General features: G+C 64.0%; 55 protein-coding genes. 27 read left to right on the forward strand and 28 right to left on the reverse strand.

Going from position 1 to position 55821, the window contains the following annotated elements:
• Positions 1-257: 257 nt before the first annotated feature.
• The gene (locus ACTIFK_RS17455; protein WP_439544289.1) at positions 258-1235 is read right to left on the reverse strand and encodes an NADPH:quinone oxidoreductase family protein; all 978 of its coding nucleotides are present in this window, start codon (positions 1233-1235) and stop codon (positions 258-260) included.
• Positions 1236-1443: 208 nt separating this feature from the next.
• On the opposite strand from ACTIFK_RS17455, the gene ACTIFK_RS17460 reads away from it, so the two are divergent.
• Both ACTIFK_RS17460 and ACTIFK_RS17465 read left to right on the forward strand, forming a co-directional pair.
• Positions 1444-2001 carry an RNA methyltransferase gene (locus tag ACTIFK_RS17460; protein WP_439544290.1) on the forward strand — a complete coding sequence of 186 codons (558 nt, stop codon included), beginning with the start codon at positions 1444-1446 and terminating at the stop codon, positions 1999-2001.
• Positions 2002-2080: 79 nt separating this feature from the next.
• Positions 2081-2620, forward strand: a complete 540-nt coding sequence (locus ACTIFK_RS17465) for an invasion associated locus B family protein (RefSeq protein WP_439544291.1) — start codon at positions 2081-2083, stop codon at positions 2618-2620.
• A gap of 28 nt (positions 2621-2648) precedes the next feature.
• Here the strand turns inward: ACTIFK_RS17465 and ACTIFK_RS17470 are convergent, their stop codons facing one another.
• Genes ACTIFK_RS17470 through ACTIFK_RS17480 form a run of 3 tightly spaced genes read right to left on the reverse strand, consistent with a single transcriptional unit; the run spans position 2649 to position 5182 of the window.
• Positions 2649-3269, reverse strand: coding sequence for a Smr/MutS family protein (locus ACTIFK_RS17470; RefSeq protein WP_439544292.1), 621 nt, complete (start codon positions 3267-3269; stop codon positions 2649-2651).
• Entirely contained in the window at positions 3266-4366 is a 1101-nt protein-coding gene (mltA, locus tag ACTIFK_RS17475) for a murein transglycosylase A (protein WP_439544293.1), read from the reverse strand. The genes ACTIFK_RS17470 and mltA overlap by 4 nt, the downstream gene beginning before the upstream one ends.
• A 57-nt stretch (positions 4367-4423) precedes the next feature.
• Positions 4424-5182: a Tim44/TimA family putative adaptor protein gene (locus ACTIFK_RS17480; protein ID WP_439544294.1), complete on the reverse strand. Its 759-nt coding sequence runs from the start codon at positions 5180-5182 to the stop codon at positions 4424-4426.
• A 328-nt stretch (positions 5183-5510) separates the two neighbouring features.
• Between ACTIFK_RS17480 and secB the strand changes: the two genes are divergently transcribed.
• Entirely contained in the window at positions 5511-6014 is a 504-nt protein-coding gene (gene secB, locus ACTIFK_RS17485; RefSeq protein WP_439544295.1) for a protein-export chaperone SecB, read from the forward strand.
• A 152-nt stretch (positions 6015-6166) separates the two neighbouring features.
• Here the strand turns inward: secB and dnaQ are convergent, their stop codons facing one another.
• The 5 genes from dnaQ to ACTIFK_RS17510 form a co-directional block, all read right to left on the reverse strand.
• Positions 6167-6880 (reverse strand): DNA polymerase III subunit epsilon, encoded by a 714-nt coding sequence (gene dnaQ / locus ACTIFK_RS17490; protein ID WP_439544358.1) that lies wholly within the window; start codon positions 6878-6880, stop codon positions 6167-6169.
• A 125-nt stretch (positions 6881-7005) separates the two neighbouring features.
• Positions 7006-7620 (reverse strand): dephospho-CoA kinase, encoded by a 615-nt coding sequence (gene coaE / locus ACTIFK_RS17495; RefSeq protein WP_439544359.1) that lies wholly within the window; start codon positions 7618-7620, stop codon positions 7006-7008.
• Entirely contained in the window at positions 7620-8462 is an 843-nt protein-coding gene (locus tag ACTIFK_RS17500; RefSeq protein ID WP_439544296.1) for a shikimate dehydrogenase, read from the reverse strand. The genes coaE and ACTIFK_RS17500 overlap by 1 nt, the downstream gene beginning before the upstream one ends.
• Positions 8459-9082: a Maf family protein gene (locus ACTIFK_RS17505; protein ID WP_439544297.1), complete on the reverse strand. Its 624-nt coding sequence runs from the start codon at positions 9080-9082 to the stop codon at positions 8459-8461. The genes ACTIFK_RS17500 and ACTIFK_RS17505 overlap by 4 nt, the downstream gene beginning before the upstream one ends.
• On the reverse strand, positions 9072-9950 hold the full coding sequence (locus tag ACTIFK_RS17510) for a pyruvate, water dikinase regulatory protein (RefSeq protein WP_439544298.1): 879 nt from the start codon (positions 9948-9950) through the stop codon (positions 9072-9074). Before ACTIFK_RS17510 ends, ACTIFK_RS17505 begins: the two co-directional genes overlap by 11 nt.
• 412 nt (positions 9951-10362) lie before the next feature.
• On the opposite strand from ACTIFK_RS17510, the gene hemE reads away from it, so the two are divergent.
• The 3 genes from hemE to rho all read left to right on the forward strand — a co-directional run bounded on the left by hemE (position 10363) and on the right by rho (position 13575).
• Positions 10363-11430, forward strand: a complete 1068-nt coding sequence (gene hemE, locus ACTIFK_RS17515) for a uroporphyrinogen decarboxylase (protein WP_439544299.1) — start codon at positions 10363-10365, stop codon at positions 11428-11430.
• Between the two features lie 130 nt (positions 11431-11560).
• Positions 11561-12091 carry a protoporphyrinogen oxidase HemJ gene (hemJ, locus tag ACTIFK_RS17520; protein WP_439544300.1) on the forward strand — a complete coding sequence of 177 codons (531 nt, stop codon included), beginning with the start codon at positions 11561-11563 and terminating at the stop codon, positions 12089-12091.
• Positions 12092-12309: 218 nt separating this feature from the next.
• Entirely contained in the window at positions 12310-13575 is a 1266-nt protein-coding gene (gene rho, locus ACTIFK_RS17525) for a transcription termination factor Rho (RefSeq protein WP_291153227.1), read from the forward strand.
• Positions 13576-13672: 97 nt separating this feature from the next.
• On the opposite strand, the gene ACTIFK_RS17530 is transcribed toward rho, so the two are convergent.
• The 3 genes from ACTIFK_RS17530 to ACTIFK_RS17540 all read right to left on the reverse strand — a co-directional run bounded on the left by ACTIFK_RS17530 (position 13673) and on the right by ACTIFK_RS17540 (position 18065).
• Positions 13673-14632 carry a sterol desaturase family protein gene (locus ACTIFK_RS17530; RefSeq protein WP_439544301.1) on the reverse strand — a complete coding sequence of 320 codons (960 nt, stop codon included), beginning with the start codon at positions 14630-14632 and terminating at the stop codon, positions 13673-13675.
• A gap of 339 nt (positions 14633-14971) precedes the next feature.
• On the reverse strand, positions 14972-15916 hold the full coding sequence (locus ACTIFK_RS17535) for a sterol desaturase family protein (protein WP_439544302.1): 945 nt from the start codon (positions 15914-15916) through the stop codon (positions 14972-14974).
• A gap of 112 nt (positions 15917-16028) precedes the next feature.
• The gene (locus ACTIFK_RS17540) at positions 16029-18065 is read right to left on the reverse strand and encodes a thioredoxin domain-containing protein (RefSeq protein ID WP_439544303.1); all 2037 of its coding nucleotides are present in this window, start codon (positions 18063-18065) and stop codon (positions 16029-16031) included.
• Between the two features lie 114 nt (positions 18066-18179).
• Here ACTIFK_RS17540 and mnmE point away from each other — a divergent pair, with 114 nt between their 5' ends.
• Complete coding sequence (mnmE, locus tag ACTIFK_RS17545) at positions 18180-19529, forward strand: tRNA uridine-5-carboxymethylaminomethyl(34) synthesis GTPase MnmE (protein ID WP_439544304.1); 1350 nt, start codon at positions 18180-18182, stop codon at positions 19527-19529.
• A 1470-nt stretch (positions 19530-20999) separates the two neighbouring features.
• On the opposite strand, the gene ACTIFK_RS17550 is transcribed toward mnmE, so the two are convergent.
• A complete protein-coding gene (locus ACTIFK_RS17550) occupies positions 21000-21434 on the reverse strand; it encodes a hypothetical protein (protein WP_439544305.1) in 435 nt (144 codons plus the stop codon).
• Between the two features lie 174 nt (positions 21435-21608).
• Here ACTIFK_RS17550 and mnmG point away from each other — a divergent pair, with 174 nt between their 5' ends.
• The 7 genes from mnmG to ACTIFK_RS17585 all read left to right on the forward strand — a co-directional run bounded on the left by mnmG (position 21609) and on the right by ACTIFK_RS17585 (position 28039).
• The gene (gene mnmG, locus ACTIFK_RS17555; RefSeq protein ID WP_439544306.1) at positions 21609-23483 is read left to right on the forward strand and encodes a tRNA uridine-5-carboxymethylaminomethyl(34) synthesis enzyme MnmG; all 1875 of its coding nucleotides are present in this window, start codon (positions 21609-21611) and stop codon (positions 23481-23483) included.
• Positions 23480-24208 carry a 16S rRNA (guanine(527)-N(7))-methyltransferase RsmG gene (gene rsmG / locus ACTIFK_RS17560; protein ID WP_439544307.1) on the forward strand — a complete coding sequence of 243 codons (729 nt, stop codon included), beginning with the start codon at positions 23480-23482 and terminating at the stop codon, positions 24206-24208. The genes mnmG and rsmG overlap by 4 nt, the downstream gene beginning before the upstream one ends.
• 4 nt (positions 24209-24212) lie before the next feature.
• A complete protein-coding gene (locus ACTIFK_RS17565) occupies positions 24213-25037 on the forward strand; it encodes a ParA family protein (protein WP_439544308.1) in 825 nt (274 codons plus the stop codon).
• Between the two features lie 33 nt (positions 25038-25070).
• Positions 25071-25961: a ParB/RepB/Spo0J family partition protein gene (locus ACTIFK_RS17570; RefSeq protein WP_439544309.1), complete on the forward strand. Its 891-nt coding sequence runs from the start codon at positions 25071-25073 to the stop codon at positions 25959-25961.
• A gap of 135 nt (positions 25962-26096) precedes the next feature.
• Positions 26097-26417 (forward strand): phosphoribosyl-ATP diphosphatase, encoded by a 321-nt coding sequence (locus ACTIFK_RS17575; RefSeq protein WP_439544310.1) that lies wholly within the window; start codon positions 26097-26099, stop codon positions 26415-26417.
• A 129-nt stretch (positions 26418-26546) separates the two neighbouring features.
• On the forward strand, positions 26547-27557 hold the full coding sequence (coaA, locus tag ACTIFK_RS17580) for a type I pantothenate kinase (RefSeq protein WP_439544311.1): 1011 nt from the start codon (positions 26547-26549) through the stop codon (positions 27555-27557).
• A gap of 227 nt (positions 27558-27784) precedes the next feature.
• Positions 27785-28039, forward strand: coding sequence for a hypothetical protein (locus ACTIFK_RS17585; RefSeq protein ID WP_439544312.1), 255 nt, complete (start codon positions 27785-27787; stop codon positions 28037-28039).
• A 113-nt stretch (positions 28040-28152) separates the two neighbouring features.
• Here ACTIFK_RS17585 and leuB read toward each other — a convergent pair whose 3' ends face one another.
• The 4 genes from leuB to dapB form a co-directional block, all read right to left on the reverse strand.
• Entirely contained in the window at positions 28153-29268 is a 1116-nt protein-coding gene (leuB, locus tag ACTIFK_RS17590; protein ID WP_439544313.1) for a 3-isopropylmalate dehydrogenase, read from the reverse strand.
• A gap of 147 nt (positions 29269-29415) precedes the next feature.
• The gene (locus ACTIFK_RS17595; protein WP_439544314.1) at positions 29416-30015 is read right to left on the reverse strand and encodes a DUF4337 domain-containing protein; all 600 of its coding nucleotides are present in this window, start codon (positions 30013-30015) and stop codon (positions 29416-29418) included.
• Positions 29996-30643 (reverse strand): 2,3-bisphosphoglycerate-dependent phosphoglycerate mutase, encoded by a 648-nt coding sequence (locus ACTIFK_RS17600; RefSeq protein WP_439544315.1) that lies wholly within the window; start codon positions 30641-30643, stop codon positions 29996-29998. Before ACTIFK_RS17600 ends, ACTIFK_RS17595 begins: the two co-directional genes overlap by 20 nt.
• A gap of 41 nt (positions 30644-30684) precedes the next feature.
• Complete coding sequence (gene dapB / locus ACTIFK_RS17605) at positions 30685-31491, reverse strand: 4-hydroxy-tetrahydrodipicolinate reductase (protein ID WP_439544316.1); 807 nt, start codon at positions 31489-31491, stop codon at positions 30685-30687.
• A 195-nt stretch (positions 31492-31686) separates the two neighbouring features.
• Here dapB and ACTIFK_RS17610 point away from each other — a divergent pair, with 195 nt between their 5' ends.
• A complete protein-coding gene (locus tag ACTIFK_RS17610) occupies positions 31687-32262 on the forward strand; it encodes a hypothetical protein (RefSeq protein ID WP_439544317.1) in 576 nt (191 codons plus the stop codon).
• 173 nt (positions 32263-32435) lie between these two features.
• Here the strand turns inward: ACTIFK_RS17610 and ACTIFK_RS17615 are convergent, their stop codons facing one another.
• The 3 genes from ACTIFK_RS17615 to ACTIFK_RS17625 form a co-directional block, all read right to left on the reverse strand.
• Positions 32436-32948 (reverse strand): GNAT family N-acetyltransferase, encoded by a 513-nt coding sequence (locus tag ACTIFK_RS17615; RefSeq protein WP_439544318.1) that lies wholly within the window; start codon positions 32946-32948, stop codon positions 32436-32438.
• Between the two features lie 143 nt (positions 32949-33091).
• Positions 33092-33544 (reverse strand): phasin family protein, encoded by a 453-nt coding sequence (locus ACTIFK_RS17620; RefSeq protein ID WP_439544319.1) that lies wholly within the window; start codon positions 33542-33544, stop codon positions 33092-33094.
• A gap of 261 nt (positions 33545-33805) precedes the next feature.
• Positions 33806-35161, reverse strand: a complete 1356-nt coding sequence (locus tag ACTIFK_RS17625) for an ATP-dependent DNA helicase (RefSeq protein ID WP_439544320.1) — start codon at positions 35159-35161, stop codon at positions 33806-33808.
• A 533-nt stretch (positions 35162-35694) separates the two neighbouring features.
• On the opposite strand from ACTIFK_RS17625, the gene ACTIFK_RS17630 reads away from it, so the two are divergent.
• Positions 35695-36726, forward strand: coding sequence for an aspartate-semialdehyde dehydrogenase (locus ACTIFK_RS17630; RefSeq protein ID WP_439544321.1), 1032 nt, complete (start codon positions 35695-35697; stop codon positions 36724-36726).
• An 80-nt stretch (positions 36727-36806) separates the two neighbouring features.
• On the opposite strand, the gene ACTIFK_RS17635 is transcribed toward ACTIFK_RS17630, so the two are convergent.
• The 5 genes from ACTIFK_RS17635 to dapF all read right to left on the reverse strand — a co-directional run bounded on the left by ACTIFK_RS17635 (position 36807) and on the right by dapF (position 41737).
• Positions 36807-37400, reverse strand: a complete 594-nt coding sequence (locus tag ACTIFK_RS17635) for a septation protein A (protein WP_439544322.1) — start codon at positions 37398-37400, stop codon at positions 36807-36809.
• A 134-nt stretch (positions 37401-37534) separates the two neighbouring features.
• Positions 37535-38140, reverse strand: coding sequence for an inner membrane-spanning protein YciB (locus ACTIFK_RS17640; RefSeq protein WP_439544323.1), 606 nt, complete (start codon positions 38138-38140; stop codon positions 37535-37537).
• A 65-nt stretch (positions 38141-38205) separates the two neighbouring features.
• Entirely contained in the window at positions 38206-39393 is a 1188-nt protein-coding gene (ftsY, locus tag ACTIFK_RS17645) for a signal recognition particle-docking protein FtsY (RefSeq protein ID WP_439544324.1), read from the reverse strand.
• Positions 39390-40643, reverse strand: coding sequence for a tRNA (N(6)-L-threonylcarbamoyladenosine(37)-C(2))-methylthiotransferase MtaB (mtaB, locus tag ACTIFK_RS17650; RefSeq protein WP_439544325.1), 1254 nt, complete (start codon positions 40641-40643; stop codon positions 39390-39392). The genes ftsY and mtaB overlap by 4 nt, the downstream gene beginning before the upstream one ends.
• Before the next feature lie 221 nt (positions 40644-40864).
• A complete protein-coding gene (gene dapF / locus ACTIFK_RS17655; RefSeq protein ID WP_439544326.1) occupies positions 40865-41737 on the reverse strand; it encodes a diaminopimelate epimerase in 873 nt (290 codons plus the stop codon).
• A gap of 141 nt (positions 41738-41878) precedes the next feature.
• On the opposite strand from dapF, the gene ACTIFK_RS17660 reads away from it, so the two are divergent.
• Positions 41879-43018 (forward strand): PQQ-dependent sugar dehydrogenase, encoded by a 1140-nt coding sequence (locus tag ACTIFK_RS17660; protein WP_439544327.1) that lies wholly within the window; start codon positions 41879-41881, stop codon positions 43016-43018.
• A gap of 72 nt (positions 43019-43090) precedes the next feature.
• On the opposite strand, the gene ACTIFK_RS17665 is transcribed toward ACTIFK_RS17660, so the two are convergent.
• Positions 43091-43609, reverse strand: coding sequence for an EF-hand domain-containing protein (locus tag ACTIFK_RS17665; RefSeq protein WP_439544328.1), 519 nt, complete (start codon positions 43607-43609; stop codon positions 43091-43093).
• Positions 43610-43989: 380 nt separating this feature from the next.
• Here ACTIFK_RS17665 and ffh point away from each other — a divergent pair, with 380 nt between their 5' ends.
• The 5 genes from ffh to rimM all read left to right on the forward strand — a co-directional run bounded on the left by ffh (position 43990) and on the right by rimM (position 47682).
• Entirely contained in the window at positions 43990-45567 is a 1578-nt protein-coding gene (gene ffh, locus ACTIFK_RS17670) for a signal recognition particle protein (protein WP_439544329.1), read from the forward strand.
• 70 nt (positions 45568-45637) lie between these two features.
• On the forward strand, positions 45638-46012 hold the full coding sequence (gene rpsP, locus ACTIFK_RS17675; RefSeq protein ID WP_439544330.1) for a 30S ribosomal protein S16: 375 nt from the start codon (positions 45638-45640) through the stop codon (positions 46010-46012).
• Between the two features lie 310 nt (positions 46013-46322).
• The gene (locus tag ACTIFK_RS17680; RefSeq protein ID WP_439544331.1) at positions 46323-46505 is read left to right on the forward strand and encodes a hypothetical protein; all 183 of its coding nucleotides are present in this window, start codon (positions 46323-46325) and stop codon (positions 46503-46505) included.
• A gap of 149 nt (positions 46506-46654) precedes the next feature.
• Complete coding sequence (locus ACTIFK_RS17685) at positions 46655-47074, forward strand: hypothetical protein (RefSeq protein WP_439544332.1); 420 nt, start codon at positions 46655-46657, stop codon at positions 47072-47074.
• Positions 47075-47097: 23 nt separating this feature from the next.
• Positions 47098-47682 carry a ribosome maturation factor RimM gene (gene rimM / locus ACTIFK_RS17690; protein WP_439544333.1) on the forward strand — a complete coding sequence of 195 codons (585 nt, stop codon included), beginning with the start codon at positions 47098-47100 and terminating at the stop codon, positions 47680-47682.
• Positions 47683-48112: 430 nt separating this feature from the next.
• Here the strand turns inward: rimM and ACTIFK_RS17695 are convergent, their stop codons facing one another.
• Positions 48113-48661 carry a Panacea domain-containing protein gene (locus ACTIFK_RS17695; RefSeq protein ID WP_439544334.1) on the reverse strand — a complete coding sequence of 183 codons (549 nt, stop codon included), beginning with the start codon at positions 48659-48661 and terminating at the stop codon, positions 48113-48115.
• A 179-nt stretch (positions 48662-48840) separates the two neighbouring features.
• A complete protein-coding gene (locus ACTIFK_RS17700; RefSeq protein WP_439544335.1) occupies positions 48841-50178 on the reverse strand; it encodes an FAD-dependent monooxygenase in 1338 nt (445 codons plus the stop codon).
• A 136-nt stretch (positions 50179-50314) separates the two neighbouring features.
• On the opposite strand from ACTIFK_RS17700, the gene tesB reads away from it, so the two are divergent.
• The 5 genes from tesB (at position 50315) to ACTIFK_RS17725 (ending at position 55511) form a co-directional block, all read left to right on the forward strand.
• Complete coding sequence (gene tesB / locus ACTIFK_RS17705) at positions 50315-51217, forward strand: acyl-CoA thioesterase II (protein WP_439544336.1); 903 nt, start codon at positions 50315-50317, stop codon at positions 51215-51217.
• A gap of 226 nt (positions 51218-51443) precedes the next feature.
• Positions 51444-51782 (forward strand): P-II family nitrogen regulator, encoded by a 339-nt coding sequence (locus tag ACTIFK_RS17710; protein ID WP_439544337.1) that lies wholly within the window; start codon positions 51444-51446, stop codon positions 51780-51782.
• 102 nt (positions 51783-51884) lie between these two features.
• The gene (locus ACTIFK_RS17715; protein ID WP_439544338.1) at positions 51885-53342 is read left to right on the forward strand and encodes an ammonium transporter; all 1458 of its coding nucleotides are present in this window, start codon (positions 51885-51887) and stop codon (positions 53340-53342) included.
• Between the two features lie 339 nt (positions 53343-53681).
• Entirely contained in the window at positions 53682-54020 is a 339-nt protein-coding gene (locus ACTIFK_RS17720) for a P-II family nitrogen regulator (protein ID WP_439544339.1), read from the forward strand.
• A gap of 45 nt (positions 54021-54065) precedes the next feature.
• Positions 54066-55511, forward strand: coding sequence for an ammonium transporter (locus ACTIFK_RS17725; protein ID WP_439544340.1), 1446 nt, complete (start codon positions 54066-54068; stop codon positions 55509-55511).
• Positions 55512-55821: the final 310 nt, after the last annotated feature.

Here is a 55821-nt window from a genome sequence, read left to right on the forward strand (position 1 = left end):
CTGGACGTAGGGCTTTCCCATCGCAACACCTCGCCGACAAGGTGTTGCACTTCGTTTGTGAACTCAGGGGATCCACGCAAGCTGCCGCGATTGAGACGTGGGCGACGATCACCCGACGTTTGACCTGCGGAGACTTGCGTGGGTGCCGGCCTCCGCCGGCATGACGTAAAGTGGCAGTCCCCACTGCCAACAAGTGTGGCTACGCCACAACGTTGGCATGAAGGACACCTCTGGAAGGCGGCGCACGAGGGTGCAAACTACCGAAGCGTGACGACGATCTTGCCGGCGGCTTCGCGGCGGTCGATGACGCCTATGGCTTCGCGAATCTCGGCCAGCGGATACGTCGCCTGAATGCGCGGCGCGAGCTTCCCTTCCGATACCCAGCGCAGGACGTCGATCATGTTGGCTCGATGACCGGCGGGATCGCGCTTGACGGCCTCGCCCCAGAACACGCCGATGGCGTCGGCGCCCTTCAGCATCAGAAGATTGAGCGGCAGTTTCGGAATGTCGCCGGCGGCGAAGCCGACGACGAGGAATCGGCCCTGCCAGGCGAGCGCGCGGACGGCGGGCTCGGCATATTTGCCGCCGACGCAATCGTAGACCACGTCGACGCCGCGGCCACCGGTCAGCGCCTTCAGCGTTTCTTTCAGGTCGACGGCGTCGTAGTTGACCAGGTCGTCGGCGCCGAGAGCGCGGCAGACCTCGAGCTTGTCGTCCGACGCCGCCGCGGCGATGACGCGCGCCCCCATCGCCTTGGCGATCTCGATGGCGGCCTGGCCAGCGCCGCCCGACGCGCCGAGGATGGCGACCGTCTCTCCGGCCTTCACGCGTCCGCGGTCCTTGAGGCCGTGGATGGCGGTGCCGAACGTGACGCTGACGGCGGAGGCCACCTCATCCGACACGGAGTCCGGGACCGGAATCAGGCTCTCCGCGCTCACCACAACCTTCTCGCGCGCGCCCCCATAGCCGAGCGCCGCGGCGACGCGATCGCCGACGCTGACGCCCGTCACGCCAGCGCCAAGGCTCTCGACGACGCCCGCGATTTCACCCGACGGAGAAAACGGCAGCGCCGGCTTGGTCTGGTATTTTCCCCGCGTGATGAGGGTATCGAAGAAGTTGAGCGCCGCGGCATGGACGCGCACGACGACCTCGCCAGCGCCCGCTGCGGGCTCGGGAATCTCCTCCACCACCACGGCCTCGGGGCCATCGAGGCTCTTGCAAAGTGCCGCCTTCATGTGTGACCTCCCGGGACGTAAGTGCCTTCCTGCTCTCCGAGCGAACCCGGTGCGCGAAGTCCGCCAAGGTCTCTAGAGCGTTTTCCGATCCGATGAAATCGAATCGAACGCTCTAGCTTTTTGTTTTCTCGCATTTTCTGACGACGACCCGGTATCCACTCGTCGGAAAATGCTCTAGCCGGAGTGCCGCCATCATGCGAGCCCCTTCATGACGTCCCCAGCCTGGCCTCCCAAATCGCGCGGCTATTTCGCCATCGGCGCCGAACGCTCGTCGAAAGCGCTGAACCTCGGCAACCTGATGCGATCGGCGCATGCCTTCGGCGCCAGCTTCACGTTCACGATCGGGGCGCAGTATCAGGCGCTCGAAGCCCGCGCCGACACCTCGAAAGGGCATTGGCACCTGCCGCACTACAACTGGACCGCGACCGGCGACATGGTGTTGCCAAAGGGCTGCAAACTCGTCGGTATCGAGCTTCTCGACGACGCCGTGGCGCTGCCGAGTTTTCGCCATCCCCTGCAGGCGGCTTATGTTCTCGGGCCGGAGCGCGGGTCGTTGTCGGACGATTTGCTCGCGCGCTGCGATTTTACCGTCAAGATCCCGACCAGCTTTTGCGTCAATGTCGCGATGGCGGGGGCCATCGTCATGTACGACCGCGTAAAAAGCATGGCGCCATTCGCCGATCGTCCGATTTCCGAGGGCGGACCGGCGGCGGAAGGAGGGGCCGTCCGCGCCGACGGACACCGGAAAGGGCGCACCGAGGGGTAAGGCCGCCCAACGGGTGACAAATTAACCAAGCAGCACGTATAAAGAACCAGATTCGCCAGAAGGGGACTGTCGAACTTCCATGAAGCCAATTCGCATTCTGCCGTTCGCCGTCATCCCGTGCGCCGTCGCGGGCCTCGCGTTCGTCTGGGCCGCACCTCTCTCAGCGCAGGCCCTCGCGCAGGGCGCCGTTGAGATGAAGAAGTTCGGCGATTGGATCGTGCATCAGAACAACGGCGAGGGGTCCAAGATCTGCTTTGCGGCCACGCTGCCCAAATCGAAAGAGCCGGCCACCGCCAACCGCGCCAAAATCGTCTTCTATATTTCGGCGTGGCCCAAGGACGGCGTGAAGTCCGAGATCTCCATCAAGCTCGGCTATCCGATCAAGCCGAACTCGCCCATCGCCGTCAGCGTGGGCGAGGATGAATTCGAACTCTTCGCGCAGGACGATCGCGCCTACGTGGCGGACGCCACGCAGGAACTCAAGATGATCGAATCCATGAAGAAGGGTCCGAAGCTGGTCGTGAAGGCGACGTCCGCGCGCGGCACGCAGACGGTCGACACCTATTCGCTCAAGGGCTTAGGACAAGCGCTGCAGGCGATCGCGGCGGCCTGCCCTTAATCGTTCATTCGGTGATTTAGCGCGCTGCTCAGCGGACCTTCTCGGGGTTGCGGAGCTGGACGTAGAGCGCGCCCTCGCCGCCGTGCGAGATCGCGGCTGACGTGAAGCTCACGACGATAGCGCGCAGCTCCGGCTCCGACAGCCACATCGGCACATTCTTCTTCAGGACGCCGCGCTCCGCGACGCCGAACATGTCGTCATCGTCGCGCGGGCGGCGCGGTCCGCCCTTGCCGGTGATGACCAGCACCCAGCGCTGGCCCTTCCGAAAAGCCGAATGCAAAAAGCTCCTGAGCGCACCATGCGCCTCGTGCTGGCGCATGCCGTGAAGGTCGATGCGCGCCTCGATCTCGAAATGCCCCTGGCGCAACTTGCGCGCCGCTTTGCGATCGAACGTGCTCAGCGACGGCGCAGTCGTTTCGGAGGCGCGCGGCGGTGTCGGCAAGGGCTTGGCCGCGGGCTTCGACGGCATCGCCTTCGCTGCCTTCCCGTCGGTGAGAAACGGCGAAATGCTGTCGAGATCGGGCATGTCGGCGAGGTGGCGGTCCTTGCGCACCTTGAGCGGCTGCAGCGAGGACGCCGTGTGCTCCCACAGCGCTTCATCCTCCTTGCTGAGGTGGCGGCGCCGCGGCTTGGACGGCGGCTTGCTCACAAGGGACCGCCAGCGGAGGCCATCAGCACGACAAACTGTCCGGCATGCTTGGTCGTGCCGGCCAACCGGCCGGCCTCGTCGCCGGAGCCGTAATAGATATCGCCGCGCTCGGGTCCGCGGATCGCGGAGCCGACATCCTGCGCGATCATGAGGCGGGAGAAGCTCTCGTCCGCGGCCCAAGGCGCGAGATCCGGCGCCGTCACGAACACCGGCGTGCCGAGGGCGTGAAAGGCCGTGTCGACCGCGAGACTGCGCCCCGGCGACAATGGAATTTCGAGGGCGCCGAGCGGGCCGTCGTCCTCGTGCGCGAGTTCGCGGAAGAAGACGAACGAGCGGTTCTCCTGCATCATTCCGCTGCCGCGCGCGGCATCGGCCGACAGCCAGCCCTTCAACGCGCCGAGCGTCATGTCGTCGGCCGTGAAGTGCCCGGCGTCGATCAGAACGCGGCCGACGGACGTATAGGGATGCCCGTTCTTGCCGTCATAGGTGATGCGGATCGTCGTGTCGTCCGGCAAGCGGATGCGGCCGGACCCCTGGATGTGCATGAAGAACGTATCGACAGGGTCGGACAGCCAGACCAGTTCGAGGCATTGGCCTGCGAGCAATCCCGCTTCGATTTCGGCGCGCGTCGCGTAGGGCTCGGTGCCGTCCGCGGTCTTGCGCGCGTGCGTGAGGCCGCCGGCAAGCGCGCCGCGTTCGGCCTCGGCGACGAGGTTCACGAGATCGGGCGGGCGGCGATAGACGGGGATCTGGTAGGTGCCGCCGCGCCCGCGGGAGCCCGGCAGAACTGGCTCATAGTAGCCGGTCAGCAAACCGGGTGTGCGGTCATGGACGATGCGGTGGGGGGTAAAGTTCGCTTCGAAGAACGCTTTGGCGGCCGCGGGCGTCGCGATGTTCGATGCGTCCTGCCGCGCGCGCTGTGCCGCCGCGATCAAGGGAGCGCCTGCGACGCAAGTCTTGCCGCTGGAGGCGCTCGCTCGCGCGATCGCATCTGCCGATTTCAGGAACGCGCGAAAGGCGGCCAGATGATCGTCCGTGTCCCAGCCTGGGAGCGACGCATAGCACACCGCCGCGAATGCGATGTCTTGTCCTGCCACCTCAGATGTGCGGGCTCCAAGGGGCATGGATCAGCGGCCAATGTGCGGGGGCGTCGACTAGTTCGGCGCCTGCGTGCCGACGAGCTTCCAGTTCAGGTTCCGCCGCGCGTCCTTCGTCGAGATGTCGCGCGAGAAGGTCCAGATGTCGGTCACGTCCTTGATGCGGGTCTCGTCGCCGTCGATGACGGTGCCCTTGTTGTCCCGCGTGGCGGTGATGAGCTGGCTGATGAAGCGCACCGTGATGCTGGCGATGCCCTTCGCGTTGACCTCGGCTTCGAGAATATCGGCCTTGTTGATGCCGACGAAGCTCTGATCGATGACCTCGCCCTTCTGCTCGCGCTCGGCGATGGCGCGCGTGAAGCTGTCGAGCACGTCGGCGCTCAGGAGATCGCGCAACATGCGGCGATTGCCTTCCGCGAAGGCGGTGACGATCATCTCGTAGGCCTGCTTGGCGCCGCGCAGAAAACCGTCGGGATCGAACTTGCTGTCCAGCGCCAGGATGCTCATGAGGCGCGTCGCGAGCGCGGTATCCTCGCCGGCGAACGATTTGATGCGCGCCTCGACCTCGGCCACCGTCACAGACGTATCGACCGGCTCGACATCACGATCGCGGTCCCGATCACGCCGCGGCAGGGCCACGACCTTGTCCGACTGGGAGCCGGGAGCCGTCTTCGGCATGCTCGCCTCGCGCCGGCGCTTTTCGAGCCGGGCGTCGTCGTCTCCGGTTCTTTTGCCCAGGACGCTCCTGAGCTTAACGATTGCGATCACGGCAATGACGAGGGAGAGAAGCGTGAGAAGATTGATTTCGCCATTCATCGTCAGCAGCTTCCCGGCAAGGCCCGCGCAAACGGGGCGTTTGCCCTGATGTAAGATCGCTAGTGAGGTTCGTCCAGGCTTGGAACTCCCAGGAGAACGGGCGTGCCCGTCGGGAGTGACCTGATCATGCTCGGTAACTTAGGCCACAACGAGGGAGAAGCCAATATTCTTGCTATGGGCTTTCACAGTGCCTTGATCGGGTCATTGGCCGATTGCGTGCTTGCCCTTCGCCGTGATAGCCACGGCTTCCCTTCAACAATCCGGGGGCGCGGGCCGGCTGTTTGATCCTGCCCGCAGCGACCATGGAAACGCCCAGGGCTGATGCGCGATGGCTGACGAAAACGACCTTGACTCCGAGGCTGGCCAATCCGGCGAAAAGCGCACCCGGCAGATCGAAGCCCAGGTCGTCGGCCAGTTCATCAAGGATCTCTCGTTCGAGAACCCGAACGTCGAAAAGTTTCTGTCGGCGCCGAGCGATGCCCCGAACATCAAGCTCGAGATCAACGTCGCGGCCAAGCGGATCCAGGAAGAGCTGTTCGAGAGCGCCATCGACTTCAAGGCGACCGCCGCCGTCAAAGAGGGCACGATCTACCATCTCGAAATCGTCTATGCCGGCATCTTCCGGCTCAAGGGCGTGCCCAACGAGATGCTCGAGCCGTTCCTCGTCATCAACTGCCCGACACTGATTTTCCCGTTCCTGCGCCGCCTCGTGGCCGACCTGACGCGGGAAGGCGGCTATCCGCCGCTGCTGCTCGACCCGATCGATTTCGCGCAGCTCTACATGCGGCGCAAAAACGAGATGGCCGAGGCGGGACAGAAGACGGTCAACTAGGGTCGACCACGCGCGGCACCCAGCTGCCATCTCTGCGGGACTATCGAGATCGCTCGGGCTTGGCGGGCTTGCGTGGGTCCCGGCCGTCCAGGCGAAGCATGGCTCCGCAATGACGCCGGGATGACGGAGTGGAGGGAGACCCGCCCCAATCTTTATAGGCTGTCGGCCGGTGCGAAGAAGCGCTTCCAGAGCGCTTTGGGACCAAGTGTTTCGATGAATGCACGGTGGGCCGCCATGATTTCGTCGGTAATCCGTGGCGGCAAAGGGACCGGGCGCGGACCGCGAACGGCGGCGCGGCCTGCGTCTCCGCGAGCCCGCAAGCGGCTTCTCTCGGTGCTGAGCCCCAGGTTGCCCTGCCGCTCGCCCAGAAGCTCGACATAGACCTCAGCCAGTAGCAGCGAGTCCATCAAGGCGCCGTGCTTGATGCGCTTCGAGTTGTCGATGCCATAGCGCTTGCAGAGCGCATCGAGGCTGTTGGGGCCGGCCGGGTGCTTGCGCCGCGCGAGCTGAAGCGTGTCCACGACGCGGCTCATCGACAGCGCCGGGCCAGCCAGACGCTCCAGCTCGGCATTCAGGAAGCCGACGTCGAACACCGCGTTGTGAATGACCAGCGTGTCGCCCGCGATGAACTCCAGGAACGCGTCAGCCACCTCGGTGAACAGCGGCTTGTCGAGCAGGAATGCCGTCGAGAGGCCGTGTACGGCTTCGGCCTCGGCGGGAACGTTGCGTTCGGGGTTGATGAACTGATGGTATTCGCGGCCGGTCGGGATGCGGTTGACGAGCTCGATGCAGCCGATTTCGATCAGCCGATCGCCTCTGCGGGGATCGAGGCCGGTCGTTTCCGTATCGAGCACGATCTCGCGCAGCATTGATGTCTCTCAGACTTTGGGGAACCAAGACTCGGGGACCAAGTCTCGGGAAAGCGCGATGCGGACGCGCACTCTGGGATCGTGCACCGCTACTCGGGTGCTCTGCGTGCTGAAGCTTCGGCTCAGCGCCAATGGCGTGCGTAGGCTTCGGCGGGACGCGACTGCAGTGCATCCAGGATACTATCGACCTGGGCCTCGCTGTCGGCCAGCGTGCCCCCGGTGTCCACAACAAAGTCGGCGCGCAGGCGCTTTTCGTGATCGGGCAGTTGCCGCGCGAGCAGGGTATCGAGGCGCGCAGCCGTCATGCCCGGCCGGGCGAGCACACGTTGGCGCTGGATCTCGGCGGGCGCGGAGACGACCACGACCTGATCGACCTGGGCATCGAGGCCGGTTTCATAGAGCAGTGGAATTTCGAGAACCGCGATGCGGCCGCCCTTTTCATGGTTCTCATAGAGAAACATCTGTTCGGCGCGGCGCACGAGCGGGTGGACGATCTCCTCCAGCATGCGAAAGCGCGCCGGATCGTGTGCGAGGCTGGCGGCGAGCTTGGCGCGGTCGACGCGGCCGTCGATGGTCGTGCCGGGAAACGCCGCTTCGACTTTCTCAACCGCGTCGCCCTCATACAGGCGGTGGACCTCCTGGTCGGCATCGAACACCGGCACGCCGCGGACCCGCAGCATCGCCGCGATGGCGGACTTGCCCATGCCGATGGAACCGGTGAGGCCGACGATCCGCATCACGCGCCCTCGATGTCGGCGGCAATGCGCTCATAAAGCTCGTCCGTCACCTCGGGGCGCACGCCGAACCATTTTTCGAAGCCAGGAACGGCCTGGTGCAGCAACATGCCGAGCCCATCGACGGTGCGCAGGCCGTGGCGGCGTGCTTCCCGGATCAGGCCGGTGTCGAGCGGCGCATAGACGATATCGGAGACTATGCAATCGGGGTGGAAGTCCGTGAAATCGAGGCCGAGCGAACCTTCGCCCTTGAGGCCGACGGACGTCGTGTTGACCAGCACGGAGGCCTCGGTCGAGGCCTGCGAACGCTGCTCCCACGGCATCACCTTGATGCGCGGCCCGAACGTTTGCGCCAGCGCCTCGGCGCGATTTTCCGAGCGATTGAACAGGCGGATCTCCGGTACGCCAGCTTCGAGAAAGCCGTGAATGATGGCGCGCGCCGCGCCGCCCGCGCCGAGGATCGACACCGGAGCGTCGCGGCGGTTCCAGTCCTCCGCTTCAAGGCCGAGGTAGGTCATATAGCCGTAGGTGTCGGTGTTCGACGCGCAGAGTTGGCCGTTCTCGAGCCACAGCGTGTTGGCCGCGCCGACGGCGGTCGCGGAGGCGTCGCGCTCGTCGACCAGGCGGAACGCGGTTTCCTTGAACGGGATGGTGACGTTGCAGCCGGACAGCCCCTCGCTGGCCAGAGACGCGAGGAACGTCTCGATGGTGTCCGGCGGGACGGCGCGCTTGGTGTAGCGGCCGTCGATCTTGTAGCGCTCGAGCCAATACCCGTGGATCGCGGGAGAGCGCGAGTGCTCGATCGGCCAGCCGATAACGCAAGCCTTCTTCATAACCTGCTTCATGACACCAGCACCTTGCGGCGATGCAGCTCGCCGAGCAGCGGCAGCAACGGCAGACCCAGGATGGTCGCGTGCGCGCCGTCAACGGTTTCGAAGAGCTGGATGGCCGGCCCTTCGATCTGATAGGCGCCGACGGAGGTCAGCACCACGTCGCCCACCTTCGCGAGATAGGCATCGAGCGCGGCGTCGCTGAACGCGCGCATCGTCAGATGGGCGGCTTCGACGTGGCGCCAGAGCGCTTCTCCGTCCCGGGCCAGGGAGGCGCAGGAATAGAGCGTGTGTGTTTTGCCGCTTAGCGACCTGAGGATTTCGCGCGCCTCCGGCATCGACGCCGCCTTTTCGAGCAGGCGGCCTTCGAAGGACAGCACCTGATCGCCGCCAATGACGAACGCGCCGGCATGGCGCGCGCTGACGACGGCGGCCTTGGCGCCGGCCAGACGCTCCGCAACCTGGCTGTGCGATCCGCCCGCCGCGATCACGTCATCGCGAATCTCGGCTTCGTCGACATCGGCGGGATCCACTGTGAAATCGAGCCCCGCGGCTTCGAGCATGGCGCGCCGCGTCGCGCTGCCGGACGCCAGCACCACGTTTGCGTGCCGATCTCCACTCGCGTCAGTCGCCATGGGTCGGCTCCGGCGGTACGATTTCGGAGTCGGCCTCGCTCTCGCCCGCATCCCGATCCTGCATGAGACGGATGATCGTCGCGGCCGTTTCCTCAACCGAGCGGCGCGTGACGTCGATCACCGGCCAGCCGTGCTTGGCGCAGAGCTTGCGGGTGTAGGTGATCTCGGCCGCGATCCGGCTGCGGTCGACATAATCATCAAGGTCGCGGTCGGCCAGCAGCAGCGCGCGGTTGCGGCGGACTTCGGCGATGCGGTCCGGGCTCGCAATCAGACAGACGACGAACGCGGAATGCTGGCTCGCGATCTGCTCGGGAAACGGCAGCGACGGCACGAGCGGCACGTTCGCCGTCTTGTATCCGCGCTGGGAGAGATAGATGCTCGTCGGTGTTTTCGAGGTGCGCGAAATGCCGAGCAGGATGATGTCGGCATCGTTCAGGTCGTCCGGCAGGCGGCCGTCGTCATGCGCCATCGTGAAATTCAGCGCGTCGATGCGGCGGAAATAGTCCGCGTCGAGCACATGCTGGCCGGCGACGCGCGGCGTCTTCGGCGCGCCGAGATACGATTCGAACACCTGCATGATCGGTTGCAGCACCGCCAGGCACGGCACCTTCAGCTCTTTGCACTTGAGCTCGAGCGCGGCGATCAGGTCCAGGTTGACGATCGTATAGAGCACGATGCCCGGCGCCTGCTCGATCTCCTGCAGCACGCGCTTCAGCTGGCGCGCGTTGCGGACCAACGGATGCACATGCTCGATCGGCCGGATCTGCGCGTATTGCACCGACGCCGCCTTGGCGATGGTGGTCAGCGTCTCACCCGTAGAATCCGACACGAGGTGGAGGTGGAAATAGCTCGGCTGGCTGTGGGCCATCTGTGGATCAGAAGCCTTATATTCGGTGCGTCACCCTCGGGGTTGCACCTGCCGTGGGTAAGGTGTGCTGGTTGTCCACCGAGATACCCCTATTAGACGCGATGTGAAGCAAATTTCTGTGGCGCAGCGTTTCCCCGTGGACTGCATCATCGTCGACAGGCTACTGCGGCCAATCCACAAGGCGTCCCCAGGGGCGATGTTCGAGAGGCAGGCGACAAGCTGTTGACTCGCATGGCCTCCGCCGGGCCTAGTGGCGCCCGATCCAACGACACCCCAGATCTCGCGCTTGGTTTGCCCAGCGCTTGAGAGGCTTGGGACAGCTTGGGGAGAACGGCGCAATGCCCAATATCCCCAGCCCTAATAACAATAACAATAATCTTAAGATTCTTAGTCTTTTATTGAAGGGAAGATCATGAGCGAGAGAGGACAGGCCGGGGCAGGCTCGGCGGTCGAGAAGAGATTTCTGGCGCCGTTCCGTGGTCAGACGCTCGACGTGCCCCCGATCTGGCTCATGCGGCAGGCGGGGCGGTATCTGCCCGAGTATCGCGCGACGCGCGCCGAGGCCGGGAGCTTTCTCAAGCTTTGCTACAACCCGAAGCTCGCAGCCGAAGTGACGCTGCAGCCGATCCGGCGCTTTGGGTTCGATGCGGCTATTCTGTTCGCGGATATTCTGATCGTGCCGGATGCGCTGGGGCAAGGCGTGCGGTTCGAGGAAGGTGAGGGGCCCCGGCTCGATCCGGTCCGCTCGGTTGCGGATCTCGGCCGGCTCGATCTCAAGGGCACGTCGGAGAAATTCGATATCATCGCCGAAACGGTGCAGCGCCTGCGGCAGGATCTGCCGCGCGAGACGGCGCTGATCGGCTTTTGCGGCGCGCCGTGGACGGTCGCGACCTACATGGTCCAGGGGCAGGGTTCGGCCGACCAGGCGGAAGCGCGGCTGTGGGCGTATCGCGATCCCGAAGGTTTCGACCAGCTGATCGATCTGCTGACGGCGGCGTCGATCGATTATCTCGATCGCCAGGTCAAGGCGGGCGCGGATTGCCTTCAGATTTTCGATACTTGGGCCGGTTCACTGCCGGATGACGAGTTCGACCGCTGGGTCGTGGCGCCGACCCGGACGATCCGCGAGGCGCTGAAGGACATGCACCCGGACATTCCGGTGATCGGGTTTCCGCGCGGCGCCGGTGCAACGGCGGTCTGGTACGTCTCGGAAACGGGCGTCAACGGCATCGGCTGCGATACGGCGACGCCGCCGTTCGTGATGAGCGAGGCCTTCGACGAGGAGGACGTGGTCATCCAGGGCAACCTGGATCCGCTGCTGCTGGTGGCCGGCGGGGCGCGGCTCGACGAGCGGGTGGACGAAATCCTGGATCTCATGCGCGACAAGAGATTCATATTCAACTTGGGGCATGGAATCGTGCCACAAACGCCGCCCGAGCATGTGGCGCGGCTGGTCGAGCGCGTCCGGGGAAAGAGCTAGGTATTTCCCCTCCCCCTCGTGGGGAGGGGTTAGGGGTGGGCGCTCCCGACGGCTGACGTTCTGGAATCCCCCTCTCCTAGCCTCCCCCACAAGGGGGGAGGGATAGCGTTGTATGGAGGCAATCGGTCCCATGGCTGAGACAGGACAGGTGGACGGTTCGCCCGGCAAACGGGCGGCGATTGCGCTCGCGTCGGTGGCGGTGCTGTGCCTCGTCATCGGTGTTTTGGCGGGACCGCAGACCTACAACTGGCTCAAGGCCGTGCACGTGATCGCCGTCATTTCGTGGATGGCGGGGATGCTCTACCTGCCGCGGCTGTTTATCTACCACTGCGGTGCAACTCCGGGATCAGAGCTGTCCGAGACGCTCAAGGTCATGGAGCAGCGGTTGCTCGCGATCATCATGACGCCTGCCATGGCGGCGACCTGGGTGCTCGGTCTCTGGCTGGTCTGGCAGGGCGGGTATCTCACGTCCGGCTGGATGCACGCCAAGTTCGCCCTGGTGTTCGCGATGTCAGGCGTTCATGGTTTCTTCTCGGCCTCGGCCCGCCGGTTCGCCGAAGACCGCAACACGGTGCCGGCGTCGCGCTGGCGGCTCTGGAACGAGGTTCCGACCGCGCTCATGATCTTCATTGTTATCCTCGTGATCGTGAAACCGTTTTAAAGGTCTTGCGTTTCGCTGGTAACGCTTTCGCTGACGAGATTCGTTTGCTATAGAGGGAAGGATCGAATCGACCCCTGGTCTCTCCGGCCGGGATGTTGGCTGCAAGGCGCACTGCGCTCCGGCCAACCGGCTATCCAGCCACCTCTCACAATTCCCCACCTTTCTGGCTACCGGCGACCCCTTTTCCCCCCTTCGCCGTGGCTGCTATGGAGCGGTTCATGACCGAAATGAAGCTCGAGGACCTCAAGCTTAAGTCCCCCACCGAGCTGTTGAGCTTCGCCGAAGAAGTCGGCGTCGAAAATGCCAGCACGTTGCGCAAGCAGGAACTGATGTTCGCGACCCTGAAGCAGCTTGCTGCCAAAGAGGTCGACATCACGGGTATCGGCGTGGTCGAAGTTCTGCAGGACGGGTTCGGATTTCTCCGCTCTCCGGATGCGAACTATCTGCCCGGCCCGGACGACATCTACATCTCGCCTTCGCAGATCCGCCGCTTCGCACTTCGCACGGGCGATACCGTCGAAGGGCAGATCAGAAGCCCGAAGGACGGCGAACGTTACTTCGCTCTTCTCAAGGTCAACCGGATCAATTTCGAAGATCCCGAGGCCACAAAGCACAAGATCCACTTCGATAACCTGACGCCGCTCTATCCGACGAGCTGGCTCAAGATGGAAATCGAAGATCCCACCATCCGGGATCTTTCCGCCCGCGTCATCGACATCGTCGTTCCGCTCGGCAAAGGCCAGCGCGCTCTGATCGTGGCGCCGCCGCGCACCGGTAAAACGGTGCTGCTCCAGAACATCGCCCATTCGATCACCGCCAACCATCCCGAGTGCTACCTCATCGTGCTGCTGATCGACGAGCGGCCCGAGGAAGTGACCGACATGCAGCGCTCGGTGAAGGGCGAGGTGATTTCCTCGACCTTCGACGAGCCGGCCTCGCGCCACGTGCAGGTTTCGGAAATGGTGATCGAGAAGGCCAAGCGCCTGGTCGAGCACAAGCGCGACGTGGTGATCCTGCTCGACAGCATCACGCGCCTCGGCCGCGCCTATAACACCGTCGTGCCATCGTCCGGCAAGGTGTTGACGGGCGGCGTTGATTCCAACGCGCTGCAGCGTCCCAAGCGCTTCTTCGGTGCGGCCCGCAACATCGAAGAGGGCGGCTCGCTGACCATCATCGCCACGGCGCTCGTCGATACGGGCAGCCGCATGGACGAAGTCATTTTCGAAGAGTTCAAGGGCACGGGCAACTCGGAAATCATTCTCGACCGCAAGGTCTCCGACAAGCGCGTCTTCCCGTCGATCGACGTGGCGCGCTCCGGCACGCGCAAGGAAGATCTGCTGGTGCCGAAGGATCAGCTCAAGAAGGTCTACGTGCTGCGGCGCATTCTCAATCCGATGGGGACGATGGACGCCATCGAATTCCTCTTGGACAAGCTGCGCTCGACCAAGACCAACGGCGAGTTCTTCCAGTCGATGAACACCTAGACGCTCGCTTCCGCCGCAATCAAAAAGGGCCGCCAGATCATGGCGGCCCTTTTTCGTGGCTCATCCATCGGCCAGAACCGGCGCAGCTGGCGGCGGCTCAGCGTGCGGACGGGACCGATCCGCGGGCCGGCTCCCGGCGCGTGTCGGGCTGTGGCTTTGCGGCCGGCGGCACGTAGGGCGTGCCCGGCTTGTAGCGGAACGGGAAGGCCAAGTGTTCGAGGTAGGACGTTGGGAACTGCGGGACATCGTCGATGCCCATGTCGTTGGCGGTGATGGGGCGCGGCGGCTCCGCCCGGAAGGTGCCGAACATGCGGTCCCACAGGGTCAGGAACAGGCCGAAGTTGACGTCGCCTTCCTTGCCCCAATTGACGTGGTGGAGGTGGTGGATCTTGCCGATCGAGACGTGGTTGCGCAGTGGGCCGAGGGCGGCGTCGACATTCGAATGCTGGACGATGAGCTGCACGGAAATGACGAAGCCCAGGAGCGTCGCGACCTCGACCGGCATGCCGGCAATCGCCATCGGCGCGGTGCCGAGCGCCATGTCGAGCGCCTGGTGGAGCGGGTGGCGGACGAGCCCGTTGAACCCGTAGAGCCGCGAGACTCCATGATGGACCGCGTGCAGCTTCCAGAGCGTCGCGTAGCGATGGCTCAGGTAGTGGATGAACGTGAACATGAAGTCGGCGATCAGGAGCGCCATCGCGAGCTGGGCGAGCAGCGGCCACTCGCGGGGCCAGAGGCCGATCAACCCGCCGGGCTTGATGCTGAACAGCCAAGCGATGAACGGAATCATGAGCACACCGGTCAGGCTCGTGCCCTCGTAGACGATGGTGTGCCAGATGTTGGTCTGCTCGTCGCCGTGGGAGTGGTTCCACTCTTCATGGAACGGCAGGGCGCGTTCGGCGATGTGCGAGGTGGCGAAGGCGAGGGCCAGCAACGGGGCGAGCCAGGCGTAGGAATGGCCGTTGGCGACGACGTAGTACGCCGCGCCGTTCAAGCCGATCACCATGAACGGAAAATACGCGTAGCGAACGACCGTTTGCCAAAGTCCAGGTTGCATCTCAGCCTCAAAACGTCGTTGACGTCATCGGTTTCTAAGCGGGGATCCAAGGAACGCGCATGTGCAAAGTCCATTGCTGGTAAATGGTTACAAACGTTTCCCTAGCGGTAACGCCCGACAGATCAATTTGATCCGAAACAGCCGCTTGCTTCGCTGGGCTAAGATGTCGCACGTGGCGTTGGTATCGTCCGACCACGAACATCCTTGCGCGTGTACTGTTGACGTGCGCCGACGCCTCTGCGGATCACTCAGAACTACTCTCAGACATCAGATTTATTTCTCGCGGCGCACCGCATTCATTTCATGGCGGGGCCGAATGGCGAGGCCGGCGGACAGTGCTCAGGTCCTACTGGAAGGAGAGGGGGAACCGGCTGTCCGGTGTTGTAACGGCGCATACGGGGTTTCGGTACCAGGGCGATAGAGACGCGGGAACGCGAGGTGGGCGCTGTAGGCGGTGGGGAACTCCGGGACTTCGTCGATTCCCAGGTCATTGGCGCGGATCGGGCGGGGCGGCTCGGGTGCGAATGTGCCCAGAAGGCGGTCCCATAGGGTCGAGAACAGGCCGAAGTTGACGTCGCCTTCCTTGCCCCAGTTGACGTGGTGCAGGTGATGGACCTTGCCGATGGAGACGTGGTTGCGGAACGGCCCGAGCGCGGCATCGACGTTCGAGTGCTGCACGATGAGTTGTATGGAAATGACGAAGCCGAGCAGGGCCGCGACATGGACGGGCATGCCAGCCAGCGCCATCGGCGCCGATCCCACGGCCATATCGAGCGCTTGATGCAGCGGGTGGCGGACGAGGCCGTTGAAGCCGTACAGCCGGGAAACACCATGATGGACCGCATGCAGGCGCCAGAGCCAGCTGTAGCGGTGGCTGAAATAGTGCACCATCGTGAAGGTGAAGTCGGTGACGACGAGGGCGATGGCGAGTTGCGCCCACACCGGCCATTCCCGCGGCCAAAGGCCGATCAGCGTGCCCGGCGTGATGTTCAGCACCCACGCCACGAGCGGGATCATCAGAATCCCGGTGGCGCTCGTGCTCTCATAGACGATGGTGTGCCAGATGTTGGCCTGGTCGTCGCCGTGGCCGTGGTTCCATTCCTCGTGTACTGGCAAAATGCGTTCGGCCGCGAAGGCTGTCGCGAAGGCGACAGCGAGCAGGGCCGGCAGCCATAGGTAGGAATGCCCATGGGAGACGGAGTAGTAAGCGGCGCCGTTCAGCCCCAAGATCATGAATGGAATGTACGCATACCGAACGATTGCGCGCAGTGCGTTGGGCATCATCGAGAACCCCGTTACCCGATCCGAGAGTGTAGGCTCCGCCGGGCGGCTCAGGCGTGACTTCAGCAGCCGTTGGTAAATTCAGTCTGCGTCACATCGATTCTGTTTGCTTAGGTTATGCTCCCTCGGTAGTCGAGCGCAATTCGACAATGAGGTTTCGGAGTGCCTCCGCGGATGTGACTGGGAGAGCACACTCGGGACCGATGCAGACATACGCCGTGGGCTTGCCGTCGATTGGCGATTTGCCGTCCAGGGCGGCGATCGGAGGCGAGGAGGCGGCCGGCGTCACGGTCAATTCGGCGGCGCCCGGCATCGACAGGGCGTACAGCTGCTTCAGCAACTCGTGGTTGTTCTCTTCGCCGCTCGCCACGACGATGAGTTGCGGCGACAAGAGGTCCATCGAGGCGGCGAGCAGGCCGGTGTGGGCGGCGAGGTTCTGGGCCATGTCGGACGCGAATGCGCGCGCGATGGCCTCGGCGCGTTGCTGATACGTCTGGTTGCCGGTCAGGAGACTTAGCAAGGCCAGGTTGGAGAGCATGACGGCATTCGCGGACGGAGTGGCGTCGTCGCTGCCGGGCTTGAGGCGAACGATCACATCGTGCGTATCGTCGGCGGCCGTGAAGTAGCCGCCGGTGTCGTCGTCCCAGAAGTGCGTGTCCAAGACCCTGGCCCAACCCTCCGCCGTCTCGAGGTAGGCGCTTTCGCCCGTCGCCTGGAACAAACGCAGCGCCGCCCAGATCATGTTGGCGTAATCGCTCGCCGTCGCGGGTGCACGACCTTGGCCGTGACGCACCGAGTGCACGAGGCGGCTCGAGACCGTCATCGTTTTCTCGACAAAGGTGAAGGCTGATTTCGCCATCGTCACCCAGGGTGCACGATCGAAGACGACACCGGCACGGGCGAGCGCGGCAATCATCAGCCCGTTCCAATCGGCGAGCACCTTGTCGTCCCAGCCGGGGCGGACGCGTTTGGCGCGGGCATCGAGAAGCTTGGCCCGCATGCCGGCGAGTTCCTTCTCTTTCCCGGGGGTGTCCAATCCCTTCGCCTTGAGGCGGTTCAGGATCGTGTGCCCCTCCCAGTTTCCGTCGGGGCTCACGTCGTAGGCGGCGGCAAACACCGCGGCCTGTTCCGCTCCGAGCACGGCTTCGATCTCGGCGGCCGACCACACGTAGAAGCGGCCTTCCTCGCCTTCCGAATCCGCGTCGAGCGCGGACGCGAAGCCGCCGCCCTCGACCACCATCTCGCGGGCGAGCCAGTCGACCGTCTCGGCGACGCGTGCTTCAAGCAGCGGGCTTTGGGTTTCGCGCCAGACCTCCGTCATCAGGTCGATCAGCAGCGCGTTGTCGTAAAGCATCTTCTCGAAGTGAGGGGCGAGCCAGAACTCGTCCACCGAATAGCGCGCGAAGCCGCCGCCGAGGTGATCGTAGATGCCGCCCTGGCAGATGCGCTCGAGGGTCTTGACCACGGCCGCCTTGGCCGGCTGCTCGCTATAGCGGATGGCGCCGCGCCAGAGGAGCCAGAAGAAGCTCCATTGCGGAAACTTGGGTGTACCCGTGATGCCGCCATGGATGGGATCGACCACCCGCGCCAGGCGCTGGGTGATCTCACGCAACAGGGAATGGGTGACGGACGTTTCTGCATCCGTCACCGACCGCTGCTTGAGAGCGTGCACGATCGCCTCGGCATTGCCCGCGACCTTCTCCGGCTCCTGGCGGTAGATGTTCGAGATGCGCATCAGCACATCAACGAACGGCGGCCGGCCGTAGGCGCCCTGCTTCGGGAAATAGGTGCCGCCCCAGAAGGGGCGCGCATCGGCGTCGAGGAACATGGTCAGCGGCCAGCCGCCTTGCTGGCCAAGCCGATGGAGCGCGCCCATGTAGATGGCATCGATGTCGGGCCGCTCTTCGCGGTCGACTTTGATGTTCACGAACAGGTCGTTCATGACCGCCGCCGTGGCTTCGTCCTCGAAGCTCTCGTGCGCCATGACGTGGCACCAGTGGCAGGCGGAGTAGCCGACCGACAGCAGGATGGGTTTGCCGGTCCGCTTCGCTTCCGCCAGCGCCTCCGGTCCCCAGGCCCACCAGTGGACCGGATTGTCCCGGTGCTGGATCAGGTAGGGACTGCTCTCGTCACCGAGGCGGTTGCGGCTCATGGTCGTGTCCTTCGTTTGGCTTTGGGGCCCGTGTCAGGTAAGTCGCGGGTGATGTCTTTGCGTTCCGACGAGACTCCGCTTCCGGCGAGACTTTGCGTTCTGACGAGACCTGCCATGACCGACACCCCCGAGCCAACCATCTTTGCTCTTGCCAGTGCGCCGGGCCGCGCCGGCGTCGCCGTCGTGCGGATCTCGGGAGCCGCTGCCGGGCGGGTGATCGATGCCATGGCCGCGCCGCGGCCCGATCCTCGGCGCGCGAGCGGCCGCTTCATCCGTCATCCCGAAAGCGGTGACAAGCTCGACCGGGGCGTGGTGCTCTGGTTCCCGGCGCCCGCGAGCTTCACCGGCGAGAACGTGGTGGAGCTTCATCTGCACGGCGGACGCGCGGTGGTGGCGGCCGTGCTGTCCGCGCTCGGCCGGTTGCCGGGCCTGCGCATGGCGGAGCCCGGCGAGTTCGCGCGGCGCGCCTTCGAGGCGGGCAAGATCGACCTCGCCGAAGTGGAGGGTCTGGCGGATCTCATCGATGCGGAGACGGACGCGCAGCGGCGTCAGGCTTTGGCGCAGGCCTCGGGAGCGCTGTCCGATCTCTACGACGGCTGGCGCGCGAGCCTGATCGATGCCCTGGCGCTGATCGAAGCCGGTCTCGATTTCGCCGATGAAGGCGATGTCGGCGCGCGCACCTTCACCGAAGCGACATCCGTCATCAAGGTGCTCGCTCAAGCGGTGATCCATCACCTCGAGGACGGTCACCGGGGCGAGATCCTGCGCGACGGGTTCCGCGTGGCGCTCGTCGGCCCGCCCAACGCGGGCAAGTCGAGCCTGCTGAACGCGCTGGCCAAGCGGGATGCGGCCATCGTCTCGGAAGAGGCCGGCACGACGCGGGACGTGATCGAGGTGCGGCTGGATCTCGGCGGGCTGCCGGTGATCGTGTCCGACACGGCGGGGTTTCGCGAAGCGGCCGGAGCCGTGGAACGGGAAGGCATGCGACGCAGCCAGGCGGCGGCCGAGGCAGCCGACCTCGTGCTCTGGCTCACGGACGCGTCGGAGCCGGAGACGGCGTTGCCGCCCGCGCTCGCGCCACTCGCCGAGCGGACGCTGTTGGTGCTCAACAAGACGGATCTCATGGCCGGTGGGGAACCGCCTCCTGCGCTGCCGGACGACATGGTGCCGCTGTCGGTGGCGACGGGTGACGGGCTCGATGCGCTCGTGCGCCGCATCGCGGTGATCGCTTCAGAGCGGATCGGTCACCATGCGGAGCCCGCCCTCACGCAAGTCCGTCACCGGCAGCTCGTCGAAGCCTGCCGGGACAATCTCGAAGCGTTTCTCGCCGGTGCGTCTGAGGACGTCGAGCTGCGCGCCGAGGATCTGCGGCAGGCCGCCGATGCGCTTGGCCGCATCACGGGACGGGTGGATGTCGAGGATGTCCTCGATCAAGTGTTCGGACGCTTCTGCATCGGGAAGTAGGATTCGCGGCTTAGCCGCATTTGTCCGGATGTTGCGGACGCGGCTCGCATGTCGCGCGGCATGCGATGTTTCACGTGAATCCAAAAAGCTGGTCGTTGTTTCGTCGATCTCCCTCTCCCCATCGACTGCTCTGCGATGGGAGGAGGGTTGGGGTGAGGGGCAGACGCTTGCGCCTCGCAGCGACGCCCCCGAACTCCTCTAGGAGCGGTCACGGGCTCAGCGTTCGCTTGGATGCTGTCCGTCACGGCGAGCTTCGATGCCCCTCGACGTCTCCATGGAAGCTGGCCCTCACGATTTCCGCTCACCGTCTAAGGCTGCCCCTCACCCTGACCCTCTCCCCGTCAAAACGGGGAGAGGGGATGCGTTGCGTGCGCTGCTGGCGTGGCATGCCGCCGCCTGAAGCCACGCGGCATGTGCGCCGCGTGGCACGCGATGTTTCACGTGAATCCACCTTTTAAGAAGCGCAACAAGTGGTCGTTCCACCCCATCACGGTTTCACGTGAATCCATATTTTGGGAGATCGATTTCCAACAGGGGACGCAGGTGTCATCCTAGGCCCTGTGCGTTGGATCTATTCCGCCACTTGGGAACGTCTCTCAACGAATCCCGCAACGCTCTTCCGCTGACCAATGGGTCCTCGGAGTCCATGCGGAGCATGGCTACGCCATGACCCCGAGGATGACAGTGGGGCGATGCCGGCGGCGCCCCCTCACCCGGAAGCGATCTATCGATCGCTTCCGGCCTCTCCCGTCATGGCGAAGCCATGCTCCGCATGGACGGGGAGAGGTGAAGTGGAAGGCGCTGGGAACGGTGCCACTATTCCCTCTCCCCTTGGGGAGAGGGTTAGGGTGAGGGGGCGCTACGCCAGCTCGGAGCCGATCCAAAGTGGCATGCGATGTTTCACGTGAATCCAAAAAGCGGGTCGTTGTTTTGTCGATCTCCCTCTCCCCATCGGCTGCACTTCGATGGGGAGAGGGTTGGGGTGAGGGGCAGGTACTTGCGCCTCGCGGTGACGCTCGCGAACTCCTCTAGGAGCGGTCATGGGCTCAGCGTTCGCTTGGATGCTGTCGGTCACGGCGAGCTTCGATGCCCCTCGACGTCTCCATGGAAGCTGGCCCTCACGATTTCGTCGAGGCTGCCCCTCACCCCAACCCTCTCCCCGTCAGAACGGGGAGAGGGGATGCGTTGCGTGCGCTGCTGGCGTGGCATGCCGCTGGATACCACGCGGAATTCGGCTGCCGTTTCACGTGAATCCAAATTGCGTGGGCGGCCCGCGAAGGCGACGCCCATGGCACTAGGTGTTTCACGTGAATCCATTTTTTGCGCGCATACCGGCACGCGATGTTTCACGTGAATCAGCGGTCACCGATGCACGCATCGATCGATAACGACGATCGCCGTCTACGGGGGCGTTCGATCGCGGGCGTCAGGAAGACTTCGGTTGCCCGGGTTGCCGGGCTCGGCCCGCGGCTACTGGCTGAGCGCGGACTGCATGTCGGCGTTGGAGGCGAAGGCGGATTGGACAACGACCGTGTCCGGCACGTCCGGGAGGCTCGCGGTCTGGGTTTTGGGGCGGCAGCGATCACGGGCAAGCGTCAGCAGGTAGGCATTTCGCTGGGAGAGTGCTTCGGCCTCTTTCCCTGCCGCGTTCTGGAAGTCGAGCCCGACCCATGCGGGCCAGACGAACATGCCCGCCACGCCGGCGACGACGTTCTGGCCGAGCTTGAAGCCTTGCTCGGCGGAGAGGTCGGTTATCTTGGCATTGTTGACGCGCGTTTCGGCTTCAATGGCCTCGCAGCTCATCTGCTTGTCGGACGCAAGCACGAGCGGGGAAATGTCCGGCGCGCGCCCCGCACATGCGCTCAGCGTCAACGCGACGCTCACACCCACGGCTACTTTCAGCATGCAGCACTCCCCCCACGCTCAACCAAGGCAGGTTCGACCGGAAATGCGGTGTCCGTATGCGGCGGAATGGCCCTTTCCACATCAAAACGAAGATGTCCACGGGTTGCGTGCGCTTTGACCCTCACGCGGGGGTCCTGTATCTCTCGCCGGACTCTTTGCGAGGCGGATCGGCGGATGGACGAGACAACTTTCGATGTGATCGTCGTGGGCGGCGGGCATGCGGGCGTGGAAGCGGCCGCTGCGGCTGCACGCATGGGCGCGTCGGTGGCCCTCGTCACGCACAAGTTCGCGACCATCGGCGAAATGTCCTGCAATCCGGCCATTGGAGGGCTCGGGAAAGGCCATCTGGTCCGTGAAATCGACGCGCTCGATGGCCTGATGGGACGGGTCGCGGATGCAGCCGGCATTCAGTTCCGGCTGCTCAACCGGTCCAAGGGGCCGGCCGTGCAGGGCCCGCGCGCGCAAGCCGACCGGAAGCTCTATCGCGAGGCGATGCAGCAGGCCATCCAGACGACGGTGGGCCTGACCGTGCTGGAGGGCGCGGTCGAGGATCTGATCGTCGACGGCCGCGAAGTCTGCGGGATCGTCACGCAGGACGGCAACCACATCCGGGCCGGAGCCGTGGTTCTGACGACTGGCACTTTTCTCAATGGTCTCATTCATTTAGGTGATCAGACTCATCCAGCAGGACGAGTCGGCGATGCGCCGGCGCTGAAGCTTTCTGAGCGGCTTTACGGGCTGGGTCTGGCGATGGGCCGCCTCAAGACCGGTACGCCGGCGCGTCTCGACCGGCGTTCGATCGATTGGGACTCGCTTGAGCAGCAAGCGGGCGATGACGATCCGGTGCCGTTCTCGTTCCTGACCGAGCGGATCACAAATCCTCAAGTGACCTGCGCCGTCACCGCGACGACGGCGGCGACACACGAGATCATTCGCGCCAATCTGGCCCGCTCGCCGATGTATTCCGGGCAGATCGCCTCGAAGGGGCCGCGCTATTGCCCGTCCATCGAGGACAAGGTGGTGCGGTTCGCGGATCGTGCGGCTCACCAGGTGTTTCTCGAGCCGGAAGGATTGGACGACGAAACGGTCTATCCGAACGGCGTCTCGACGTCGTTGCCGGCCGATGTGCAAGAGGCTTTTCTCAAGACATTACCTGGGCTTGAGCGCGTTGTGTTAAAGCGCCCTGGTTACGCGATCGAGTACGATTACGTCGATCCGCGCGCGCTGCTGCCGACGCTGGAGACGAAGATCCTGAGCCGGTTGTTTCTCGCCGGACAGATCAACGGCACCACGGGATACGAGGAAGCGGGCGCGCAGGGGCTCGCCGCGGGCCTCAACGCGGCTTTGCGGGCCTCCGGCGGGGCCAAAACCTTCGTTGTTTCGCGTGCGGACGCCTATCTCGGCGTCATGATCGACGATCTGGTCACGCGCGGGGTCACGGAACCCTATCGCATGTTCACGTCGCGCGCCGAATTTCGCTTGCGGCTGCGGGCAGATAACGCCGATCAAAGGTTAACGCCATTAGGCGAGAACATTGCGTGCGTGAGCCCCGTTCGTTCACGGTCCTACGCTAATAAAAACAATGCCTTATGCGATGTTGCTCAACTTCTTTCTCAAAAAACGCTCACACCGTCAGAAGCGGAACGAATCGGAATCGAAATTAACAAGGATGGGCGGCGGCGTTCGGCGTTCGAACTTCTGTCTTATCCTTCCGTGACCTTCGCGCGCTTGGCTGAGATCTGGCCTGAGCTTTTGTCTGTCGATCCCGCGATTGCGGCTCAGACAGAAATTGACGCTCGGTATGCTTCCTACGTGCGGCGGCAGGATCTCGATGTGGCGGCGCTTCGAAAGGACGAAGGCATCGCGATCCCGGCGGACTTCGCATATGGGGATCTTCCGAGCCTCAAGGCGGAGCTGCGCCTCAAGCTGGCGTCACTGCGGCCGGCGACGCTGTCCCAGGCTGGCCGGATCGAAGGCATGACCCCGGCGGCGCTGATGGTGATTTTAGCGGCCGTGAAGAAGCAATCGGCGCAAAAGAAGGCCTCATGAGCCCCCGTCCGGCGCATATCGGCGGCGCGGATGCGTTCCAGAGGGCTTTCGGCGTTTCACGTGAAACCCTCGACCGGCTGAAAACCTACGACTCGCTCCTCAAGACGTGGCAGCGGACGATCAATCTGGTCGCGCCTTCGACATTAGAGGATGTGTGGCACCGCCATTTCGCGGATTCGGCGCAGTTGCTGGCGTTTGGCGGCGTTTCACGTGAATCGGGATCTTTTGCGCCGGCCGACGGCGCAAAGTCGGAGGGAGAAAAAGCCGCCGGCTCGCGCAATTGGCTCGATTTGGGCTCCGGCGGCGGGTTTCCGGGGCTCGTTCTGGCTATCATGTTGGCCGAACGGGACCCGCAGGCGCGCATGACCCTCGTGGAGTCCGATTCACGAAAGGCCGCGTTTCTTGGCGAGGTCGCCCGCAAGACTGGCGTGGCTGTGGAGATTCGCTCTGAGCGGAGCGAAAAATTCGCGACTCAGGCTAAGTCTCAGATAAGAGACGTGATCACTGCGCGTGCGTTGGCGCCTTTACCGAAGCTTTTGGGGCTCGTGCTGCCGTACTTTTCTCCCCAAACCGTGGCTGTATTCCCGAAGGGGCGCGACGCCGCGGCGGAACTGGCCCAAGCGGCCGAGGCCTTCAGTTTCGACGCCAGGGCTGAGCCGAGCTTGACCGACGACGAGGCGCGCATCGTGATTTTGAGAAATTTGGCTGTGAAGACGGAGGGTTAGCCCCGTGACAGGCCCTGGTTCGAACCTCAGAGTTCTGGCGATCGCCAATCAGAAGGGCGGCGTGGGCAAAACCACGACCGCGATCAATCTCGGGACCGCACTCGCGGCGGTCGGAGAGCGCGTGCTCGTGTTGGATCTCGATCCGCAGGGCAACGCCTCGACGGGGCTCGGCGTGCCGCCGAACGCCCGGAAACTCACGTCCTACGACGCGGTTCTCGGCACTGTGAGCCTGATCGAAGCCGCCGTGCAGACCGCAATTCCGGGCCTTCTGGTCGTTCCGGCGAACTCGGATCTGGTCGGCCTCGAGGCTGACCTTTCGGGCGATCCCAGCCGGGCCTACAAGCTGCGCGATGCCGTTGCAGCGCTTGTGGCGCAGGCCCAGTCGAAACCGGCCGATCAGGCGTTCAAATACATCCTGATCGACTGCCCGCCCTCGCTCAATATCCTGACTTTGAACGCGCTGGCCGCCGCGCACGCCGTTCTGGTGCCGGTTCAGTGCGAATTCTTCGCGCTGGAAGGCATTTCGCAGCTCAAGGACACGATCGATCAGATCCGGGCCACGCTCAACCCCCGGCTCGAGATCCAGGGCGTGGTGCTGACCATGCATGATGCGCGGACGACGCTGTCGCGCGAAGTCGCGGATGAAGTCCGGGCCTTCTTCGGCCCCAAGGTCTACGAATCCATGATCCCGCGGAATACGCGGGTCGCGGAAGCGCCGTCGCACGGCAAGCCGATCCTGCTTTACGATTACGATTGCGCGGGCAGCCAGGCCTACATTCGCCTCGCGACCGAGATCATCGAACGTGAGCGTCACACAAAAGCGGCATAACGGCCTCAAAACACACGAATAACGGGTCAGGTCATGAATTCAGCGCTACCCAAGAGCCGGCTCGGCCGGGGATTGGCCTCCTTGATCGGGGAGGCGCCGCAAAGTCAGCCGCGGTTGCCGGCGGAGGGCGAGCAACGGCTTTGCCCCGTCGACCAGCTGCGCAGCGGCCGGTTCAATCCGCGCAAGGATTTCGCCGAGCAGGATCTGGCGGAGCTATCGGAATCGATCCGCACCAAGGGTCTGGTGCAGCCGATCGTCGTGCGGCCGCATCCCGAGGACGACCAGGCGTACGAAATCGTTGCCGGCGAGCGGCGCTGGCGCGCGTCCCAGAAGGCCGGGCTGCATGTGGTCCCGGTCATCGTCCGGGATTTGTCGGACCGCGAAGTTCTCGAACTGGCGATTATCGAAAACGTCCAGCGCGCCGACCTCAACGCCATCGAAGAGGCGGGCGGCTATCGCGAGTTGATCGAACGGTTCGATTACAGCCAGGAGCAGGTTTCGGAAATCATTGGTAAAAGCCGCAGTCACGTAGCGAATACGCTGCGCCTTCTGAAGTTGCCGGCGCAGGTCCAGGCGTTTGTGCTCGATGGCCGGCTGACAGCAGGTCATGCGCGTGCGCTGGTCGGCCGCGACGATGCCGAGGCCCTTGCGGCGCGGATCGTCGAACAGGGGCTCAACGTGCGCGAGGCGGAAGCTTTGGGTCAGGCCGGGCCGATCGGCGTTGCCGGATCGACCGGGGCGCGCAAGGTCCGCGACAAGGACCCGGATACAAAGGCGTTCGAAAAGGAACTGGCCGATACATTGGGTCTCAAGGTCGAGGTCAAGCGCGGCTCGGGCGAGAGCGGCAACCTCGTGATCAAGTACGGCAATTTCGACCAGCTCGATTATATCCGCATGCGGCTGACGGGATCGCAAGGCGGCTGAGCCGCGTTAAGCTCGCGAAACCGGAGCACTGGACAGCGGGGGCCGGGATGCTTAAGGCCCTGTTCCGCTGTTTCCGGCTATCCTTTCGACCGGATACCGGCGCGGCGGTCTCTTCCCGGCACGAAAGCTGACACCATGAGCAACGATGTTCTTTCCCGCTTAGCCGCGACGATCAAAGCACGGCGCGGTGAGACCGCCTCGACGTCCTACACGCGGCAGCTGTTGGACAAAGGGCCGGCGCATTGCGCCAAAAAGCTCGGCGAGGAAGCCATCGAAACGGTGCTGGCGGGCGCCGGCGAAGGCGACGATGCGCTGCGTGCGGAGGCTGCCGATCTGATTTATCATTTGCTGGTACTGCTCGAGGCGCGCGGCATTGCCTTCGACGACGTGCTGGCGGTCCTGGACAAGCGGACCGGACAATCGGGGCTCGCCGAAAAGGCGGCGCGTCCGCGGTGATGCGCTCGTAAAAGCTCAGGGGCCGATCGGGCCGTGAACGACTGGCCGGCGGCTGCTGGCCGATGCGTGTGTATGTGTTTGTGTGTGCAACTTCGAAGGAGGAGCCACCTCGGCTCCCGGGTGTGACCCATGACAACGGCGCTGGATATCGCGGACGCGGGCGACGGCACGTGGTCCGAGGAAAGCGGCCGAAAAAGCGGCGACCTGAATTTTTCTCCCTATCGGATCTTCACGCGCGAGCAGTGGGCCAAGCTTCGCGCGGATACCCCAATGACGCTCGAGCCTCAAGAACTTGAGGTACTCTCGGGTATCCTCGAAGACCTGAGCGTCGAAGAGGTCGAGACAATTTATCTCCCTTTGTCGCGCCTTCTCAATCTGTACGTTGCTGCAGCGCAAAAACTGCACGCCGTCAGCTCGACCTTCCTCGGCCGGACCGACTGCAAGGTGCCCTTTATCATCGGTGTGGCCGGGTCGGTCGCAGTCGGTAAGAGTACGACAGCGCGTGTCCTCAAAGCGCTGCTGGCGCGCTGGCCGGATCATCCGCGGGTCGATCTGCTGACGACCGACGGCTTCCTCTACCCCAACCGGGAGCTCGAAGCGCGCGACCTGATGAACCGGAAGGGCTTCCCGGAAAGCTTCGACACGCCGCGGCTGCTCAAGTTTCTGGCCGACGTCAAAAGCGGTAAGGCCGAGATCGAAGCGCCGGTCTACTCGCACTTCTTCTATGACATCATGGCCGGCCAGAAGATCGTCATCGAGCGGCCCGACATCCTGATCGTCGAAGGGCTGAACGTGCTGCAGCCGGCCACGTACGAGCGCGGGTCGGCGTCGGGGCCGTTCGTCTCCGACTTCATCGATTTTTCGATTTTCATCGATGCCGAGCCGGCGCTCATCGAGCGGTGGTACCTGGAGCGCTTCATGCGGCTGCGGAGCACCGCGTTCCGCGACCCGGCGTCGTTCTTCCATCGCTACATCACGCTGACGCACGACAATGCGGTGGCCCGTGCGCTCGAGCTTTGGCGGACGATCAACCTCAAGAACCTCGTCGATAACATCCTGCCGACACGGCCGCGCGCGCGCCTCATTCTGCACAAGGCGCAGGACCACAGCATTAAGACTGTTGCACTGCGAAATCTCTGAGTCGCGTTGATCGGAGTTTGTGCAAACGGGAACCAGTTTGCGCGAATGCGCGCATTCGCTCGCCCTGCTTACGTAAGTGGGATCTGGGCAATATGAATATTTTACATGACGCTCAATGAATTGGGCCGCTCCCGGATATTTTGGGAAGTTCTCCCTCTAGACTTGCTGCGCTGCGGCAATCAAATAGGGGAATTATTCCTGCTTTCCTTTCAAGGAGATTCCCCATCATGAAGCACATTGTAGCGCTCGCCGCCGCCCTGGCATTCTGCTCGACCGCAGCATTTGCCGACGAAAAGCCGACCGCCGACGAAGCGGCAAAGATCAAGGACGCCGTCGCCGCCTGGGGTTGCGAAGGCGGCGAGTACGAGAAGGAAGCCGAGGGTACGGGCGTGTACGAGGCCGAGGACGTCAAGTGCAAGGCGGGCCAGTACGATTTCCGCCTCGACAAGGACTTCAAGGTGTTCGTGATCACGAAGGACTAAGCACGCTTGCGGATCGAGCGCGTCTCTCCGCTTGCGGCGATAATGAAGGCGGCCCTCCATTCGGAGAGCCGCCTTTTTTCATTCAATCGCCCCGCAGGGTGGAGGGCCGTCGATCAGGCCACCAGCTTCTCCAGCTTGGCGAGGATGGCGCCGCCCATTTCGGTCGTACCGACCTTGCGCATGCCGTCCTGCATGATGTCGCCGGTGCGGTAGCCGTCCGAGAGGACGCCCGCGATGGCCTGGTCGATGAGATCGGCTTCCGCACTCATGCCGCACGAATAGCGGAGCGCCATGGCGAAGCTGGCGATGGTCGCGATCGGATTGGCGAGGCCTTTGCCGGCGATGTCCGGCGCCGAACCATGGACGGGCTCGTAGAGGGCGAGCCGCTTGCCCGTTTTCCCATTCTCCGAGCCAAGCGAGGCCGAGGGCAGCATGCCGAGCGAGCCGGTCGCCATCGCCGCTTCGTCCGACAGCACGTCGCCGAAGAGATTGTCGGTGACGATGACGTCGAACTGCTTCGGGTTGCGGACGAGCTGCATGGCGCAATTGTCGGCGAGGATGTGGTGCAGCTCGACGTCCGGCGCGTACGACTTGTGGGTCGCGGTCACGACCTCGTTCCACAGCACGCCGGTCTTCATGACGTTGCGCTTTTCGGCCGAATGGACCTTGTTGCCGCGCTTGCGGGCGAGATCGAAGGCGACCTTGGCGATGCGCTCGATTTCGCGCGTCGTGTAGATCTGCGTGTCGACGGCGCGCTTCTGGCCGTCCTCGAGCGTGACGATCTCCTTCGGCTCGCCGAAATAGACGCCGCCGGTCAGCTCGCGCACGATCATGATGTCGAGGCCCTCGACCAGCTCGCGCTTGAGGGAGGAGGCGTCGGCCAGCGCCGGATAGCAGATCGCGGGGCGAAGGTTGGCGAAGAGGTCGAGATCCTTGCGGAGGCGGAGCAGGCCGGCCTCGGGGCGGACGGCGTAGGGAACCTTGTCCCACTGCGGGCCGCCGACGGCGCCGAAGATCACCGCATCGGACGCCTTGGCCTTGGCGACGCACGCATCGGTGACGGCGACGCCGTGCTTGTCGTAGGCGGAGCCGCCCACGAGATCGTGCTCCGTCTCGAATTTGATCGCGCCGCTCATCTTGTTGAAGAACGCGATGATGCGTTCGACCTCGGCCATGGTCTCAAGGCCGATGCCATCGCCGGGCAGGAGAAGCAGCTTGTGCGTCGTCATGTGTCGAGGTTCCGTCAGAGGGTGTGGGTTTGCGTGGCTCGCGTACTACCGCGCCGCATCCCGGCCTGCAAGCGGACCGGTGGGCAATGCTTTCGGGCGCGGTGGCGACGCCTTCGTGTGCGGCTGTGACGACGGGGCCGGGCGGCGTTAACCTATGAAGGGAACGGCCACCAGAAGCAGGAAGCCGTTCAGCGTGATCACGGTGCCGGCGATCCCCATGAATGCGCTTGCGATCAGCACGGCCGAGCCGCCGGAAATGATCGCGACGGACGCTAAGACGATGGCGATCTGCAGAAGAGCCTGCCCGTAATCGAAATAGGGGTCCTTGCGCAGCGCGATGTCGCGTCCGGTCTCAAGCGCCTTGCCGCGCTGGAACAGCTCATCGAGGCCCTCGCCGGACTTCGGATCGGAGGTCAGCTTGCGATCCTCGTCCTTGTAGCTCGCGATCTTGGCTTCGATTGCCGCGCGGGCCTCGGGGCTCAGGGCGGGGTTGGCGAGCGCGACAAGCTGCAGCTCGTCCGCCTGCGTTCTCAGAACATGGCGGCGCAGGTTCTTGGCCTGGAAGAAGTTCCAGGTGTTCGACGCCTCGATGTTCTTGAGGGTCGCATCCTTGGCGGCATTGCCGCCGCCGAGCGTGCAGATCGCCAAGATGACGGCGAGCACGCCGATATAGACGCCGATCCACCGGTCGCGGCGATGGCTGGCCGCGGCGGTTTCGTGGGCCAGCTCAGCCAAGGCCACTGTCACGTCCTTCCGAACGGACCAGCTCGCGATGCTCGGCAACGTCGCCGGTATCGGAGAAGCGATAAAGCTGTGGTGCCGCGGTGGCGAGCTCCAGATCGAGGATCTCCACCTCGGAGAGCTTGTCGAGATACATCATGAGCGCGCGCAGCGAGTTGCCGTGGGCGGCGACGATCACGTTTTTGCCCGCCTCGATGTGGGGCCAGATGTTGGCGAGGTAATACGGCTGCACGCGGGCGGCCGTGTCCTTCAGGCTTTCACCTCCGGGAGGCGGGATATCGAAGCTGCGGCGCCAGGCGAGCACCTGCTCTTCGCCCCACCGCTCGCGCGCCTCTTCCTTGTTGAGACCGGAGAGCTCGCCGTAGTCGCGCTCGTTCAGCGCTACGTCCTCGATGACTTGCGGGGCCTCTCCGCCGATCTCGCCGAGAATGATGTCGAGAGTGTGCTGGGCGCGCTTGAGCTTGCTGGTGAAAGCAATGTCGAAGCGAAGGCCCTCGCTTTTCATGACCCGACCGGCCCAACGGGCCTCGATGACGCCCTTATCGGTGAGATCCGGATTGCGAATGCCGGTGAAGATGTTCTTCTTGTTCCATTCGCTTTCTCCATGGCGCACGAGCACTAATTTGTTCGTCATGGATTCAACCCGTTTCGTCCTTTGCAACGTCGACATGCGGTTCAAATTCCTAATACATCGCTCATGCTGAAAAGTCCGGGCCCTTTGCCTTGGCCCCAGAGCGCCGCTTTGACGGCGCCACGCGCGAAGATGCTTCGATCGCCGGCTTTGTGGGTGATTTCGATTCGTTCGCCTTCGCCCGCGAAAATGACGGTGTGGTCGCCGATGACGGAGCCGCCGCGGAGCGTGGCAAAGCCGATGTTGCCCCGCTGGCGCGGCCCGGTGTGCCCGTCCCGCACCATGTCGGCGTTCGTCTTGAGATCGATCTTTCTCCCCTCGGCCGCCGCGGCGCCCAGCATCAAGGCCGTGCCCGACGGAGCGTCGACCTTGTGACGGTGGTGCATCTCGACGATCTCGATGTCGAACTCCGCGTCCAGGACTTCGGCGATGCGCCGCGTCATGGCCGTCAACAGGTTGACCCCGAGGCTCATGTTACCGGCCTTGATGACAGTAGCGTGGCGTGCGGCCGATATGATTGCGGCCTCGTCGCGCTCGTCCATCCCGGTGGTGCCGATGACGTGGACGATGCCGGCCTGGGCGGCCAGGTCCGCCACTTCGATGGTGGCGGCGGGGGTGGTGAAGTCGATGATGGCGTCGCTTCGGCTGACGATGTCGCGCGTATTCGTGGAGACGGCGATGCCGAGCGCGGGGAGGCCGGCGAGAATGCCGAGGTCGGCGCCGACGTGGGGGGAGGAGCGGCTTTCGGTGCCGCCGCTCAGGACGCAACCGGATGTCGTGGAGATCACGCGGATGAGCTCGCGGCCCATGCGGCCCGCTGCTCCAGTCACGGCGATCCTGACCTCGCTCATCGCAACCTCGTGTTTCGATTGCGCGCGATATACCATGTGTGCGGCAGAGCGGAAGTGCGGCTCTTGGGCCTGGATACGGTTGTCAACGGTCGAGGGTGGGCTAGGCGGGCAAAATGGGGCAGCCGGCCGCGGATTTTGGCCACGATGGCGTGTACAAGGAAGACCAGGATCGCACCGACGTTGGAGGGGCCGTGCATGGGCTGGCGCCCAACGTGTCTGACAGCTTTGCTGCTCGTTCTTTCGTACGCAGGTGCGGAGGCGATCCAGCCCGTCAAAAGTCTTTATACGGCGCTCGACATCTCGCAGTGTGAGCCGGTGCCCGGCGACCGCTCCGGGGCGGCGCGGCTGTGCGCGGGGCTGCCGGGTTATCCCGTGTACGTTGCAGAGGGCCGCCGGGGGACCTACCTCAGTGTCGGCCCGGACGCCAACAAGCGCCAGGCCGCGCGGCAAACACTCCGCGCTTTCAACACGTTGTTCGATAAGCGCGGGCAGAGAAGCACGATCGAATGGCGGTTCGTGGTGCGCGACGCGCAGCCGGTCCCTTACGCCACCATCGTGCGCTACTTCACGGAAAGCCCTGCGGGCGCCGGCGAGGTTCTCGTCGTCACGCGCGTGACGGACCGGGAAACCTGCCACGTGGCCTATGTCGACGCGCTGGCCAACCTCGATGCCATCGTGCTGGCGCGCAAGCTGGCCGATACGATCGCGCGTCAGGAGACCTGCCCGCTCGAGCCGGCAGTCCAGGGCGCGGCCGGGCGGAGCCCGATGTGAGATGACGGCGGGCTTTTAGATCATGATACTAGAGACCTCCTGAGGCTCGAGCTTGGAGAGGACTGTTCGCAGCACTGCGAACGGGCCTTTTACGGCGGAGCCCGATGTGGGGAGCCTGATGAGAGGTGTGACGGAGGGGTGAGGACGCGGGATCGCGCGGACGATGACCCGTCTCAGGCCGGCCAGGCGAAGGCGATCTTCTCAAGCTTGCGGCTGCCGATGCTCTCGATGGCCTGCTTCACGGGCCGGCCGCCGCGGCGCCAGTAAAAGTCGGTCGCCATGGTGTTGTCGGCGAGCGCCCAGACGATCAGACCCTTGAGGCGGCGCTGGTCGAGACCGTAACGGCATCCCTCGAACAAATGTTCGCCGAGGCCGAGGCCCTGGTGCACGGGCGCAATGTAGAGCTCGTAGATTTCGCCCTGATAGGGACCGCGCGTGCGCGAAAATCCGAGAGTCGAATAGCCGACCACCGCGCGCGCGGATTCGACCACCAGCAGGCTGTCGCCGCTGCGGATCACGCTGGCCCACCATTCGGGGCCGCGCCGGCGGATCATGTCGTCGAGATGGGTTTGGGGAAGGATGCCGCGGTAGGCCTGCAGCCAAGATTGTCGAAACGTCTCAGCGACCGATGCGGCGTCGGCGAGCCGGCCTTTGCGAATTTTGATATCGGAACGCGACCCTAACATTTCCTCACTATAGCGCGAAATTCGAAGCGTGAAAGGCTCCACGCCATCCGCGCGAAGCAAATTATTTTTTGGTCACGAAAAAAGCCCGGCGATTGTGTCGCCGGGCTTTACGTGGTGCGCGAGAGTGTTGGTGAGGCGGCCTATCAGCCGGCCTTCTTGATCTGCTCGAAGGTCTTGGTGGCAGCGGTGTTCAGGCTCTCGAAGGTCTGCTGTGCAACCTTGGTCGAAAGCTCGAAGAGCTCCTTCGACTGGGCGCCGGCCGTCGTGAACTGCTGCTGCACGAACTGCGTCTGGAGACGAAGAAACTCGGGAAGGGTCTTGGCGCGGGCGAGGGCCTGGGCAGCCTCAAACACAGCTTCCGTGTTGGTCTCGGTGTTCTTCAGGACCTTGTCGCCGATCGACTTGGCGCCAGCGTGGGCGGCGACCATGACCTCTTCGAGGACCTTGGCGTTGTCCTTAGCGACGGTGTTGAACTTGCCGTAGGTTTCGCGCGCCTTGGTGACGCTGTCTTCGGCGATGGCCTGGACCTGCTCCGGAATGCGGGCTTCCTTGGCGGCGGCGAGGAAGTCTTGCGTCTGGCGGGTAAAGTCGTTCACGGGAATGCTCCTGTTGCTGAATCTGTAGGCGGAGGGACGCCGGGGCGAAGGTGATATGTGTCACGTCCGAGCAACGTCTGAACTCTTCGATTCGAAACATAGCAATCTTTTGTTGCAGTGCAACATGAAAATTTGTTGCTTCGCCGCATAATGCTCTACGTGAGGAATAGCGAAGAGCGCCGGTGTGTTAGTCGAGATTTGTGACGATGGTTTTCTGGCCCGTATTTCGCATGTGCGAGAAACTGATTAAAAATCATGCTCTTACGGCTGAAGACTTGGGAAGCGGTCGCGATAGCCCATGGCGGCCGGATCGAACAGGATGTCCCGCGGGGTGAGGGTGCGGGCCAGCGCCATGCCCTCCAACGTGCGGCACCGCGACAATGCGACATAGGCCTGACCGTGCGCGAAGGTCCCGCGGCCGAGATCGATATAGACGCTGTCGAGCGTCAATCCCTGAGCCTTGTGGATCGTGAGCGCCCAAGCCAGGCGGACGGGATACTGCTTGAAGGTGCCTGCAACCGTGCCGACGATCTTTTCCTGCTCGCTGTCGTAGGCGTAGCGGCGCTGCTCCCAGCTTGCCGGCTCGAGTTCGTGCTCGCGGCCGGCCACCTCGACGAACACCTTCGTTTCCTCGAGGCGTGAAATGCGGGCGATGGTGCCGTTCACCCAGCGGCGGTCCGGATCGTTGCGCAGGATGATGACCTTGGCGCCGACCTTGAGGGTGAGCGTGCTGTCGGTCGGCTGGGAGGCGGACGTGAAGTCACCCGTTACGGCCGCCGCGTACGTGCGGTGCTGGCCGGGCAGTGCGTCGAGGTAGGCCGAGTTGATGCGCTGGGCGGCGGCGTTGGTCGGCGTCAGGATGACGAACTTCTCGCCTTCGCTGAGCGTGCGGATGGGACTGACACGCGTGTTCAAGTCGCCGAGGTCTTCTTCGTTCGCCTCGCCGTCGCGGATGCGGTTCAGCACCGAGATCAGCCGCTCGTCGCTCTGGCGGAAGACGTGGGTCAATTCCAAGCGCGCCGTGCCGGCGCCTTCGCCGAGCGCCGGACAAGAGAAGAAGAAGGGCCCGCCGAATTCCGATTCCAGGTGCTGGGCGACCTCCACCTCCTGCACGACGGGCGGGAGCTGATGCAAGTCGCCGAACATGATGAGACGGACGCCGCCGAACGGTTCGCGCGGGCGGCCGCGGTTGATGCGCAGCGACTGGTCGATGGCCCACATCAGATCCGAGCGGACCATCGACACTTCGTCGATGACCAGGAATCCGATCTTGCGCATCACCTGCCCGTTGCGGCTGCGGCGGATGTCGTCGGGGCGGATGAGGCGCGGGGGCAGGCCGAAGAAGGAGTGAATGGTCTGGCCGCCCACGTTGACGGCGGCGAGGCCGGTCGGCGCGACGACCACGAGATCATGGTCGAGCGTCGCCTTGAGCGCGCGCAGCAGCGTCGATTTGCCGGTGCCGGCGCGACCGGTCACGAACAGGTGCCCTTCCGCGTCGCGGATGTAGTCGACCGCGGCGGCATACTGCTCTGTCGGCGTGACGCCGGCGGGCCAGGCCGCGTCCGGAATGGATACGGCGGGCAAGGTCGCTGGCGGTGAGGGGGGTGGTGTCCGCAAGGCTAACCTTCTGATCCGGAACCGAGGCTCCGACCTAAAGTGATGTGGCGGCCGTGTCAAAGCTCGGCGGCAGGTTCCCTCCCCCTTGTGCCGAAGGCGCGGCTTCGCCACGACTTGGGGAGGGGTTAGGGGCGGGGGGGAACCACGGCGTCCGCTGCTGCGGGGTCCCCCCCCTCCTAGCCTCCCCCACAAGGGGGGAGGGATGCGTTGAGCGTGTTGCGATCGGCACGAGATCCGACCAATTGGTTCTTGAAAGCAGGGGCGACGGCGCGTAAGTCAACGCCGCCTAGGAAAAATCCCATTAATACGGCACGGCCTAGAGCACGTTCTCTATCACTGACTCAGGGTGGCACGTGCGAACGTGCTCTAATTTCTTTGTTTTAGGGTCTGATTCACGTCCTCGTCATGCTGGAGGCATGCTTTCAGCATGACGCGAGCTCGATCGCTCGCATCTCGAACGATCAGGCTCTATGACATTCCCTGGCTGAGCGCCCCACCGTGGCGCTTCGCTGCTGCAAAGGACGATCGAGATCATGGGTTACAAAGTCGCTGTCGTCGGCGCCACCGGAAACGTCGGTCGCGAGATGATGAATGTGCTCTCGGAGCGCAACTTCCCCGCAGATCAGGTGTTCGCAATCGCGTCGCGCCGTTCGCTCGGCACGGAAGTCTCCTTCGGTGACCAGACCCTCAAATGCCAGGATCTCGAGAAGTTCGACTTCTCGAAGGTGGACATCTGCCTGATGTCGGCCGGCTCGTCCGTGTCGAAAGCGTGGAGCCCCAAGATCGGCGCCATGGGCTGCGTCGTGATCGATAACTCGTCGTGCTGGCGCTACGATCAGGACGTGCCGCTCGTCGTGCCGGAGGTGAACCCCGAAGCGCTCGCGGGATTCGCCAAGAAGAACATCATCGCCAACCCGAACTGCTCGACGGCGCAGCTGGTCGTTGCGCTGAAGCCGTTGCATGACGCGGCAAAGATCAAGCGCATCGTCGTTTCGACCTACCAGTCCGTGTCGGGCGCGGGCAAGGAGGCGATGGACGAGCTGTGGTCGCAGACCAAGGCCAAGTATGTGCCGGGCACCGAGGTCGAGCCGACGAAGTTTCCGAAGCAGATCGCGTTCAACTGCATTCCTCATATCGACGTCTTCATGGAAGACGGCTTCACGAAAGAGGAATGGAAGATGATGGCCGAGACCAAGAAGATCATGGACCCCAAGATCAAGCTCACGGCGACGTGCGTGCGCGTGCCGGTGTTCGTGGGTCACTCGGAGTCGGTCAATGTCGAGTTCGAGCGTCCGATCTCCGCCGAAGAAGCGCGCGAGATCCTGAGCACCGCGCCGGGCATCCTGGTCGTCGACAAGCGCGAGCCGGGCGGCTACGTGACGCCGGTCGAGGCGGCGGGCGAGTACGCGACCTACGTGTCGCGCATCCGCGAGGACACGACGGTCGAAAACGGGCTGGCGCTGTGGATCGTCGCCGACAATCTTCTGAAGGGTGCGGCGCTCAACACGGTGCAGATCGCCGAGACGCTGATCGAGCGCAACCTGCTCAAGAAGGTTGCCGCGTAAAGTGCACAACGAATTCCGTCATGGCTGCCTCTCGCGGCCGTGACGGACGACTGCCTTTCCAGAATTGCTTTTCGAACCGTCTATTCTTCTTCGGGCTTGTCGAGCGCATGGCGCTGCAGGAGCCCGACCTGGGCGATGGCGAAGACCATCGTGATCGGCATGATGCCGAAGACCTTGAAGGCCACCCACGAGTCCGTCGACAACAGCCGCCAGGCAAATTCGTTCAACACCGCGAGCAGCACAAAGAAGCACGCCCAGCGGAAGGTGAGCTTGCGCCAGCCTTCCTCGGTGAGGCTGAAGACGTCGCCGAACAGGTAGCGCAGCAGCGACTTGCCGAAGAACAGTCCGCCGAACAGCACGGCGGCGAAGATCGTGTTGACGATGGTGGGCTTGAGCTTGATGAACAAATCGTCCTGCAGCCACAGGGTCAGTCCGCCAAAAACAAGAACCACGACGCCAGAGACCAACGGCATGATCGGCACGCGCCCAAAAAGGAAGCGTGAGGCGACCAACGACACGGCGGTCGCGGCAATGAAACAGCCCGTGCCCCAGAAGATGCCAGCGCGCGCGTTCATCGTGAAGAACACCACGAGCGGTCCCAGCTCGACGAGGAACTTCAGAAGCTGCTGCGTGCCGCTGTCCTCTTTGTCGGTCTTCGTCTCGGTCTGGCTCATCGGCGTTCCATTTCAATCCGTGGCGGGCTCGTTCAGCGCCTTATTGCGGCAGGGGCTCTTGGCGGCCTGCCATCGTTTGCGCATCCGGCCGCAGTGTCAGTTCGCGACGGAACACGTCAGCAGCAAGCAACGTCTCAGAGGTGGTGCTTGCTCATCAGTTTTGTCAGAACCCACGCGTAGAGCCCGCTCAGCGGAAGAACGATGAACAGCTTGAACGCGATCCAGATGTCGACGCCGTTCATGGCGTGTCCCAGGATGTTGTAGACCTGATCGTCCTTGAAGTAGAGCCGCACGGCCTCATTCAGCAGGGCCGTGAACAGGAAGAACCAGGCGAAGCTCTTGGTGAAGGAGTTCCAGCCCTTCTCGGTATAGCGAAACGTCTTGCCGAAGACGTACTCGAAAAAGTTGCGCTTCAGGTAGAGGCCGAGGAACAGGAAGGCCGCAAAAAGTGCGTTGAAGATCGTGACCTTGATCTGCACCCACATCGGGTCATGGGTGATCAGGGTCAGGGCGCCGAAGACGATCGTAACCGTGGAGGCGATCAGCGGGAACACCGGCGGGCGCCCGAACATGTAGATCATTGCGATGATGGCGAAAACGGTGGTCGTGATCAGCGCCCAGGTGCCGGCATTGATGCCGTACATGGCGTTGACGATGAACATCGTCACCAGCGGGCCGAACTCGCTCAGGATGTTGACGGTCTGTTCGGCATTGAACGGGTAGAGGCGTTGGCGGCTCATGTTCGCTTGATCGTCCTTGTTATGCGTTCGGCGCGGCGCGGGCGGCATTTGTCTAAACCCAAGCTTCAGAGTTCGGCTATCGCGCGGGCGTAATCTTTGGCAGAGAAACTTTGCAGATCTTCGACGCCCTCGCCGACGCCGATGGCGTGGACGGGGAGCCCATGTTTGGCGGCGATGGCGACCAGGATCCCGCCGCGGGCGGTGCCGTCGAGCTTGGTCATGACGAGGCCCGTCACGCCGGCGCGTTTGCCGAACACCTCGACCTGCTGCATGGCATTCTGTCCCGTCGTCGCGTCGAGGACGAGGAGCACGTCGTGCGGGGCAGTCTCGTCGATCTTGCGCAGCACGCGCACGACCTTCTCCAGCTCGGCCATCAGGCCTTCCTTGTTCTGGAGGCGGCCGGCCGTGTCGATGAGCAGAACGTCGGTGTTGGCTTCACGCGCTTCCTTCAGCGCATCGAAGGCGAGGCCTGAGGCGTCGGCGCCGACATCGCGGGCGATGACGGGCGCGCCGGTCCGCTCGCCCCAGACCTTGAGCTGATCGATGGCGGCGGCGCGGAAGGTGTCGCCGGCGGCGAGCATGACGCGGTGGCCTTCGCGGCTCAGTTTCGCGGCCAGCTTGCCGATCGTGGTGGTCTTGCCGCTGCCGTTGACGCCGAGCACGAGCACGACATGGGGCTTGCGGCTGGCGTCGATGACGAGCGGGCGCGCCACGGGTTCGAGAACGCGCGCCACCTCTTCGGCCAGCGTTTCGCGGATCTCGGCCGACGTGACCATTTTCTCGAAGCGGCCCTTGGCGAGGGCGGCCGTGATGCGCGACGACGTTTCGATGCCGAGGTCGGCGGCGAGGAGGACTTCCTCCAGCTCTTCGAGGGTTTCGCTGTCGAGCTTCCGCTTGGTGACGAGACCGGTGATGCCCTCGGTGAGCCGCGACGATGTCTTGGCCATGCCCTGTTTGAGGCGCGCGAACCAGCCAACGCGCGCGGGAGGTTCCGGCTCGGTGGGCGCGGGCGGCGGCGCGACGGTCTCAGGCTCGGCGGTCTCAGTCTCGGTCTCGGCAGTCTCGGAGTCGGCAGGCGGCGGTGCGGTGTCGTGATCGGACGCGGGTGGCAGCTCAACGCTTTCGAGCGCGGGTGTGGTTGGTGGCGTCAGGTCCGGCGATGACGGGTCGGGCGATGGGCCATCGGGTGCGTCGGCGCCAGGCCGAAGCCAGCGGCTGAACAATCCCTTTTTCTTCGGTTCGCCGGGGCTCACGCGTGCACCGTCCCGTCGACGCGGCGGCCATTGTGGCTGCCGAGGGTGGCCCACTGCATCGTGCCGACCGGCACGCGGCGATCGACATGGACCTCGGCGTACTGCGGCGTGCGGCCGAGACGATCGCGTTCCATCAGGATTTCGATGCGTTGTCCTTTCAGACGGTCGAGGTAGCGGGCGTGGGCCGCCTCGCCTGCGGCGCGCAGCCGGACGGCGCGCTCCTTGATGGCCGGCCGATCGACCTGCGGCATGCGGGCGGCGGGCGTGCCCTTGCGTGGCGAAAACGGGAAGACGTGCAAATAAGTGAGGCCGCAGCTCTCCACGAGATCGAGCGTGTTGGCGAACATGGCTTCGGTCTCGGTTGGAAAGCCGGCGATCAGATCGGCGCCGAAGATTACGTCCGGACGCAGACGACGGACTTCATCGCAGAAGCGGATGGCATCGGTGCGACGGTGGCGGCGCTTCATGCGCTTCAGGATCAGATCGTCGCCGGCCTGCATCGAGAGATGCAGATGCGGCATCAGGCGTGGCTCGGTGGCGATGGCGTCGAGCAGGTGAGGATCGGCTTCGACCTGGTCGACGGACGAGAGGCGCAAACGCGGCAGTTCGGGAACATGCCGGAGCACCTGCTTGACGAGGCGGCCTAGCGTCATCGGTCCCGGCAAGTCGGCGCCATACGACGTGATGTCGACGCCGGTCAGGACGATTTCGGGAGAGCCCGTTTCGACGAGTTTGCGCACCTGAGCGACGACCTCGCCGGCGGGGACGGAGCGCGACGGGCCGCGGCCCATGGGAATGATGCAGAAGGTGCAGCGGTGATCGCAGCCGTTCTGGATCTGCACGTAGGCGCGGGCCAAGCCGAAACCCTCGATCATATGATGCGCCGTCTCCTTGACGCTCATGATGTCGTTGACGGCGACGCGCGCGAGGCCGTCGTCGGCGAGGGCGCGGAAGGTGGCCGGGTCCAGCTTCTCGGCATTGCCGACGACGTGGTCGACGCCTTCGATCTCGGCAAAGCTTTCCGGTTCGATCTGGGCGGCGCAGCCGGTGACGATCAGGCGGGCCGTCGGATGATCGCGGCGCAATCTGCGGATCGTCTGTCGGGCTTGCGCGACGGCTTCGCCCGTCACGGCGCAGGTGTTGACGATCACGCAATCGGAGAGCCCCGCGTCGGCCGCGTGACGGCGCATGACCTCGGACTCATAGGCGTTGAGCCGGCAGCCGAGGGTTACGATTTGCGGTTCGGACATCGGTCTTTCGGGGGACATTGTCACGCGACGTTCCCGGCGTGATTAGGGCAATCGGCGGTGCCGAACAAGGCAGGGCAGTGCCGTAGCGACGGTTGGCTCAGTACGGGATGTGCGTGATCGTCATTAAATCCAATAGTCTCCAAGTCTTAAGCACCGTTGTCACGTCTCTGGCCAAAGTCTTTGGGCCTGGCCGGATCGCGCCCTCGACGGCGCATGGCGTCTCAAGCGCCCGCCGCCGCGGCCGATGTGGCGCCCGTTTCGCCGGCATGCTCGATTTCGACCGGACCTGTCATGAGAATGCGGTTTTCGGCGGTCCATTCGATGACCAAATCACCGCCGGGCAGCGTCACGGTGACCTTGCGGTCGGTGAGCCGCTTGCGCATGGCCGAGACCGCGGTGGCGCACGCGGCGGTGCCGCACGCGCGCGTCAGGCCGGTGCCGCGTTCCCAGGTGCGGATCTTGATCGCCGTTCGTGAGGTGACCTGGGCCACGGTGACGTTGGTGCGCTCCGGAAACAGGGGGTGGTTTTCGATCATCGGCCCGAAACGTCCGAGATCGTAGGTCTCGACCGGCTTGTCGGCCCAAAACACGACGTGCGGGTTGCCGACGTTGACGACAGACGGCGAGTGCAGGATGGGCCGATCGATGGGGCCGATCTGAAGCTCGATGGCGCGCGTGTCGTGGAAAGGCTCCGACAACGGAATGTCGGCCCAGCCGAAGCGCGGCTCGCCCATGTCGACGGTGATGGCGGAGATGTCGGCGATTGAAACGGCGACCATGCCGGAGCGCGTTTCGAAGCGCATGGCCGATTGGCCTGTGCGCTCAGCTTCGAGCCAGCCGATGCAGCGCGTGCCATTGCCGCAGGCGGCGGACTCGGACCCGTCGGTATTGAAGATCTGCACGAAGGCGGCCGTGCCGGGCGTACGCGGCGGCAGCAGCACCATCATCTGGTCGAACGCCGTGGTGGGGTTTTCCGCCAGGGCCTTGATTTCGCTCGCACTAAGGGTGCGTCCGCCGGCGCGCAGGTCGACCGCGAGGATCTCGTTGCCGAGGCCGTTCATCTTGACGTAGCGGAGGGGCGCGTGAGCGGTCATGCGGCGACTATATGGGCGAAGCCCGTGCAAATGACAATTCGGCGGGTTGGCTATTTCGCGATGAGGCCGCGGCTGCCCTCGGCAAGCGGCATTCGCACCCTACATGAGGGGGGACGCTCTCCACCAACCAACGAGGTGTTTATGATCTCCCGCCTGAGCTTGACGGCTCCCCTCCTGTTTCTGATGTCGCCCTCCGCATTCGCGGAGCAGACCAACGCGCCCGAGGCTCCCAAGACAGCGGTGAAGCTCGAGACCGTTGCTGCGGGGCTCGAAAATCCGTGGGCCCTGGAATTCCTGCCGGACGGGCGGATGCTGGTGACAGAAAAGGCCGGCCGACTCCGCGTGGTGGCGAAGGACGGCACGCTGGGCGAGCCGATCAGCGGCGTTCCGAAGGTGATGTCCAACGGCCAGGGCGGCCTGCTCGACGTGGCGCTCGCCGGTGACTACGCGCAAAGCGGAACCATCTTCTTCTCGTACTCGGAGCCGCGCGAGAACGGCGAGAATGGGACCAGCGTCGCGCGCGCAAAGCTGGCGCTTGAGGGCGACAGCGGGAAGCTCGACGACCTCAAGGTGATCTTCCAGCAGAAGCCAGGCTATGACGGCGACAAGCATTTCGGCTCGCGCATCGTGGTCGCGGATGACGGCAACCTGTTCGTCACGGTCGGCGAGCGGAGCGACCGCAAGACGAGTGTCGAGGCGCAAAACCCCGCCAACCACCTCGGCAAGGTGATCCACATCACGGCCGACGGCGCTCCAGCCTCCGGCAATCCGACAAAGGACGGCTGGGACCCTCTGATCTGGTCGATCGGTCACCGCAACGTCCAGGGCGCCGTGATCGACCCGGCGACGGGCAAGCTCTGGACGCTCGAGCACGGGCCGCAGGGCGGCGACGAACTCAACCAGCCGGAGCCCGGCAAGAACTACGGCTGGCCGGTCATCACCTACGGCAAGGAATACTCGGGCGGGCCGGTCGGCGAGGGGATCTCGTCCAAGTCGGGGCTCGAGCAGCCGGTCTATTATTGGAATCCGTCGATCGCGACGTCATCTCTGCTGCTCTACACCGGCGACCTCTTTCCGGATTGGAAAGGCAATTTCCTGGTCGGCGCGCTCAAGTTCATGCAGGTGCAGCGGCTCGTGATGAAGGACGGCCAGGTCGTTGCGCATGAGGTACTTGCCGATGACGTCGGCGATCGGGTGCGGGATGTGAAGCAAGGGCCGGACGGTGCCGTCTATCTCGTCACCGACTCGGAAGGCCGCATCGTGCGTATGTCGCCGAAGTAGCGCCGCGCTCTAACGATCGCGATGCGAGCGTGATCGCTCGCATCGCTCTCTCTACTCTCCGAACGATAGGTATTAGTAGCGGCCGCCGGAGCCCGTCGGCGGGCCCTGCCGTGTGGTGTCCGGAGCGAGGTCCTTCGCCTTTACGCGGTCGACGCCGTGGACCTGCACTGTTTCCGTGCGGTCGATCTGGCAATCCTGATTGCGGTCGAGAAGCTTGAAGGCGACGTTCTGCTTGCCCGTCATTTCCTCGAGGCTGAGCTTGCCGTCGCCGTTGGCGTCGTAGTAGGCGATGTTCGCGACCTCGAAGAGGCGATCGTTCTTGACGAGCGTCTTGTGCTCCTCGGCGTCGAGCAAACCATCGCCATTGGCGTCGGCCTCGCGGAACGCGGTCGTGACGTACTGGACCCATTCGTCGCAGGTGACCGACCCGTTCTTGTCGAGATCCCAGGTCTGGGCGGCGCCGATGAAGGTGCGGTCAAAATCGTTGTTGTCCTTGAACGGATTGCCGATGCCGGACGAGCAGCCGCCCGCGAGTACGGCCGGAACAAGGGCCGCCGAGGCCAACGCGCACTGCCAGCGCAACTTCAACATCTCAAGTCTCTCCCCTGGCCCCCGCCCCAGCGTGTCCTGGGCTTAGATCGGCGCGGAATTATGGTTGGCGGGCCGCGCCTGAGGCAATGATTTCGCCCGGTCGGCCCTCATTTTTCGGGTACGCGTGGTCTCGCAACACACCCCAGGCCTCCTGGGACCTGCAAATCCTGCCGAATTCCGCCCTTTCTCGCCCATTCCCGGTCAGGGCGTTGACAGGGGCCGGTGTATCGGAGAATGTGCGCCCAAATTCCGACGGCCCTGACTTTCAGAGCCGCCGCCCTGCGCATGGCTCTCTCACGATGAGCCGGGAGGCAGGGGGGTGAACATCCGACAGCGCGTTGCGCCCTCGGGTGCTTTCAGCGTTTTGCATATGAGGCACGATGTTTCAATCGCTCTCCGATCGTCTGGGGCAGGTTTTCGACAAGCTGACGAAGCGCGGCGCGCTTTCCGAGAGCGATGTGTCGGACGCCATGCGCGAGGTGCGCCGGTCGCTGATCGAAGCGGACGTGGCGCTGGACGTGGTGCGCGACTTCATCGATCGCGTCAAAGCCAAGTCCATCGGGCAAGAGGTTCTGCGGTCCGTCACGCCGGGCCAGATGGTCGTCAAGATCGTCAACGACGAGCTTGTGCGGATGCTCGGCTCGGACGCCGCGCCGATCGATCTGCATGCGAGCCCGCCGGTCGCCATCCTGATGGCCGGTCTGCAGGGCTCCGGCAAGACGACGACGACCGCCAAGATCGCCTGGCGTCTCAAGACGCGCGACAAGAAAAAAGTTCTGATGGCGTCGCTCGACACGCGCCGTCCCGCGGCGCAGGAGCAGCTTCGCGTGCTCGGCGAGCAGACCGAGGTCGCGACGCTGCCGATCGTGGCGGGGCAGACGCCACTGCAGATCGCCAAGCGCGCAATCGAGGCGGCCAAGCTCGGCGGCTACGACGTCGTGATGCTCGACACCGCCGGCCGCACGACGCTCGACGAAGAGCTGATGGGTGAAGTGGCCGAGATCAAGGCCGCGACCAATCCGCATGAAATCCTGCTCGTACTCGACAGCCTCACCGGCCAGGACGCCGTCAACACGGCCAAGGCGTTCGACAGCCGTCTCGCAATTACCGGCACCGTTCTGACGCGCGCCGATGGCGACGGCCGCGGCGGCGCGGCGCTCTCGATGCGTGCGGTGACGGGCAAGCCAATCAAGCTGCTCGGCACGGGCGAGAAGTGGGACGCGCTCGAAGACTTCGATCCGCAGCGCATCGCGGGCCGCATCCTCGGCATGGGCGACATCGTCGGTCTCGTCGAGAAGGCCGCGCAGTCGATCGACGTCGAAAAGGCGCGCTCGATCGCCCAGAAGATGAAGAAGGGCGATTTCGATCTGGAAGATCTCAGCGAACAGCTGGCCCAGATGGAAAAGCTCGGCGGCATGGGCGGCGTGCTCGGCATGCTGCCCGGCGTCGGCAAGATCAAGCAGCAGATCAACGCCGCGAACATCGACGACCGGATCGTGAAGCGCCAGCGCGCGATCATTTCGTCGATGACGCCCAAGGAGCGGCGCGCGCCGAAAGTGCTCGACGCCAAGCGCAAGCGGCGCATCGCGGCCGGCTCCGGCACCAAGGTCGAAGAGATCAACAAGCTCATCAAGATGCATCGCCAGATGGCGGACATGATGAAGCAGATGGGCAAGAACCGCGGAATGATGTCGCGCATGTTCGGCATGGGCGGCGGGGCTGCTCCGTCGGACGCCGAGATGGCGCAGATGCAGGACGAACTGGCGCGTCTCGATCCGAAGGCGATCGCGCAGCTGCCGGCCGAACTTCGCGATGCGCTGCCTGCGGGTGGCGCGAAAGGGTTGCCCGGACTCGGTGGGGGCGGCATGCCGCGCCTGCCTGGTTTGGGAGGCGGCGGGCTGCCCGGCTTGGGCGGATCGCACCCGAAATTCCCGGGTTTCCCGGGGAAGAAGAAATAGACGTCACTTCAATTTCGAGAATTCAGGCGGTGCGCCGCCGAAGCAACGACCAGAGAAAGGACTTCACGTCATGGCAGCCAAGATCCGCCTTTCGCGCGGTGGTGCAAAGAAGCGCCCCTATTACTACGTCGTCGTGGCCCACAACGCGTCGCCGCGTGACGGCCGCTACATCGAGCAGATCGGCACGTTCAATCCGATGCTGCCGAAGGACCATGCCGATCGCGTCAAGCTGATCGAAGACCGGTGCAAGTACTGGCTGTCGGTCGGCGCACAGCCGACGGATCGCGTCGAGCGTCTGTTCGACGGCGCTGGCCTGTTGAAGCGTGCGCCGCGCAACAACCCCGAGAAGTCGAAGCCGAAGAAGAAGGCGCAGGAGCGCACCGCCGCCAAGGCCAAGGCTGCCGAGGATGCTGCTGCCGCTGCCGCTTCCGGTGGCGACGCATAAGCGCTGGCTTCAGCGACTGTGTTTCGAAAGTGCCCGGCCAACCGCCGGGCACTTTTTTTGTTTCGCGCCCAGGGTGGTTTGTTCCGCGTCAGACTGGAATTTGGGCGCTGCTGCAATTCTGCATCAGGGCCAAAACTTGTGCGGAGCCTACCCTGGCGGGTGTCGTGGGCGGGCGCGAATTGTCATAGCTTCATTATAGCTGACGCTTGGGGGCGGCAGCCCGTGTGAACGGAGGCGAAGGGGACAGGAGCGGCGGTGGCCGGCACGTCCGGCGGCCGATGGGTTCCTGTAAGCGACGGGGACGACTTCCATGCCATTGAGGACCAATCTCGACGAGGCACAGGCTGCCTGGTGGGATCGGAGGAGCGACGTGCTGGTCCAGGGGACCACACTGATGACCGAAAAGCCCGACACCGACACGTGGACGCACCGGGAGCGGCGGCTCTGGCTTTACGCCATCGCCATCGGCAACCGCATCGAGCGGCTGCAATAGCGGGCTCCCGTTGCGTCGCGCCCGCGGTCGCGTCCAGATGTCCCCGGTTTTAAGGATGGGCGGCATTCCTGCGCGCGCTCGCTGCAATCCGTAGTAGTCCTTTTTCGTGGGGACAATCGGATGGCTCAGCGAGCGGCGAGGCGGTCAGCGTGGTGAACGAAGGCGTCTACGGTTTGAGTTTCACGGCATTGACGGCTTCGGATGGCGCCAATCGGGTCGAAGGGCTCGCGATGCTGCGGGGCGGACGGGTGCTCGGCTCGGATCCGCATGGGGGTGTTTTCACCGGGCGCTACCACTATGATGCCGTGCGGGGCGAGGCGGTCATCGCCGTGCGGCTGGCGGTCCCGCCCAACGGGGTTTTGCTGACGGGGCTCGAAGCGGGTCCCGAGGGCCTGCTGGTCGACATCTCGGGCCGGTTCGCGCCGGCGAAGCCGGTGTCATCTGCAGTGGTCGACGTGGCCGGTGCGCCGATCGCCGTCGAGATGCGGTACGTCGGACCTTTGTCAGCTGGACCGCCGTCAGCCGGACCTCCGTCGGCCGGATCCGTGACTGGACCTGGGGCGGCCTAGAAGAAGCAGGCGAACAGATTTCGATGACAGACAAGACGAGCCCGCAAGGAAACGAGGGCGGCGACGATGCGAAGCGGCGGGTTTTGCTCGGCCACATCGCCGGCGCGCACGGCATTCGCGGCGCCGTGCTGGTGCGCAGCTATACGGCGGAGCCGGACGGCATTGCGCGCTACGGTCCGCTCGAGACCGAGGATGGTCGCACGCGGTTCGTGCTGAGCGTCGAGGGGGCGACGGCCAAGGGGCTGATCTGTCGCGTCGAAGGTGTGGCGGACCGGACGCGGGCGGAGACGCTCAAGGGCACCGCTCTCTACGTGTCGCGGGATCGCCTGCCGCCGCCGGAGGAGGGCGAGTACTACCACGCCGACCTCATCGGACTCGCGGCCAGGACAGACGAGGGCGCGGCACTCGGGACCGTCGTTGCGGTGTTGAACTACGGGGCCGGCGATATTCTCGACGTGCGTCCCGACGGGGCGAGCCGGACCGTGCTTTATCCGATGTCCGGCGACGTCGTGCGGCGCGTGGATGTGGCGGGCGGTGTCATCGTGCTCGCGCCCCCGGAGGAAGTGGACGCGGGGGATGAGGGCGTGGACGCCGGGGTGGATGACTAAAGCCGTATCCGTTCGAGAACAGTACTAGGGTGCTAGGCTTTCTAGATAGGCCTGCACGTAACGAGGCGTGAAGTCGGAGCCGAGAGCGCCAACAACTAATCTCTCGACTAGATTTGCCTCCACGGGTGGTTTCTCCGTAAATGTCCATCCTTCAACACATTTAACAAGATGAACGGACGTCTCTACGCGCGCCATAGAATAGCGCGCAAAGCTTCGTACTTTGATGAAGTCATGCTCGCCAGCTTCGATGGTACAAGCTGGGTCATGAAATTGGCCTTCGACAATTCGGGAAACACTAACAAGTGCGTGTTTCCCGTCTCCACATGCGTCGTTTAAAATTATAAACAGGTGCTTTCCATCCGGCTTTGAGACGGACCCGCTCGGAATCAGGAGGGTACCGCCTTTGGCAGGTTGGTAAGGCACGGACCGATTAGCCTTCCATTTGTTTGATGGCTAAGCGTTCCGCCTCTATGCGCTCTGCGATGTCTCTCGCGGCCGTACCTTTCCCTAGAACTTTCAATACTCGTTCGTATGGGATTGTCTCTGAAGAGCCTTGTGGATCTTCCCATTCTGCGCAGTTGTCATGAGTGTAGTCGACAAGCTCCCAAGGAGTCATGTGACCAAATTCGTTCCAGATATGATCGAGGACTCCAATCTCTGCGCGGCTCAACTCGTCTAACTGGTTCTCTGCGAGGTTGGAACAAGAGATCATGTGGTTTGCTTCGTCGGACAAATAGGAATCCCAGACCTCTGCTCGTACTTGACCACTGGCATAATTATATGTGTTCGAATTCACTGGTCCTTTCGGCATGGAGACCAGTCGATCATGTAAAATTGGCGCGTCGTATCGCTTCAGAAACTCACGGTCCCCAAGATACACGAGCTTTATAAGCTTGACGATATTGATAGAGCCGCCTTGCCTTAAGGCAAAGTATGCCGCGACGTGAGCAGCTTTTCGTTCATTAAACCCGCTTGGCATAGTACCTCCTGCGCAAATGCACACTGCGCATTCGATCTTGTTTTGTTCTCCGGATCATACCATGATTTGGATGTCAAGAGCGTGATCGTCAAGGGACGCCTACTGTAACTTTTTAGTTCCATCTACACGCGAGCTTCCGGCCTGTCCGACCTCGCGACTGGTTCGTGCTGCTCAGCTCCTCACAGCCGTTCGGATTTGAACAGGCGGGGGAGGTCGCCGGTGAGGCCGGCGGCTTCGGCGACGAGGCGGCGTTTCAGGCCCGGAAGACGGTCGACCAAGCCCAGTCCGACGTCGCGGGCGGCGCGGACCAGCATCGAGTCGTTCGAGAACAGGCGATTGAGGCCATCGAACGCGGCGGCCGATGCGAAGCTGTCGAAGCGGCGCCAGCGCTCGTAGCGGCCGAGCGCTTCGAGGCTGCCCGGATCGAGGCCGAGCCGTAAACTGTCGGCGACGATTTCACTGAGAGCGGCCACGTCGCGCAGCGCGAGGTTGACGCCCTGGCCCGCGATCGGATGAACGCCGTGGGCGGCGTCGCCGATCAGTGCATAACGCGGGGCGACGTAGGCGCGAGCGAGATGCAGGTCGAGCGGCCAGGACTGACGCGGTCCGACGACTTCGACGGCGCCCAGGCGGCCCGCGACGCGGGTTTCGACTTCAGCGAGAAAGCCTGCGTCGTCGAGGGCCAGAATGCGGCTCGCTTCATGCTCCTCCTCGGTCCAGGTGAGGCAGGCGCGGTTGCCCGGCAAGGGCAGGATCGCGAAGGGTCCCGCAGGCAGAAAGTGCTGTGTGGCGATGCCGCCGTGCGGGCGCTCGTGGGCGATGGTCGTGACGATGGCCGTCTGGCCGTATTTCCAGCCGACCGCCTTGATGCCCGCGCTTTCGCGCGACGGCGAGCGGCGGCCTTCCGCGCCCACCAACAGGGCGGCGGTCAGTGTCGTGCCGTCCTTGAGCGTGATCGCGACGGCGCTGTCGTCTCCTGAAAACTCCGCGATCTCGCCGGGCGTGAAGAACGTCACGTTCGGTTGGGCGGCGACGGCGTTTTGAAGCGCGCGCTCGAGGCCGGACGCCGGAACAATGTGGCTGGCGGGCACGGCTGCGTCTTCGGCGTCTGTCCCAGCATCGCCGGCAAGGTGGTTGTCGTAGGTCAGCAGGACAGGGCGGATACCCGCCTCCAGGCTGGAATCGGTGATCTCGATGCCGGTGACGGGCTCGGCGGTGGCGGCGATCTCCTGCCAGATGCCCAGCGTCTCCAGCATGCGGCGTGCGCCGGCCGAGAGTGCAAAGGCGCGGGCGTCGGGTGCGGTTGTGTCCCTGCTGCGGTCTTCACCGGTCCGCGGAACGTTGTCTTTGCTTATCCGCGGAACGCGGTCTTTGCTGGCACGCGGAACGCGATCGACGACGGCGATGCGGAGGTCGCTGCCGAAGGCGGTTCCGAGCGCGCGCGCCAAGGCGAGACCCGCAAAACTCGCGCCGGAGATGACAATGTCGAAGCGGTGCGGCGGGCGCGGGTCGGGCATCGGCTCTCGCGATTTGTCTCTCGTGATTTTTGGCGGCTGCGGCACACGCGCCAGGGCGGGCAGGTCACCTTGACCCCTGCGGCGCGTCAGCCCATCGTTTGGACTTCGTCGTTAGCATCAAATGCGAGGAGGCACCATGACCGCCGGCCAAGAGCAGACCTGTCCGGCGCTTGCCGGTTTGCTCGACGTGCTCGATCTGGAGCGGCTGGAGGTCAACATTTTCCGGGGCGTCAGCCCGCAGAACGGCTGGCAGCGGGTGTACGGCGGGCAGGTGCTGGGCCAGGCGCTGGTGGCGGCCGGGCGGACTGTCGAGGACAATCGCCCCGCGCATTCGCTGCATGCCTACTTCCTGCTGGCCGGCGATCCCACGCATCCCATCCTCTACGAGGTCGAGCGCATCCGTGACGGGGCGAGCTTCACCACGCGGCGGGTGAAGGCGATCCAGCACGGGCGGGCGATCTTCGCCATGAGCGTGTCGTTCCATAAGGACGAAGAGGGTTATGAGCACGCGTCCGCCATGCCGGACGTGCCGCCGCCCGAAGACCTGCCGTCCGCCAAGGACCGCGTGTCTGAGCTGATCGACGCGCTGCCGGCGGCGATGCGCAACTACTGGCTCCGCGAAAATCCGATCGAGCTCCGGCCCGTCGACGTGTCGCGGTATCTCAGCCGCGACGCGTCGCACCCGCCGCGCCAAGACATCTGGCTCAAGGCCAACGGGCAACTGGCGGACGATCCGCTGCTGCACCAGTGCGTGCTGGCGTACGCGTCGGATTTCACGCTGCTCGACACGGCGCTGATCGCCCACGGCAAGCTGCTGTTCGATCCGGACATCCAGCTCGCCAGCCTCGACCACTCGCTGTGGTTCCACCGGCCGTTCCGGGTGGACGACTGGCTGCTCTACACTCAAGACAGCCCGAATGCGGCCGGAGCACGGGGTTTTTGCCGTGGCAGCTTCTATACGCGCGACGGCCGGCTGGTGGCCTCGACCGCGCAGGAGGGTTTGGTCCGCCAACGCAAGACAGCATTTCTGATTAAATAATTCGCAGTGATCAAAAAATGGCCTGACTGAGGGCTTGGCCATACGTATTTTTACCCACGATAAATTTCGTATAAATCCCAATAAAATCAGGGCTTAACGCGTGTCTTCAGTTGGCACGTGTCTTGAGTAGTACCTCCCCGATTGGTGCCGGATTTTCGCCGGCGGCAAGTCACAGGACGTCTCTCGCGGATTTTGGCGGAGGCGACATCAAGGGGGTGCTGAACCAATGAAATTGATCACTGCCGTCATCAAGCCATTCAAGCTGGAGGAGGTGCGGTCGAACCTGACCGACATCGGCCTGCAGGGCATGACCGTGACCGAGGTAAAGGGTTACGGGCGTCAGAAGGGCCATACCGAGGTCTATCGCGGTGCCGAGTACGCCGTGAGCTTCCTGCCGAAGATCAAGCTCGAGGTCGTCGTCGGCGACGCGCTCGCCAGCAAGGCCGTGGAAGCCATCGTCAAGGCCGCCAAGACCGGCCAGATCGGCGATGGAAAGATCTTTGTCTCGTCGATCGAACACACCGTGCGCATCCGCACCGGTGAAGCCGACGACGCCGCGCTCTAGCGCCGGTCATCCCATCCCATCTCACCGACTATTCACAAGGGGAGTTCAAGTATGATTTTTGGAACTTTGGCAAGCCGAGCAAAGGCCTTGGGGGGCCTTGCTATGCTGTCTTTGGCGGTGATTGCCGGTCCGGCAGCCGCTGTCGATCGCGCGCACGAAACCGTCATCGGCACGACTGCGGAATACCAGGTCGCGCAGGCGCCCGACGCGACGCCTGCTCCGGCCCCGACCCCAGAAGCTGCGCCTGCCGCCGCTCCTGAGGCCGCCGCCGCTCCCGCGGCCGACGCGACGAAAACACCGGCCGTAGACGACGCCTATGTTTTCAACACGCTGCTGTTCCTCATTGGCGGCTTCCTCGTGATGTTCATGGCCGCCGGTTTCGCGATGCTCGAAGCCGGTCTTGTCCGGTCCAAGAACGTCTCGATGCAGTGCCTCAAGAACGTGGTGCTCTATTCCGTCGCCGGTCTGATGTTCTGGCTCGTGGGCTACAACGTCATGTACGACGGCGTTAGCGGCGGGCTGTTCGGCTCCTTTACGCCGAAGGTCATTCCGGCTATCGACTCCGATCCGGGCTCGTACGCCGCGGCATCGGACTGGTTCTTCCAAATGGTGTTCTGCGGCGCGGTGGCCTCGATCGTTTCGGGCACCCTGGCCGAGCGCATCAAGCTCTGGCCGTTCGTGATCGCGACGGTAATCCTCGCGGGCTTCATCTATCCGATCGCAGGATCCTGGAAGTGGGGCGCCGGCTGGCTGGCATCGGGCGCTGACACGAGCTGGATCAAGGATTTCGCAGGCGCGGAATTCCAGGACTTCGCCGGCTCGACCGTTGTTCACTCGACGGGCGGCTGGGCTGCGCTCATGGGTGCGATCGTCCTCGGCGCGCGTTACGGCAAGTACGGTCCGGACGGCAAGGTCAACGCACTGCCGGGCTCGAACATCGCGCTTGCTACGCTCGGCACGTTCATCCTTTGGCTTGGCTGGTTCGGCTTCAACGGCGCTTCGCAGCTTGCCATCGCGACGCCCGGTGACGCATCCGCCGTGTCGCGCATCTTCGTCAACACGAACCTCGCGGCTGCGGCCGGCGTGGTCGCCGCTGCAATTCTCACGCAGCTGATCTACGGCAAGGTCGACGTTACGATGGTGCTCAACGGCGCTCTCGCGGGCCTCGTCTCGATCACCGCCGAGCCTTTGGCGCCGTCGCCCGTCTGGGCCATCATCATCGGCGCGGTGGGCGGCGTGATCGTGGTGTTTACGGTGCCGCTGCTCGATAAGCTGAAGATCGACGACGTGGTCGGTGCGATCCCGGTCCATTTGTTCGCCGGCATCTGGGGCACCGTGGCCGTCGTGTTCACCAACAGCGACGCGACCTTGCTTGCGCAGTTGATCGGCATCGGCGCCATCGGCGGCTTCGTCGCGCTGGCCTCGCTCGTGGTCTGGGTCTTCCTTCGCTTCACCATCGGCCTGCGGCCGACGCTCGAAGACGAAATGCTGGGTCTCGACAAGTCGGAAGTCGGCGTCGAAGCCTACCCTGAGTTCACTCCGGGCGGCGTGGGCAAGTAGCCCGCTCATCGTCCACGGTCGGTGTGTTTGCCACTCGGCCCGTCCCCTCACGGGGGCGGGCCACCCGTCGGGATGCCCCCAACGGTGCCTAAATGTCGATCAATCGCTGTCCTGTGCACAATTTCTGTGCGCCTTGAGGGGGCAGTTATGGCTAATTTATGGTCGGACGTTTCTAAAGTCTCAATGAATTCAGGCTTGTACCGGCCCACCTCCGAGTTGGCACATCTCTTGACTCTCTGTCCGTCGATTGCCGCCCGCAGTTCTTGCTGGCGGCATCGGAGGCCTGTCTCGCGCTACTCCAAAAACTAGCGGGGGGACGAAACTCAAGGGGTGCTCTCGATGAAACTCATCACTGCTGTCATCAAGCCGTTCAAGCTCGAGGAGGTCCGGTCAAATCTGACCGATATCGGCCTGCAGGGCATGACCGTCACGGAAGTCAAAGGCTACGGCCGCCAGAAGGGCCACACCGAAGTGTATCGCGGCGCCGAATACGCCGTGAGCTTCCTGCCCAAAATCAAGATCGAAGTCGTCGTCGCCGACGTGCTCGTCAGCAAGGCTGTCGAGGCCATCGTCAAGGCCGCCAAGACCGGCCAGATCGGCGACGGCAAGATTTTCGTCTCCTCGATCGAGCACACCCTGCGCATCCGCACGGGTGAGTCCGACGACGCGGCGCTCTGAAACATGCGCGATGCACACAGTTCGAAAGACAGGGGAGTTCACGATATGAAGTCAGGCCTACTCAACCGCGCGACCGGGGTCCTTGCGACCGCCGCCGCGTTCGCGCTCTATTCGCTGCCTGCGCTCGCGCAGGCCGCTGCGCCGCCGACGCCCGACAAAGCCGACACCGGCTTTATGTTTCTTTCCACCATCATCGTGCTTCTGATGACCATTCCCGGCCTCGCGCTGTTCTACGGCGGCCTGGTTCGGACCAAGAACATGCTCTCGCTGCTGATGCAGGTGCTGGCGATCGTCTGCGTCGTCGCGCTGATCTGGGTGACCTACGGCTACAGCATGGCCTTCACCAACGGCGGAGCGCTCAACGATTACGTGGGTGGCTTCTCGAAGCTCTTCCTCCACGGCGTGACGCCCTCGTCGCTTGCGGCAACGTTCTCGAACGGCGTCTACATTCCGGAGCTTTCGTTCATCGCATTCCAGATGACGTTCGCGTGCATCACGCCTGCACTCATCGTCGGCGCGGTGGCCGAACGCATGAAGTTCTCGGCCGTCATGCTGTTCGTCATCCTGTGGGTCACGTTCGTGTACTTCCCGATGGCGCACATGGTCTGGTACTGGGGTGGCCCGGATATCATGGCTGACGCTGCAAAGGCTGGTGGCGAAGCTCTCGCGGCTGCTTCCGCCGATGCGGGCATGCTCTTCAAGTGGGGTGCTCTCGACTTCGCTGGCGGCACGGTCGTGCATATCAACGCCGGTGTCGCCGGTCTCGTCGGCGCGATCATCGTTGGCAAGCGCGTTGGCTACGGCAAGGAGCACATGCCTCCGCATTCGCTGACGCTGACCATGGTCGGCGCAGCCCTGCTCTGGTTCGGCTGGTTCGGCTTCAACTGCGGCTCCAACCTCGAGATCAACGTCACGGCCGTTATCGCCATGGTCAACACCTTCGTGGCCACGGCTGCGGCAGGCGTCGCCTGGATGCTCGCGGAGTGGGTCGTCAAGGGCAAGCCCTCGCTGCTTGGTCTTGCATCGGGCGTCGTTGCCGGTCTCGTCGCGGTCACCCCTGCCGCCGGCTTCGCCGGTGCCATGGGCTCGATCGTGCTCGGTCTCGTCGCTGGCGTCGTCTGCTTCATCGCCTGCACCGGCATCAAGAATGCGCTCGGGTATGACGACAGCCTCGACGTGTTCGGTGTCCATGCGGTCGGCGGCATCGTCGGCGCTATCGGCACGGGCATCCTCGTGAGCCCGGACCTCGGCGGCTCGGGCCTGGCGGACTACACGTCCAAGCCCGGCGAGCTGGTGGCCGGCTCCTACGATATGGCCGCGCAGGTCTTCATTCAAGCCAAGGCCGTGGGCTTCACGATCCTCTGGACGGGCATCATCTCCGCGGTGCTGTTCCTGCTCGTGAAGATGCTCATCGGCCTTCGTCCGGTCGAGGACAAGGAGCGCGAGGGTCTGGACATCTCGGATCACGGCGAGCGCGCTTACAATCTTTAATCTCACGCACGCGGGAGCCCGGGGCGGTGTGCCTCGGGCTCCTTCATCGGAAAGCCCCGGAGACATCTCCGGGGCTTTTTTGCTGCGCGCGGGGTGCTTCCTCCGATGCGCCTGACGGTCATCGCCCAAAAATCAGGCGTCCAACTAAAAGTGCCTGAAACTTCGGCGAACGGAGATTTGAAATCGCCTATGCCGCAGGCAGATCACTTAAGAAGTCATAAATGTTTCAATGTGTTCCGCGTCTTGCTCAGATTGGCATGACTTTTGATACCAAGCTTTCCGGTGCGCTCCTCGACGGTGGAGTCACTGG

It is taken from the genome of Hyphomicrobium sp. (assembly GCF_051860585.1).
GTDB lineage: Bacteria > Pseudomonadota > Alphaproteobacteria > Rhizobiales > Hyphomicrobiaceae > Hyphomicrobium_C.

Coding starts and splice junctions, on each gene's coding strand:
- ACTIFK_RS17455 (WP_439544289.1), bottom strand. CDS start 1,235: ATGAAGGCGGCACTTTGCAAGAGCCTCGATGGCCCCGAGGCCGTGGTG.
- ACTIFK_RS17460 (WP_439544290.1), top strand. CDS start 1,444: ATGACGTCCCCAGCCTGGCCTCCCAAATCGCGCGGCTATTTCGCCATC.
- ACTIFK_RS17465 (WP_439544291.1), top strand. CDS start 2,081: ATGAAGCCAATTCGCATTCTGCCGTTCGCCGTCATCCCGTGCGCCGTC.
- ACTIFK_RS17480 (WP_439544294.1), bottom strand. CDS start 5,182: ATGAATGGCGAAATCAATCTTCTCACGCTTCTCTCCCTCGTCATTGCC.
- secB (WP_439544295.1), top strand. CDS start 5,511: ATGGCTGACGAAAACGACCTTGACTCCGAGGCTGGCCAATCCGGCGAA.
- coaE (WP_439544359.1), bottom strand. CDS start 7,620: ATGCGGATCGTCGGCCTCACCGGTTCCATCGGCATGGGCAAGTCCGCC.
- ACTIFK_RS17500 (WP_439544296.1), bottom strand. CDS start 8,462: ATGAAGCAGGTTATGAAGAAGGCTTGCGTTATCGGCTGGCCGATCGAG.
- ACTIFK_RS17505 (WP_439544297.1), bottom strand. CDS start 9,082: ATGGCGACTGACGCGAGTGGAGATCGGCACGCAAACGTGGTGCTGGCG.
- ACTIFK_RS17510 (WP_439544298.1), bottom strand. CDS start 9,950: ATGGCCCACAGCCAGCCGAGCTATTTCCACCTCCACCTCGTGTCGGAT.
- hemE (WP_439544299.1), top strand. CDS start 10,363: ATGAGCGAGAGAGGACAGGCCGGGGCAGGCTCGGCGGTCGAGAAGAGA.
- hemJ (WP_439544300.1), top strand. CDS start 11,561: ATGGCTGAGACAGGACAGGTGGACGGTTCGCCCGGCAAACGGGCGGCG.
- rho (WP_291153227.1), top strand. CDS start 12,310: ATGACCGAAATGAAGCTCGAGGACCTCAAGCTTAAGTCCCCCACCGAG.
- ACTIFK_RS17530 (WP_439544301.1), bottom strand. CDS start 14,632: ATGCAACCTGGACTTTGGCAAACGGTCGTTCGCTACGCGTATTTTCCG.
- ACTIFK_RS17535 (WP_439544302.1), bottom strand. CDS start 15,916: ATGATGCCCAACGCACTGCGCGCAATCGTTCGGTATGCGTACATTCCA.
- ACTIFK_RS17540 (WP_439544303.1), bottom strand. CDS start 18,065: ATGAGCCGCAACCGCCTCGGTGACGAGAGCAGTCCCTACCTGATCCAG.
- mnmE (WP_439544304.1), top strand. CDS start 18,180: ATGACCGACACCCCCGAGCCAACCATCTTTGCTCTTGCCAGTGCGCCG.
- ACTIFK_RS17550 (WP_439544305.1), bottom strand. CDS start 21,434: ATGCTGAAAGTAGCCGTGGGTGTGAGCGTCGCGTTGACGCTGAGCGCA.
- mnmG (WP_439544306.1), top strand. CDS start 21,609: ATGGACGAGACAACTTTCGATGTGATCGTCGTGGGCGGCGGGCATGCG.
- rsmG (WP_439544307.1), top strand. CDS start 23,480: ATGAGCCCCCGTCCGGCGCATATCGGCGGCGCGGATGCGTTCCAGAGG.
- ACTIFK_RS17570 (WP_439544309.1), top strand. CDS start 25,071: ATGAATTCAGCGCTACCCAAGAGCCGGCTCGGCCGGGGATTGGCCTCC.
- ACTIFK_RS17575 (WP_439544310.1), top strand. CDS start 26,097: ATGAGCAACGATGTTCTTTCCCGCTTAGCCGCGACGATCAAAGCACGG.
- coaA (WP_439544311.1), top strand. CDS start 26,547: ATGACAACGGCGCTGGATATCGCGGACGCGGGCGACGGCACGTGGTCC.
- ACTIFK_RS17585 (WP_439544312.1), top strand. CDS start 27,785: ATGAAGCACATTGTAGCGCTCGCCGCCGCCCTGGCATTCTGCTCGACC.
- leuB (WP_439544313.1), bottom strand. CDS start 29,268: ATGACGACGCACAAGCTGCTTCTCCTGCCCGGCGATGGCATCGGCCTT.
- ACTIFK_RS17600 (WP_439544315.1), bottom strand. CDS start 30,643: ATGACGAACAAATTAGTGCTCGTGCGCCATGGAGAAAGCGAATGGAAC.
- dapB (WP_439544316.1), bottom strand. CDS start 31,491: ATGAGCGAGGTCAGGATCGCCGTGACTGGAGCAGCGGGCCGCATGGGC.
- ACTIFK_RS17610 (WP_439544317.1), top strand. CDS start 31,687: ATGGGCTGGCGCCCAACGTGTCTGACAGCTTTGCTGCTCGTTCTTTCG.
- ACTIFK_RS17615 (WP_439544318.1), bottom strand. CDS start 32,948: ATGTTAGGGTCGCGTTCCGATATCAAAATTCGCAAAGGCCGGCTCGCC.
- ACTIFK_RS17630 (WP_439544321.1), top strand. CDS start 35,695: ATGGGTTACAAAGTCGCTGTCGTCGGCGCCACCGGAAACGTCGGTCGC.
- ACTIFK_RS17635 (WP_439544322.1), bottom strand. CDS start 37,400: ATGAGCCAGACCGAGACGAAGACCGACAAAGAGGACAGCGGCACGCAG.
- ACTIFK_RS17640 (WP_439544323.1), bottom strand. CDS start 38,140: ATGAGCCGCCAACGCCTCTACCCGTTCAATGCCGAACAGACCGTCAAC.
- mtaB (WP_439544325.1), bottom strand. CDS start 40,643: ATGTCCGAACCGCAAATCGTAACCCTCGGCTGCCGGCTCAACGCCTAT.
- dapF (WP_439544326.1), bottom strand. CDS start 41,737: ATGACCGCTCACGCGCCCCTCCGCTACGTCAAGATGAACGGCCTCGGC.
- ACTIFK_RS17660 (WP_439544327.1), top strand. CDS start 41,879: ATGATCTCCCGCCTGAGCTTGACGGCTCCCCTCCTGTTTCTGATGTCG.
- ACTIFK_RS17665 (WP_439544328.1), bottom strand. CDS start 43,609: ATGTTGAAGTTGCGCTGGCAGTGCGCGTTGGCCTCGGCGGCCCTTGTT.
- ffh (WP_439544329.1), top strand. CDS start 43,990: ATGTTTCAATCGCTCTCCGATCGTCTGGGGCAGGTTTTCGACAAGCTG.
- rpsP (WP_439544330.1), top strand. CDS start 45,638: ATGGCAGCCAAGATCCGCCTTTCGCGCGGTGGTGCAAAGAAGCGCCCC.
- ACTIFK_RS17680 (WP_439544331.1), top strand. CDS start 46,323: ATGCCATTGAGGACCAATCTCGACGAGGCACAGGCTGCCTGGTGGGAT.
- rimM (WP_439544333.1), top strand. CDS start 47,098: ATGACAGACAAGACGAGCCCGCAAGGAAACGAGGGCGGCGACGATGCG.
- ACTIFK_RS17695 (WP_439544334.1), bottom strand. CDS start 48,661: ATGCCAAGCGGGTTTAATGAACGAAAAGCTGCTCACGTCGCGGCATAC.
- ACTIFK_RS17700 (WP_439544335.1), bottom strand. CDS start 50,178: ATGCCCGACCCGCGCCCGCCGCACCGCTTCGACATTGTCATCTCCGGC.
- tesB (WP_439544336.1), top strand. CDS start 50,315: ATGACCGCCGGCCAAGAGCAGACCTGTCCGGCGCTTGCCGGTTTGCTC.
- ACTIFK_RS17710 (WP_439544337.1), top strand. CDS start 51,444: ATGAAATTGATCACTGCCGTCATCAAGCCATTCAAGCTGGAGGAGGTG.
- ACTIFK_RS17715 (WP_439544338.1), top strand. CDS start 51,885: ATGCTGTCTTTGGCGGTGATTGCCGGTCCGGCAGCCGCTGTCGATCGC.
- ACTIFK_RS17720 (WP_439544339.1), top strand. CDS start 53,682: ATGAAACTCATCACTGCTGTCATCAAGCCGTTCAAGCTCGAGGAGGTC.
- ACTIFK_RS17725 (WP_439544340.1), top strand. CDS start 54,066: ATGAAGTCAGGCCTACTCAACCGCGCGACCGGGGTCCTTGCGACCGCC.